General features: G+C 60.9%; 51 protein-coding genes and 1 pseudogene (2 of these 52 cut by a window edge). 34 read left to right on the top strand and 18 right to left on the bottom strand.

The window, feature by feature from the left end:
- The 9 genes from EIY72_RS18890 to EIY72_RS18850 all read left to right on the top strand — a co-directional run.
- A protein-coding gene (locus EIY72_RS18890; protein ID WP_093223340.1) for a carbonic anhydrase crosses the window boundary here: on the top strand, nt 1-418 show its 3' portion. 122 nt of this gene lie to the left of the window's left edge; 418 of the gene's 540 nt are visible here — the last part of the coding sequence; its start codon lies beyond the left edge, outside the window; its stop codon occupies nt 416-418.
- Nucleotides 419-625: 207 nt separating this feature from the next.
- Nucleotides 626-1,582: a bifunctional helix-turn-helix transcriptional regulator/GNAT family N-acetyltransferase gene (locus EIY72_RS18885; protein ID WP_371315415.1), complete on the top strand. Its 957-nt coding sequence runs from the start codon at nt 626-628 to the stop codon at nt 1,580-1,582.
- Between the two features lie 271 nt (nt 1,583-1,853).
- Entirely contained in the window at nt 1,854-2,315 is a 462-nt protein-coding gene (locus EIY72_RS18880) for an HvfA family oxazolone/thioamide-modified RiPP metallophore (RefSeq protein WP_093223337.1), read from the top strand.
- A 284-nt stretch (nt 2,316-2,599) separates the two neighbouring features.
- A complete protein-coding gene (gene pstS, locus EIY72_RS18875; RefSeq protein ID WP_093223334.1) occupies nt 2,600-3,631 on the top strand; it encodes a phosphate ABC transporter substrate-binding protein PstS in 1,032 nt (343 codons plus the stop codon).
- Nucleotides 3,632-3,705: 74 nt separating this feature from the next.
- Entirely contained in the window at nt 3,706-4,671 is a 966-nt protein-coding gene (gene pstC, locus EIY72_RS18870; RefSeq protein ID WP_093223331.1) for a phosphate ABC transporter permease subunit PstC, read from the top strand.
- Complete coding sequence (pstA, locus tag EIY72_RS18865) at nt 4,671-5,564, top strand: phosphate ABC transporter permease PstA (protein WP_093223328.1); 894 nt, start codon at nt 4,671-4,673, stop codon at nt 5,562-5,564. Before pstC ends, pstA begins: the two co-directional genes overlap by 1 nt.
- A gap of 76 nt (nt 5,565-5,640) precedes the next feature.
- Nucleotides 5,641-6,402 (top strand): phosphate ABC transporter ATP-binding protein PstB, encoded by a 762-nt coding sequence (pstB, locus tag EIY72_RS18860; protein ID WP_231985600.1) that lies wholly within the window; start codon nt 5,641-5,643, stop codon nt 6,400-6,402.
- 94 nt (nt 6,403-6,496) lie between these two features.
- Nucleotides 6,497-7,195: a hypothetical protein gene (locus EIY72_RS18855; protein WP_093223322.1), complete on the top strand. Its 699-nt coding sequence runs from the start codon at nt 6,497-6,499 to the stop codon at nt 7,193-7,195.
- Complete coding sequence (locus EIY72_RS18850) at nt 7,195-7,797, top strand: hypothetical protein (RefSeq protein ID WP_231985577.1); 603 nt, start codon at nt 7,195-7,197, stop codon at nt 7,795-7,797. The genes EIY72_RS18855 and EIY72_RS18850 overlap by 1 nt, the downstream gene beginning before the upstream one ends.
- A 41-nt stretch (nt 7,798-7,838) precedes the next feature.
- On the opposite strand, the gene EIY72_RS18845 is transcribed toward EIY72_RS18850, so the two are convergent.
- Nucleotides 7,839-8,534, bottom strand: coding sequence for a 2'-5' RNA ligase family protein (locus tag EIY72_RS18845; protein ID WP_157720942.1), 696 nt, complete (start codon nt 8,532-8,534; stop codon nt 7,839-7,841).
- A 286-nt stretch (nt 8,535-8,820) separates the two neighbouring features.
- Between EIY72_RS18845 and EIY72_RS18840 the strand changes: the two genes are divergently transcribed.
- The 3 genes from EIY72_RS18840 (at nt 8,821) to EIY72_RS18830 (ending at nt 14,300) form a co-directional block, all read left to right on the top strand.
- The gene (locus EIY72_RS18840) at nt 8,821-11,172 is read left to right on the top strand and encodes an arylsulfatase (RefSeq protein ID WP_093223316.1); all 2,352 of its coding nucleotides are present in this window, start codon (nt 8,821-8,823) and stop codon (nt 11,170-11,172) included.
- 14 nt (nt 11,173-11,186) lie between these two features.
- Nucleotides 11,187-12,302: a formylglycine-generating enzyme family protein gene (locus tag EIY72_RS18835; protein ID WP_093223313.1), complete on the top strand. Its 1,116-nt coding sequence runs from the start codon at nt 11,187-11,189 to the stop codon at nt 12,300-12,302.
- 96 nt (nt 12,303-12,398) lie between these two features.
- Nucleotides 12,399-14,300, top strand: coding sequence for a GAF domain-containing hybrid sensor histidine kinase/response regulator (locus EIY72_RS18830; RefSeq protein ID WP_093223310.1), 1,902 nt, complete (start codon nt 12,399-12,401; stop codon nt 14,298-14,300).
- A gap of 131 nt (nt 14,301-14,431) precedes the next feature.
- Here EIY72_RS18830 and EIY72_RS18825 read toward each other — a convergent pair whose 3' ends face one another.
- From EIY72_RS18825 to EIY72_RS18800, 6 genes are all read right to left on the bottom strand, one after another.
- Nucleotides 14,432-16,354 (bottom strand): alkyl/aryl-sulfatase, encoded by a 1,923-nt coding sequence (locus tag EIY72_RS18825; RefSeq protein ID WP_093230620.1) that lies wholly within the window; start codon nt 16,352-16,354, stop codon nt 14,432-14,434.
- 959 nt (nt 16,355-17,313) lie between these two features.
- Entirely contained in the window at nt 17,314-18,081 is a 768-nt protein-coding gene (phnE, locus tag EIY72_RS18820) for a phosphonate ABC transporter, permease protein PhnE (protein WP_093223307.1), read from the bottom strand.
- A complete protein-coding gene (locus tag EIY72_RS18815; RefSeq protein ID WP_093223304.1) occupies nt 18,078-18,905 on the bottom strand; it encodes a PhnE/PtxC family ABC transporter permease in 828 nt (275 codons plus the stop codon). The genes phnE and EIY72_RS18815 overlap by 4 nt, the downstream gene beginning before the upstream one ends.
- Nucleotides 18,899-19,696, bottom strand: a complete 798-nt coding sequence (locus EIY72_RS18810) for a phosphonate ABC transporter ATP-binding protein (RefSeq protein WP_093223301.1) — start codon at nt 19,694-19,696, stop codon at nt 18,899-18,901. The genes EIY72_RS18815 and EIY72_RS18810 overlap by 7 nt, the downstream gene beginning before the upstream one ends.
- Nucleotides 19,693-20,544, bottom strand: a complete 852-nt coding sequence (locus tag EIY72_RS18805) for a putative selenate ABC transporter substrate-binding protein (protein WP_093223298.1) — start codon at nt 20,542-20,544, stop codon at nt 19,693-19,695. The genes EIY72_RS18810 and EIY72_RS18805 overlap by 4 nt, the downstream gene beginning before the upstream one ends.
- A 185-nt stretch (nt 20,545-20,729) precedes the next feature.
- Nucleotides 20,730-22,157, bottom strand: coding sequence for a purine-cytosine permease family protein (locus EIY72_RS18800; protein WP_231985576.1), 1,428 nt, complete (start codon nt 22,155-22,157; stop codon nt 20,730-20,732).
- Between the two features lie 156 nt (nt 22,158-22,313).
- Here EIY72_RS18800 and EIY72_RS18795 point away from each other — a divergent pair, with 156 nt between their 5' ends.
- Nucleotides 22,314-23,210 (top strand): LysR family transcriptional regulator, encoded by an 897-nt coding sequence (locus EIY72_RS18795; RefSeq protein WP_093223291.1) that lies wholly within the window; start codon nt 22,314-22,316, stop codon nt 23,208-23,210.
- 15 nt (nt 23,211-23,225) lie between these two features.
- Here EIY72_RS18795 and EIY72_RS18790 read toward each other — a convergent pair whose 3' ends face one another.
- The 4 genes from EIY72_RS18790 to EIY72_RS18775 form a co-directional block, all read right to left on the bottom strand.
- The gene (locus EIY72_RS18790; RefSeq protein ID WP_093223289.1) at nt 23,226-23,426 is read right to left on the bottom strand and encodes a tautomerase family protein; all 201 of its coding nucleotides are present in this window, start codon (nt 23,424-23,426) and stop codon (nt 23,226-23,228) included.
- A 26-nt stretch (nt 23,427-23,452) separates the two neighbouring features.
- Complete coding sequence (locus EIY72_RS18785; RefSeq protein WP_093223285.1) at nt 23,453-24,712, bottom strand: acyl-CoA dehydrogenase family protein; 1,260 nt, start codon at nt 24,710-24,712, stop codon at nt 23,453-23,455.
- Between the two features lie 230 nt (nt 24,713-24,942).
- Nucleotides 24,943-26,121: a trans-sulfuration enzyme family protein gene (locus EIY72_RS18780; protein WP_093223282.1), complete on the bottom strand. Its 1,179-nt coding sequence runs from the start codon at nt 26,119-26,121 to the stop codon at nt 24,943-24,945.
- Complete coding sequence (locus EIY72_RS18775) at nt 26,118-27,494, bottom strand: pyridoxal-phosphate dependent enzyme (RefSeq protein ID WP_093223279.1); 1,377 nt, start codon at nt 27,492-27,494, stop codon at nt 26,118-26,120. The genes EIY72_RS18780 and EIY72_RS18775 overlap by 4 nt, the downstream gene beginning before the upstream one ends.
- Before the next feature lie 272 nt (nt 27,495-27,766).
- Between EIY72_RS18775 and EIY72_RS18770 the strand changes: the two genes are divergently transcribed.
- The 6 genes from EIY72_RS18770 to EIY72_RS18745 all read left to right on the top strand — a co-directional run bounded on the left by EIY72_RS18770 (nt 27,767) and on the right by EIY72_RS18745 (nt 33,805).
- Nucleotides 27,767-29,128, top strand: coding sequence for a flavin-containing monooxygenase (locus tag EIY72_RS18770; protein WP_197678841.1), 1,362 nt, complete (start codon nt 27,767-27,769; stop codon nt 29,126-29,128).
- The gene (locus EIY72_RS18765) at nt 29,128-29,538 is read left to right on the top strand and encodes a RidA family protein (protein ID WP_093223276.1); all 411 of its coding nucleotides are present in this window, start codon (nt 29,128-29,130) and stop codon (nt 29,536-29,538) included. Before EIY72_RS18770 ends, EIY72_RS18765 begins: the two co-directional genes overlap by 1 nt.
- Nucleotides 29,539-29,548: 10 nt before the next feature.
- Nucleotides 29,549-30,223, top strand: coding sequence for a DUF1028 domain-containing protein (locus tag EIY72_RS18760; RefSeq protein ID WP_093223273.1), 675 nt, complete (start codon nt 29,549-29,551; stop codon nt 30,221-30,223).
- Entirely contained in the window at nt 30,216-31,385 is a 1,170-nt protein-coding gene (gene argE, locus EIY72_RS18755; protein ID WP_093223269.1) for an acetylornithine deacetylase, read from the top strand. Before EIY72_RS18760 ends, argE begins: the two co-directional genes overlap by 8 nt.
- Nucleotides 31,386-31,417: 32 nt before the next feature.
- Nucleotides 31,418-32,458 (top strand): ABC transporter substrate-binding protein, encoded by a 1,041-nt coding sequence (locus EIY72_RS18750; protein ID WP_093223266.1) that lies wholly within the window; start codon nt 31,418-31,420, stop codon nt 32,456-32,458.
- 306 nt (nt 32,459-32,764) lie between these two features.
- Nucleotides 32,765-33,805 carry a GGDEF domain-containing protein gene (locus EIY72_RS18745; protein WP_231985599.1) on the top strand — a complete coding sequence of 347 codons (1,041 nt, stop codon included), beginning with the start codon at nt 32,765-32,767 and terminating at the stop codon, nt 33,803-33,805.
- A 21-nt stretch (nt 33,806-33,826) separates the two neighbouring features.
- Here the strand turns inward: EIY72_RS18745 and EIY72_RS18740 are convergent, their stop codons facing one another.
- The 4 genes from EIY72_RS18740 to EIY72_RS18725 all read right to left on the bottom strand — a co-directional run bounded on the left by EIY72_RS18740 (nt 33,827) and on the right by EIY72_RS18725 (nt 37,981).
- Nucleotides 33,827-34,192: a cupin domain-containing protein gene (locus tag EIY72_RS18740; protein WP_093223260.1), complete on the bottom strand. Its 366-nt coding sequence runs from the start codon at nt 34,190-34,192 to the stop codon at nt 33,827-33,829.
- A 13-nt stretch (nt 34,193-34,205) separates the two neighbouring features.
- Nucleotides 34,206-35,603, bottom strand: coding sequence for an NAD(P)/FAD-dependent oxidoreductase (locus tag EIY72_RS18735; RefSeq protein WP_093223257.1), 1,398 nt, complete (start codon nt 35,601-35,603; stop codon nt 34,206-34,208).
- 70 nt (nt 35,604-35,673) lie between these two features.
- Complete coding sequence (locus EIY72_RS18730; protein ID WP_093223254.1) at nt 35,674-36,948, bottom strand: nucleotide disphospho-sugar-binding domain-containing protein; 1,275 nt, start codon at nt 36,946-36,948, stop codon at nt 35,674-35,676.
- Between the two features lie 100 nt (nt 36,949-37,048).
- The gene (locus EIY72_RS18725; protein WP_093223249.1) at nt 37,049-37,981 is read right to left on the bottom strand and encodes a GntR family transcriptional regulator; all 933 of its coding nucleotides are present in this window, start codon (nt 37,979-37,981) and stop codon (nt 37,049-37,051) included.
- Nucleotides 37,982-38,181: 200 nt separating this feature from the next.
- Here EIY72_RS18725 and EIY72_RS18720 point away from each other — a divergent pair, with 200 nt between their 5' ends.
- The 14 genes and pseudogenes from EIY72_RS18720 (at nt 38,182) to EIY72_RS18665 (ending at nt 53,872) form a co-directional block, all read left to right on the top strand.
- Nucleotides 38,182-39,237 carry a polyamine ABC transporter substrate-binding protein gene (locus tag EIY72_RS18720; RefSeq protein ID WP_093223244.1) on the top strand — a complete coding sequence of 352 codons (1,056 nt, stop codon included), beginning with the start codon at nt 38,182-38,184 and terminating at the stop codon, nt 39,235-39,237.
- An 82-nt stretch (nt 39,238-39,319) separates the two neighbouring features.
- Complete coding sequence (locus EIY72_RS18715) at nt 39,320-40,180, top strand: ABC transporter permease (RefSeq protein ID WP_093223241.1); 861 nt, start codon at nt 39,320-39,322, stop codon at nt 40,178-40,180.
- Nucleotides 40,177-40,983: an ABC transporter permease gene (locus EIY72_RS18710; protein ID WP_093223238.1), complete on the top strand. Its 807-nt coding sequence runs from the start codon at nt 40,177-40,179 to the stop codon at nt 40,981-40,983. The genes EIY72_RS18715 and EIY72_RS18710 overlap by 4 nt, the downstream gene beginning before the upstream one ends.
- Nucleotides 40,976-42,055 (top strand): ABC transporter ATP-binding protein, encoded by a 1,080-nt coding sequence (locus EIY72_RS18705; RefSeq protein ID WP_093223236.1) that lies wholly within the window; start codon nt 40,976-40,978, stop codon nt 42,053-42,055. Before EIY72_RS18710 ends, EIY72_RS18705 begins: the two co-directional genes overlap by 8 nt.
- A 32-nt stretch (nt 42,056-42,087) precedes the next feature.
- On the top strand, nt 42,088-43,371 hold the full coding sequence (locus EIY72_RS18700; RefSeq protein WP_093223234.1) for a nucleotide disphospho-sugar-binding domain-containing protein: 1,284 nt from the start codon (nt 42,088-42,090) through the stop codon (nt 43,369-43,371).
- A complete protein-coding gene (locus tag EIY72_RS18695) occupies nt 43,364-43,732 on the top strand; it encodes a cupin domain-containing protein (RefSeq protein WP_093223231.1) in 369 nt (122 codons plus the stop codon). Before EIY72_RS18700 ends, EIY72_RS18695 begins: the two co-directional genes overlap by 8 nt.
- Nucleotides 43,733-43,918: 186 nt before the next feature.
- A complete protein-coding gene (locus EIY72_RS18690; protein ID WP_093223229.1) occupies nt 43,919-44,263 on the top strand; it encodes a cupin domain-containing protein in 345 nt (114 codons plus the stop codon).
- A gap of 5 nt (nt 44,264-44,268) precedes the next feature.
- On the top strand, nt 44,269-45,342 hold the full coding sequence (locus tag EIY72_RS18685; protein ID WP_093223226.1) for an aminoglycoside phosphotransferase family protein: 1,074 nt from the start codon (nt 44,269-44,271) through the stop codon (nt 45,340-45,342).
- Nucleotides 45,323-46,831: an aldehyde dehydrogenase family protein gene (locus EIY72_RS18680; protein WP_093223223.1), complete on the top strand. Its 1,509-nt coding sequence runs from the start codon at nt 45,323-45,325 to the stop codon at nt 46,829-46,831. The genes EIY72_RS18685 and EIY72_RS18680 overlap by 20 nt, the downstream gene beginning before the upstream one ends.
- Nucleotides 46,832-46,858: 27 nt before the next feature.
- Nucleotides 46,859-47,317 (top strand): annotated as a pseudogene (locus EIY72_RS30150) (NTP transferase domain-containing protein); the annotation flags it as partial.
- 315 nt (nt 47,318-47,632) lie between these two features.
- A complete protein-coding gene (locus tag EIY72_RS18675) occupies nt 47,633-49,111 on the top strand; it encodes an aldehyde dehydrogenase family protein (protein ID WP_231985598.1) in 1,479 nt (492 codons plus the stop codon).
- Between the two features lie 174 nt (nt 49,112-49,285).
- Entirely contained in the window at nt 49,286-49,411 is a 126-nt protein-coding gene (locus tag EIY72_RS30215; protein ID WP_269457310.1) for a hypothetical protein, read from the top strand.
- A 676-nt stretch (nt 49,412-50,087) separates the two neighbouring features.
- The gene (locus EIY72_RS18670; RefSeq protein ID WP_093223219.1) at nt 50,088-51,617 is read left to right on the top strand and encodes an MFS transporter; all 1,530 of its coding nucleotides are present in this window, start codon (nt 50,088-50,090) and stop codon (nt 51,615-51,617) included.
- Nucleotides 51,618-51,889: 272 nt separating this feature from the next.
- A complete protein-coding gene (locus tag EIY72_RS18665) occupies nt 51,890-53,872 on the top strand; it encodes a methyl-accepting chemotaxis protein (RefSeq protein ID WP_093223217.1) in 1,983 nt (660 codons plus the stop codon).
- A gap of 22 nt (nt 53,873-53,894) precedes the next feature.
- Here the strand turns inward: EIY72_RS18665 and EIY72_RS18660 are convergent, their stop codons facing one another.
- Both EIY72_RS18660 and EIY72_RS18655 read right to left on the bottom strand, forming a co-directional pair.
- The gene (locus tag EIY72_RS18660) at nt 53,895-54,854 is read right to left on the bottom strand and encodes an HlyD family secretion protein (RefSeq protein ID WP_093223215.1); all 960 of its coding nucleotides are present in this window, start codon (nt 54,852-54,854) and stop codon (nt 53,895-53,897) included.
- A gap of 3 nt (nt 54,855-54,857) precedes the next feature.
- Nucleotides 54,858-55,226 (bottom strand): DUF3302 domain-containing protein, encoded by a 369-nt coding sequence (locus tag EIY72_RS18655; protein WP_093223213.1) that lies wholly within the window; start codon nt 55,224-55,226, stop codon nt 54,858-54,860.
- Nucleotides 55,227-55,399: 173 nt separating this feature from the next.
- Between EIY72_RS18655 and EIY72_RS18650 the strand changes: the two genes are divergently transcribed.
- A complete protein-coding gene (locus EIY72_RS18650) occupies nt 55,400-56,446 on the top strand; it encodes a sterol desaturase family protein (RefSeq protein ID WP_093223211.1) in 1,047 nt (348 codons plus the stop codon).
- A 138-nt stretch (nt 56,447-56,584) separates the two neighbouring features.
- Here EIY72_RS18650 and mug read toward each other — a convergent pair whose 3' ends face one another.
- Nucleotides 56,585-56,892, bottom strand: the 3' portion of a protein-coding gene (gene mug / locus EIY72_RS18645; RefSeq protein ID WP_093223209.1) for a G/U mismatch-specific DNA glycosylase. 244 nt of this gene lie beyond the right edge of the window; only the last 308 of its 552 coding nucleotides appear in the window; the start codon falls outside the window, past its right edge; it ends in the stop codon at nt 56,585-56,587.

Genomic DNA, 56,892 nt, shown 5'->3' with positions numbered 1-56,892 from the left:
CGATCCGATGGATGTGCTCAAGCTCGAACCTGGCGAGGCGGCGATCATCCGCAACGTCGGTGGCCGGGTGAACCCGGCGCTGTTCGAAACCATGGTCATCCTCGGCACGGTGTCGAAAGTCGGCGGTGCCGCAGTCGGCGAAGGCTGGAACCTGATCGTGCTGCACCACACCCAATGCGGCATCAGCGGTTGCTATCACCACGCGCCGGAACTGCTCGCCAAACATATGGGCGTCGCCACCGAGGCACTGGCCGCACTGGAAATCGACGACCCCTACAAAGCCGTGGCCATCGACGTCGCCGCGCTGAAAGCCAACCCCAACCTGCCGGGTGGTTTCACCGTCACCGGTCTGGTCTACGACGTGACCACCGGGTTGGTTGACACCGTGGTGCCTTCGGCGCGGCTGCGGGAGGAATAAATCTGTCCCGTACAAGCACTGTGGGAGCGAGCTTGCTCGCGATGAGGCCATCCAATCCACCCTCTTCGTTGACTGCTAATCCGCCATCGCGAGCAAGCTCGCTCCCACAAAAAACGTCATGGCGTTTGAAGGGGAGTGGTTTCGATTGAATTGAATAATGGTTGTGCTATACAACTAAATGCTCTCCTTTCAATCAAGACCCGCCTCATGACTCCGTCACATTCCGTCCTCATCAACCAGATCCGCACTTCATCCCGACTCATGGTCCGGGAGCTGGGGTTCATGCAGGCAACGTTGGCGGCTACCGATTACCCGCCGTCATTCGTTCACACCCTGGTAGAACTGGGTAATCGCAAAACGTTGACCGCCGCAGAGCTGGTGGAGCTTCTGGGCCTGGAAAAATCCACCGTCAGCCGCATGCTGCGCAAGCTGACAGAGGCGGGGGAGATTGAGGACATTCCCAACGAAGACGATGCACGCTCCAAGACGCTGCGTCTCACGCCCAAAGGCAGGAAAACCCTGCGCAATATCGATGCATTTGCCACGGAGCAGGTCACCGCCGCCTTGGCGTGCCTGACAGCGGCGCAACAACAAGCCGCCAGTGAAGGCATCCATCACTACGCCGCCGCCCTGCAAAGCCATCGCCTCGGCACACCGTCGTGCGTCACGCCGCTGGAAATCGCGCGGGGATATCGTCCCGGCATCATTGGCCGTATCGCGCAAATGCATGCCGAGTACTACGCCAGGCACTCCAACTTCGGCCAGCCCTTCGAAAGCCTGGTCGCCGCAGACATGGCCGACTTGATGGGGCGCTTGCACAATCCCGACAACCAGGTCTGGGTCGCCCTGGATGGACAACAGATAGTCGGCTCCATCGCCATCGATGGTGAAGGTGAGGGCGGTCAGGCGCATTTGCGCTGTTTCATTCTGGACGACTCGGCGCGTGGCAAGGGTGCCGGACGACGCTTGATAAGCGAAGCAATCCATTTCTGTGACGAACGCGGATTTCGCGAAACACGGCTGTGGACATTCAAGGGCCTGGATGCCGCCCGCAAGCTGTATGAGGACTTCGGTTTTGTCCTGGTGCAGGAGCAGGAAGGGCAGCAGTGGGGCGCGCCGGTCATCGAGCAATGTTTTGTGCGCCCCGGGGAAAGGGCTGATTAACCGCTGTCTGATTGAACGGCGATGGCGGATTGATTCGGCATCAAGGCAAAAAACTCAGGCTTTTATGTATCGCCATGTAACAACTCCCCACATCTGCATACAACCCTACAAAACCGCCGCTTCACGGATACAGCCGGGATACACCCCTGGGGCCAAATAGACCTGCCAAAGCGAGATGCACAAAGCAACTCGCAACTCGCAAACCAGTTTATCAACCCCTTGTGGCACGGCCGAAAGCGGTCACGCCACGACCATGATCCGGAGTATCAACATGTCTCGTTTGCAGTCGAACAAAACCCGTATTGGCCTGCTCGCCGTTGCACTGGTCGGTGGTATCAACTTCGCCTCCTCGGCGTTCTCCGCTGACGCCCTGCCTCAGGGTTACCAACTGGCCTCCGCGGAGAAAACCAGCGAAGGCAAGTGCGGCGAAGGCAAATGCGGTGCCGACCAGGCCAGCGCGCAAAAGACCCAGGCTGAAGGCAAATGCGGTGAAGGCAAGTGCGGTGACGCCTCGTTCGCCGCCACCGACGCTGACCATGACGGCCGGGTTTCGCTGAAGGAATTGCTGGCGGTAGCCCCGGACGGCGCTGAGGAATTCAAGAAGATCGACGCCAATGGCGACGGCTTCCTGTCGGAAGGCGAGGTGTACAAGTACCGCACCAACCAGTTCACCTCCAACGGCAAGAAAGTACCCACCGAGCTCTACACCAAGCTGAGCCAGGCCAAGAACTGATCTGGCGCGAACCGAAAACCCTTCCTATGCTCAGGCCCAGGAAGGGTTTCTCGCGTGAGTATTCCGGTTTGATCGTTGCACGCGTAATAGCACCCTCCCGTTGGCTGTTGACCTGACCGGACCTGCTCGTATAAAAAAAATCGAAAAGGGTCGTACGCGTCGAAGAAACCCTGGAAAAGCGGCCAGACGAGCCAGCGACGTAGCCTCTTGCCATTGCGGTGTCATAAATCTTTCATAAAACTCGTTCAAAGTTCGGTAGGCCGTTATCAAAAGGAATGCCGTCAATGAAAAGTTTTGTGAAGTCCGCCGCGCTCGCCGTAACGTTTTCTCTCTGCGCCACCTCTGTATCTTTTGCTGAAGAAAGCGTCCGCCTGACAGGTTCTGGCGCCAGTTTTCCTGCTCCGATCTACCTCACCTGGTTCAAGGATTTCAGCAAAAAAACCGCTGGCGTCACCGTGGACTACCAGTCCAAGGGCAGTGGTGCGGGCGTACAGGATTTCCTGAACAAAACCGTTGATTTCGCAGCCAGTGACTCGGCAATGAAAGACGAAGACATTGCCAAGGTTGCCGAAGGCGTGCAGCTGCTGCCGATGACCGCAGGGGAAATCGTGCTGGCCTATAACCTGCCAGGCAGCCCTAAAGGGCTCAAGCTGCCACGCGATGTTTACTCCAACATTTTCCTGGGCAAGATCACCCAGTGGAACGATCCGCAGATCGTCGCAGCCAACCCGGAACTGAAACTGCCGGCATTGCCGATCACGGTGGTCGTGCGTGCAGACTCCAGCGGTACCACCGCGGTGTTCACCAAGCACATGTCGACCATCAATACCGAGTTCAAGACAGCGCTGGGCGAAGGCAACACCGTCAACTGGCCTGCCAGCGACAAGTTCATCAAGTCGCCTAAAAACGACGGCGTGACCGCGACCGTACGCCAGACCCCTGGTGCCATTGGCTACATCGAATACGGCTTCGCCAAGCTGGCCAAGGTCGATTTTGCCCAGTTGCAGAACAAGGCCGGCCAGTACGTTGTGCCTAACGCGGAAAGCGGTGCCGAGGCTCTGGCGGCGGTGACCTTCCCGGAAAACCTGGTGGCCTGGTTGCCTGATCCGGACGGCGCCAAGTCCTACCCGATCACTTCCTACACCTGGATGATCTTCCGCAAGCACAACGAGAATCCGGCCAAGGCCAAGGCCATGCGTGAAATGGTCGAGTACAGCCTGACCGAAGGGCAGAAAATCGCCGACTCGATGGGTTACATCCCGCTCCCGCAATCGGTCGTCGATCAGGTTCGCAAAGCTTCTGCCAACATCCAGTAACGCTCGCGAGTCTTCATTCGGCGTGTGCTGCCAGGCACGCCGAATGAGATTTTCACCTGTTCCGGAATTCACCCATGACCCAACCTTTTGTCGTACCGGTTAATCCGGACTCTGCCTGCCAACCGCCTTCCGCGAAGGATTTCCTGGTGGATCGCACTTTCCGTGCGATCGCGCGCGTGGGGGTGGTGCTAATCCTGGTGTTGGTATTTGCCCTCGTATTCGAGGTCGGCCGCAAGGCCGTGCCAGGCATGGAAAAGCATGGCCTGGACGTGCTCCTGGGTTCCGTCTGGGACGTCAATCAGGGCAAGTACGGTATTCTGCCCGCCATCTGGGGCACGCTTTACAGCGCATTCATCGCTTTGCTGATCGCAGGTGTTTTCGGCGTCAGCATGGCGATTTTTCTGACCCAGGATTTTCTGCCCGCCAAGCTCGCGGCCATCTTCCGTACCATCGTCGAATTGCTCGCCGCCATTCCCAGCGTCGTCTACGGTCTGTGGGGGATCTATGTGGTGATCCCGGCCATTCGGCCGCTGACCGCGTGGTTGAATACCGAGCTCGGCTGGATACCTTTTTTCAGCACATCGTTGAGCGGACCAGGCTTGCTGCCTGCAGCACTGGTACTCGCCATCATGATTCTGCCCACCATCGCCGCCGTTTCCCAGGATGCGCTCACGGGCGTCCCCATGAAAACCAAGCAAGCCGCCTATGGCATGGGTACTACCCACTGGGAAGCGATTCTCAAGGTGATGGTGCCATCTGCCGCCACCGGCATCTTCGGCTCGCTGGTGCTGGGGCTGGGTCGGGCACTGGGTGAAACCATGGCCCTGGCGATGCTGGTAGGCAATGCGAACAACATATCCCTTTCTCTGTTTGCCCCGGCCAACACGCTGGCCGCTTTGCTGGCGCTGAACTTTCCCGAGGCCGGGCCCAACGAAGTCGAAGTCTTGATGTATGCCGCACTGGTGCTGATGTTCATCACCCTGATCGTGAATGTCATCGGTTCCATGATCATGCTCTACGCCCAGCGGGAGACTAAATGATGACTGACCTCACTCCCGCTGTATCTGCCTTGCCAAGCCTGCAACGCCGGTTCGAAGGTCGCGCCCTGCGCAGCCTGGTGCTGACCACGTTGGTCTGGCTGCTTGCGGTGCTGGCCAGTGTGCCGCTGTTTTCCGTGCTCTACATGTTGATCACGCGCGGTGGTGCTCGCCTCAGCCTGGAGGTGTTCACTGAATTGCCGCCGACCGGCTTCGAGACGGGCGGTGGTTTCGGCAACGCCATGGCAGGTACCTTCGTCATGGTCGGTATCGCGGCCGCCATCGCGGTGCCGGTTGGCATCATGGCTGCGGTCTTTCTCGCGGAGCTTGGGCCTGACAGCAAACTGGCGAGCGGCGCGCGCTTTGCCGCCAAGATGCTGACCGGGTTGCCTTCGATTCTGGCGGGTGTTTTTGCCTACGCCCTGGTCGTGGTGACCACCGGCACCTACTCGGCACCAGCAGGTGGCGTGGCCTTGGCGGTGCTGATGCTGCCGATCGTCGTGCTGACGGCTGAAGAGTCGATGAAGATGGTGCCCAAGATCATGAAGGATGCCGCCTACGGCATGGGCTGCACGCGCTCGCAAGTGATCTGGAAAATCGTCCTGCCGACCGGCATGCCGGCGATCCTGACCGGGGTCATGTTGGCCGTGGCGCGCGCAGCGGGCGAAACCGCACCGTTACTGTTTACCGCGCTGTTCAGCAACTATTGGATCTACCACGATGGCAGCCTGTCGCTGATGAACCCGACAGCCTCGCTTTCCGTGTTGATCTACAACTTTTCCGGCATGCCCTTCGACAACCAGCTTGAACTCGCATGGGCGGCGTCGCTGGTGCTGGTGATGATCGTGCTGGTCGTGAATGTCGTCAGCCGTATTTTCGGCAAGCCAAGGTATTGAGAGCGGGAGCATCTGAATCGTGAACACAGCATCTGCGCAAAAAGTCGCGCCCGTTGACACCAAGACTGAAGTGGTCATGGACTGCAAGCTGGACAAGATTTTCTATGGCAACTTCATGGCGGTGCGTGACAGCCATGTGCCGATTGAAAAAAACAAGATCACCGGATTCATCGGTCCTTCCGGCTGTGGCAAGAGCACTGTGCTGCGCAGCCTGAACCGGATGAATGACCTGGTGAGAGGGTTCCGCTTCGAAGGCCACGTGCACTTCCTCGGGCAAGACGTCTATGGCAAGGGCGTGGACCCGGTCGTCGTGCGTCGCTATATCGGCATGGTGTTTCAACAGCCAAACCCGTTCTCGATGAGCATCTTCGACAACGTCGCTTTTGGCCTGCGCCTGAATCGCTACAAGGGCGATCTGGGGGACCGTGTAAAGCACGCCCTGCAAGGCGCTGCGCTGTGGGATGAAGTCAAGGACAAGCTCAAGGTCAGCGGCCTGTCCCTTTCCGGTGGCCAACAGCAGCGCCTGTGTATCGCTCGCGCCATCGCCACTGAACCGGAAGTCCTGCTGCTGGATGAACCGTGCTCGGCGCTCGACCCGATTGCCACGCGCCGTGTCGAGGAACTGATGGTCGAGTTGAAGAAGGACTACACCATCGCCCTGGTTACCCACAACATGCAACAGGCCATCCGTGTCGCCGACACGACGGCCTTCTTCTCGGTGGATATTTCCCAGGGAACCCGCACTGGCTATCTGGTCGAGATGGGCCCAACCGCGCAGATTTTCGACAGCCCACGTGAACAGATGACCGAGGATTACATCAGCGGCAAGTTCAGCTAAGTCATCTGTCCAGGACCGTATGCCGTCAACGGCCGTACGGTTCTGGCCTGCGTAGATTTGTCTTCGGTTCACACTTCTTTGTTCAAGGTTGCCAATGTCTGTAACGCGTCGTCTTGATTTGCCCGCGATTGAGCGTGCACTGCGTGAGGTGCAAAGTCGCTTCGCTGAACTCAGCGAGCACTTCACCGAGCCACGTGACCCGTTCACCGACGAAGTGCTGAAGAATGTGCTGGAGGGCTACGCCCTGATCGACGACTACGTCGCACGGGGTGTCGACCTGTTTGATTTGCAGCAACTGAACCTGATGCTGGAGATCAATGCCACCGTTCTGTGCGGGCGCGACCCTGCACGCCGAGAGGAATTTGCGCCACACCTGGCGGCCACTGAAGCGCACTTTTTCAACAACGTGGAAGGTGGAATCAAGGATCTGTTCAATTGGTACACCGCCTATCGCAGTGAGTCAGTCTGGAAGCGCGCGGCTGGTGTCTATGTGCGGATTCTCAGCAAACCGCAGTTGTTCATTGAGGGCAACAATCGCAGTGGTTCGCTCATCGTCAGTTACCTGCTGATGCGCGCGGGGCTGCCTCCCTTCGTGCTGACCCTGGACAACGCCAAGGGTTACTTCAATCCGTCATCGGTCATCCGCAACTCCGCCAAGCATGGCGTAAAGGCGTTATTCGAATTGCCCAAGATCAAGAAAAAATACGCCGCCTTCCTCGAAGAGCAGGCACCGGACCCGAAGAAGTTTTTCCTGAGCGCAAAACATGCCCCCGCCTATCAAGGGGGTGCTTGATGAATACCTATCCAATGCTTGAGAAGTACCGGGTCATCAACAGCCAGCTGTGGCAGGCGGTAAAGACGGCCTTTGCGCCTTACTTGTTCAGGCGTCAGCGCATTCGGATTTCGTTTGATATCGATGACACCCTGGCCTGCCTGCCACACCATAGCGACGTCGAGCAAAGCCCGGTGCCGGAGTTTGTTCATCGCTGGCTGGGCGAACCGCTGCGGATCGGCACCCGTTCCCTGACCCGCGAGTTACGCCGCCAGGGCTGCAGCATCTGGGTCTACACCTCGTCCGGGCGGACACCGTCCTACATCAGGCGTTGGCTGCTGCTGTACGGAATCCACGTCGACGGCGTGGTCAACAGTGTCCGGCATAACCAGGCCCTGACGGAACGAGGCCTGGTCAACGCGCCTTCGAAGCTTCCACCGGCGTTCGACATCGACTTGCACGTCGATGATTCCGAAGGTGTGAAGAGCGAAGGCCATGATCACGGTTTTCGCGTTGTTGTGGTGCGTCCGGATGATGCGAGCTGGGCGCAGAGAGTCCTGGACTCAGTCGCCGAGGTCCAGGCGCTGATCGCTCGGCAGCAGGGCGCTGGCTGCATGGGCTGAGCCGCTAACCAAGCGGCCTCTTTCATCGCAAGTACGACCATTCATTGGCCGCTATCCAGGCGCTTTGACGCCGTGCCGTAATTGCCCAGCTGATAGATCGCGATACGCCTGGCACCGAAGGTGAACGCTTCGAAGGGCTTGGCCTCCAGTGCCTTGAGCCAGTCGAGCGGCGCAACGCCGATTGTCACGTGCGGGTTGTACTGGGTACCGGTCTGTTTAGGGATGAAGGTGTCGACGTACTCGAACAGGGCAGGGGGAAAGGCAGCGCCGGATTTGTCGGGAACGAAGGCCGACGCATCACCGCCCTTGACCGCGTACTGGCCTGCGGCGTCGATCATGGCCTGCTGCAACACCTGCAACTGTTCGGTGGGTTTGATGACGATTCCGGCCAGACCTACCTTGCCATTGGCAATGTGATACAGCCCGGTCGCAGTCATTTCGAGGCTGCCGAGGTCGTACCCGGACTTCGCCTTCTCGACTGCCGCCATGACCTTCGGCAGGTCAGCTTGCGCAACGTACAGCTGGAGCAAGGTGATGTGTGGGGCGTGTTCCGCATCCAGTTCGAAACCGTCCGGAATCTGTTCGCGCATCATGCCATTCCATTTTCCAGCCTCATCGACCATTTTCGCGTCTGGCTGGATGAGCACATCAATGGCAATCAGGTCATCGCGGGCGCTGGCGAATGGCACGACCATCAACAGCGCCGTCAGTGCTAACACCTTCTTCAACATCGTCATCTCTCCTCTCCAGCCGGGCATTGGCAGGGCATGAACGTTCTGATGAATGACAGTCAGCGTAGTCGACGAGCATTCATTCAGGATGCTTTCTCGTCGCCAATGGCGTCTGGCCGATTCCACCGGCCATGTCTCATCGCCCCATAGCCGTCACACAGGCAGGTGCCTGCCCGATGGTTACCTCACTACACAATTGCAGATTTCGCACTATGCTTTTTTGGCAATCAAAAGGTGTCTAGCCCAACGGACTGCGGACGATTCGTGCGCATCGACTCTGGAGCATTGTCAGATGAAGTCTCGTTCATTGCTGATTTTGATCTCGCTTGGCGCCCTGCCGCATTTCGCGACGGCGGCTGATACGTCTGCCAGTTGGCCTGACCGCAGCGTCCTGCCCATTCCGCTGTCGCCTTTCGAGGGCAAGATCGGCAAGGACTACACCCAATCCAAAGAAGCCTGGCAGCAGGTACCGACCGCCCCGGCCGATGCACCCAATGTGCTGATCATCCTGCTCGATGACGTCGGCTTCGGTCAGAGCAGTACCTTTGGTGGGCTGATCCCGACACCCAACCTGGACAAGCTGGCCTCCGAGGGCTTGAAGTTCAATCGCTTCCACACCACCGGCATCTGCGGCCCTTCACGTGCAGCACTGCTCACTGGTCGTAATCACCACGACGCCGGCAACGGCTTCCTGATGGAGTGGGCCACCGGCCTGCCCAACTACAGCACGATGATTCAGCGCGATACCGCGACCATCGGCGAGATCCTCAAGGACAACGGCTACAGCACCTCGTGGTTCGGCAAGAACCACAACACGCCGGACTGGGAGTCCTCGGCGGCCGGTCCTTTCGATCGCTGGCCAACGGGCATGGGCTTCGAATACTTCTACGGTTTCAATGCCGGGGAAACCAACCAGTACTATCCGGTGCTGTTTGAAAACACCACGGCCGTGGAGCCGGCGACCCAGCCTGAGCAGGGCTACCACTTGATGACGGACATGACCGACCGGGCCATTTCCCGACTGCGCTACACCAAGAGCGTGGCGCCCAACAAACCCTACTTCATGTACTTCGCGCCGGGTGCGATGCATGCACCGCATCAGGTCGCCAAGGAGTGGCGAGACCAGTTCAAGGGCAAGTTCGACATGGGCTGGGAGAAGTACCGCGAGATGGTTTACAAGCGCCAGCTGGAGATGGGCATCATCCCCCCCGATACCAAGCTCACACCGAGGCCCGATTGGGTACCGGCCTGGGACACCTTGTCCGCCGACCAGAAAAAACTCTACACCCGCCTGATGGAAAACTTTGCCGGTTACTTTGCGTTCACCGATCACGAGATCGGCCGCCTGCTGGATGCCGTCAAGACCCTGCCCGGTGCCGAAAACACCATCGTCATGTACATGGTCGGCGACAACGGTGCTTCGGCCGAGGGCGGGCCGGATGGCACGATCAACGAGATCAAGTCGCTCAATGGCGAGAAAAGCACGATCGAGGACACGCTCAAGTACTACGACGAAATCGGCGGACCGACCACCGAAGCGCATTACCCAGTCGGCTGGGCCTGGGCAGGCAATACGCCGTTCCAGTGGGTGAAGCAGGTCGCCTCGCACCTGGGCGGCACACGCAATCCGATGGTGGTGTCGTGGCCGGCGAAGATCAAGCCAGATCCCAAACCCCGGGATCAGTTCCTGCACCTGGTGGATGTCGTGCCAACCATTCTCGAGGCGGCGCATCTGCCAATGCCGGTCAGCGTCAACGGCGTCCAGCAAAAGCCGCTGGCCGGGGCTTCCTTTCTTTCTGTGTTCAACGATGCCAAGGCACCGTCACCGCGCTCCGAGCAGTATTTCGAAGTGCTGTCCAACCGCTCCATCTATGACAACGGCTGGAAAGCCGATGCCCAGCACACCCTGCCTTGGCGCCAGGACCTGGCACCGGGCAAATGGGATGAAGACAAGTGGGAGTTGTACAACCTCGACAAGGACTTCAGTGAGTCCAATGACCTGGCTGCGAAAATGCCGGAAAAACTCCAGGAGATGAAGGCAAAATTCGATCAGCAGGCCACTCAATACAACGTCTATCCCCTGGATGACCGCGGTGCAGCACGCTTGCGGGTGCCCAAGCCTGGCGTACCGGGATCGCAGCCCGATGCCAAGCAATATACCTACTACGCAGGTGCCACGCGGCTGGCCGAATCTGCTGCACCGAACATGAAAAACCGTTCCTGGACACTGACCGCTGAAATCGACACCCACAGTGACCAGGACAGCGGTGTGATCATGGCGATCGGCGGTGTATCGGCCGGCATGTCGCTGTACCTCGACAAAGGCAAGCCGGTGTTCCACTACAACTGGTTCGAAGAGCATCGCTACGTGGTGGCAGCCGACCAGACCGTGCCCAAAGGCAAAAGTACAGTGGTGCTGGACTTCGCCTACGACGGCCAGGGTCCAGGCAAAGGCGGCACGGCGAAAATCCTCGTCGATGGCAAGCAAGTCGCCGAAGGTCGCGTCGACAAGACAGTCGCCGGGCGTTTTGGTATCGATACCTTTGGTATCGGCGAGGACAGCGGGCAACCGGTATCCAATACCTACAAGCCGCCGTTCAAGTTCGAAGGTGACATCGCCAAGGTCGTGATTGATCTGAAATGAATCAGGAGACGGGTATGCAGGTAAGGAAGCGACGCTGGGGCATGGTACTGCTGCCATTGCTGGTGGTGGGTGCCGGGCTGTCGTATGCGGGTTACCAGCACTGGCGTGGGCCTGCGCCGTTGACGGTGGGGGACGGCAAGTCCGGTCCGATGAACATGGTCTGGATTCCGTCCGGTGAGTTTCTGATGGGCAGCGACCACAAGAAGGCCCAGCCCAATGAGGGGCCGGTACACAAAGTGCGACTGGAGGGCTATTGGGTCGATCGCTACGACGTCACCAATGCCGACTTTGCCCGGTTCGTGGCCGCCACCCACTATGTCACCACCGCCGAGCGCAAACCCGATTGGGAAGACCTGAAGGTGCAGTTGCCACCCGGCACGCCCAAACCGGACGACAGCCTGCTGGTACCAGGGGCGATGGTGTTTGTCGGCAGCGAGCGACCGGTGCCACTGAATGATTTCAGCCAGTGGTGGGTGTTTGTGCCCGGTGCGAACTGGCGCCATCCCACCGGCCCGCAAAGCAACATCGAGGGCAAGGACGCCCATCCGGTGGTGCAGGTGTCCTATGCCGATGTCCAGGCCTACGCACGCTGGGCCAACAAGCGGCTGCTGACCGAGGCCGAGTGGGAATACGCCGCCAGGGGCGGGCTGGAGCAGGCCACCTATGCCTGGGGCAACGAGTTTTCCCCGGATGGCAAGCAGATGACCAACACCTGGAACGATGCGCAACCCTTTCCGGTGACCAGTGCCAGCACCCTGTTCAAGATCGGCACCAAGCCGGTGGCCACTTATCCGGCCAACGCCTATGGCTTGTACGATATGTCGGGTAACGTCTGGCAGTGGGTCGCAGACTGGTACCGCACCGATGCCTTCAAGCTGGTTACCGAGCGTCAGTCCACGGGTGGCGTATCGGTGAATCCGAAGGGCCCAGACGACAGTTATGATCCGGCACTGGGGGAGGCCGCCAACGCGCCGCAGCGAGTGATTCGCGGCGGGTCGTTCCTGTGCAGCGACAGTTACTGCACCAGCTTTCGTACCAGTGCCAGACAAGGCTCCGATCCCGCCAACCCGATGTCACATCTCGGGTTTCGCCTGGCGATGAGCGAGGAGCAGTGGGAGGGCGCACACTGACCCCTACGGCGCCAGCAAGGTCAGCGCGGACCGTCGCCCTGTGGGGGTTTAACTGATAGTCTGCCTGCTGCTTATTCCAGCTCCACAGGAGCAGCCATGAACCCTCTGCATGTCGCCTATCCGGTGGAGCTTGCTCCTGATTCCTCCAGGGCATCGAATAATGACCCCTCCGATATCGATCTCTTGCACCGCATCAGCGTCGAGTTGATTGGTGAGCAGGATCGCGAAGCGCTCTACGGCAAGATCGTTGATGCGGCAGTCTCCATCACCGGCTCGCAATTCGGCACGATGCAACTGCTTTGCCCTCACGGGCATTCCTCGGGGCACGGTGGTGAACTTCAACTCCTGTGCTCACGCGGGTTGTCAGCCGAAGCTGTCGGATTCTGGCAATGGGTGAACCCTGCGGCCTACAGCAGTTGCACTTTGGCGCTCAAGCTGGGGCGGCGGGCAATCATTGCCGACTTTGAGCAATGGGACGACATTGCCGGGACGCCAGACCTGCTTGCCTTTCGCAGCGCGGGTATCCGTTCCGCGCAGACCACACCGCTGATGTCGCGCAACGGCCATTTGCTCGGCATGATCTCCACTCACTGGCGCGAGCCACATCAACCCTCCGAACGAGACCTGCGACTGCTGGATATCCTGGCGCGCCAGGCCGCCGACTTGCTGGAGCGCACCATGGCCGAGGAGGCGTTGCGTGCCCGCGAACAGGAGCTTGCCCGCACGTGCAGCGCCCTGCGTGAAATCGAAGAGCGGCAGCGCCAGACCGAGGCCAAACTGCTTCGGCTCAACGAAACACTGGAGCAGCGTGTGGCAGAACGAACAACCAGGTTGATGCAGGCCGAAGAGAAGCTGCGCCAGTCACAGAAGATGGAAGCGGTGGGGCAGTTGACGGGTGGCCTGGCCCACGATTTCAATAATTTGCTCGCGAGCATTTCAGGCTCCCTTGAACTGATGAGCCGACGCATCACCCAGGGGCGCTGGAGCGAAATCCACAAGTACATGGCTGCTGCGGAGGGCGCCGCCAAGCGCGCGGCCACGTTGACCCACCGCCTCCTGGCGTTCTCCCGTCGCCAGACGCTCGAACCGCGCCCCACGAATGCCAATACGCTGATTTATGGAATGACCGAGCTGATCCAGCGAACAGTGGGGCCCGGCATCCAGGTCGAAACACTGGGAAGCGCAGACCAGTGGCCAGTGCTCGTCGATGCCAGCCAGCTTGAAAATACCTTGCTCAACCTCTGCATCAACGCCCGCGATGCCATGCCTGACGGTGGCCGCATCACGTTGCAGACCACCAACCAATGTCTGGATCTTGAGCAAGCTCGCGTTTGTGATTTGGCTGAAGGGCAATACCTTTGCCTGTCCGTTACGGATACCGGCATGGGTATGTCGCCAGAGGTGATGGCCCATGTGTTCGAGCCGTTTTTCACGACAAAACCCATTGGCCAGGGCACGGGCCTCGGTCTCTCGATGATCTACGGTTTTGCCCAGCAGTCTGGCGGGCAAGTGCGCATCGATTCAAAGGTGGGCGAAGGCACGACGGTGTCGATCTACTTGCCTCGGCACAATGGCGTCATCCCCCAGGACGAACCAACGCCCGGCAAGGCGGCAGTGGCGGTCGAGCAGCACGGTGAGACGGTGCTGCTGGTGGACGACGAGCCGACCGTACGCATGCTGATGGCGGATGTGCTGGGCGAACTTGGTTACACGGTGATTGAGGCCGGCGACAGCACGGCGGGACTCAAACTGCTTCGTTCGGATATACACATCGACGTGCTGGTCACCGACGTGGGTCTGCCCGGTGGCATGAACGGTCGACAGATGGCCGACGCCGGGATGGAACTGCGCCCTGATCTGAAGACCCTGTTCATCACCGGGTATGCCGAAAGCGCAGCCATTGGAAAGGGGCAGCTCAAGTCGGGCATGCACGTGCTGACCAAACCCTTTGCCGTTGAAACCCTCGGAACTCGGGTGCGTGAATTGCTCGTGAAATAGCATTTCCAGACAGCGAGCGATCAGTGCCACCAAGGCATACCGGGGCTTTTCGTATCTATAGAACAACAAGAGGCAAGCCACTGACGTTTGCCAGTGGCTTGCCTTGATGCAGTCAGGCCTCAGTAGGAGCATCAGGGGGTGACGATGTTGAACCACAGGTCGAAGTTATCCATGTAGCTCATCAACTCATCAAGCTTGCCCTCGTTGCCGTTGATCTTCACATTGCCTGCAGTGACAGCATCCTTCAGCGTGGTCTGCTTGAGCATGATGTTGTTCAAGGTGTCACGGGTCAGGGTGATGGTTGCATCGGCGTCCTTCGCTTGCGCACCTTCGGTGTGGTTGAGTACACCGTTGACCATCTCCAGCGTGTACTTCTGTTTCAGGTCGGTGAAGTCCAGGTTGAGGGTGATGTGCTTGTCTCCCACTTCAGGCCCTTTGAGGCGCATGGCCAGGAAGTCGAAGAACAGGTCCAGGTCCATCGCCTTGACGGTGTCCGGGCTGGCGGTGTCCGGTGTTGGCAGCTTCTGTACGCCATTGCGCAACTCCTGGGCACCGGTCAGGTAGAAGTTGCGCCATGGTCCGCTCTCGGCCTGGTAACCCAGTTGCTCCAGCGTGTCGGCTTGCAGGTTTTTCGCCGCCTGATTGCTCGGGTCGGCGAAGACCACATGGTTGACGACCTCGGCGACCCAGCGGTAATCACCCTTGTCGTAGTACTCCTTGGCCTTGGTCAGCACCGCTTCAGCACCGCCCATCATGTCGACATAACGCTTGGCTTGTTCATCCGGTGGCAGCTCCCACAAGGTGGCCGGGTTGCCGATGAACCAACCCAGATGCAGAACATAGGTGGCCTTGACGTTGTGGTTCAGGGAACCGTAGTAACCCCGGTTGGAGAAACGGTCGGCAATCGACTTGGGCAGTTTCACCTGCTCGGCGATTTCGGTCATGGTGTACCCCTTGTTGGCCAGGCGCAGGGTTTCGTCGTTGATGTAGCGATACATGTCACGCTGGGACGACAGTTGATCCTTCACTTCCTTGTTGCCCCAGACCGGCCAGTGGTGCATGGCGTACATGACCTGTACGTCGTTGCCCCACATCTTCAGCGCCTCATTGAGATACTTGGACCACGGCAGCGGCTCGCGAATTTTCGCGCCACGCAGCGAGTAGGTGTTGTGCATGGTATGGGTGGAGTCCTCGGCCGTGTTCAGGGCCTTCTTCTCCTTGATGTAATACAGCATCTCGGCCGGCGCCTCACTGCCCGGCGCATAGAGGAACTCATAAGTGAGACCGTCAATCACATGCTTCTCGCCGGTCTTCTCAATGATGTCGGTCGGCGGGATGAGGGTCACTGTACCGGCAGAGGTGGTGGTGCCCAGCCCGGCACCTAATTGCCCCGTTTCGTTGGGTGGCAGCAGGTTGCCGTACATGTAGCTGGCGCGACGGCTCATCGCGGTCCCGGCCATGACGTTCTCGGCAACCGCATGTTCCAGGAAGCCTTTGGGCGCGTAGATCTTCACCTTGCCGGCCTTGACGTCCTTCTCATCTACCACGCCGCGTACGCCGCCGTAGTGGTCGACGTGGCTGTGGGTGTAGATCACCGCGACTACCGGCTTTTTCGGACGGTGCTTGAAGTAAAGATCAAGCGCCGCCTTGGCGGTTTCACTGGAGATGAGCGGATCGAAGATGGTGATGCCATGCTTGCCTTCGACGATGGTCATGTTCGACAGGTCGTAATTACGTACCTGGTAGATACCGTCGGTGACTTCGAACAGGCCGGAAATGTTGATCAACTGCGACTGCCGCCACAGGCTGGGGTTGGTACTGGCCGGGGCCGCTTCGCCTTCCTTGATGAAACCGTACTTGTTCGGGTCCCAGATCATATTGCCGCTTGGGCCCTTGATCGGGTCCGAGGGCAGTGGCGCGATAAAGCCCTTGTGCGCCAATTCGAACGAAGTCTTGTCGTTGAACGGCAGTTCCTGAAGCAGGGCATCGTTGGCCGCTTTGGTGGCCTCTGTCGCTGGCTTGGGCGATTCCGCGGCCCAGGCATGGTTGGTCATGGCGATGGCCGCCGCCAGCAGGACCGAGGTGCTGAGTTTCCAGATTTCAGTGGATGTGCTTTTAGCTTTGAGATTCGAGGTTCGAGCAATCGCATTCATGTAAAGCTCCTTCTTACTTGATGCGCCGTACCTTTCAAGGCAACTGCCAGCGTTACGTCTAGTCATCTCTCTTCACAAAGAGGGATTTCGGGGGTTAACCGGACGGTAATGCTTCTGTAATCTGAGTGGAGACCTCTCCCGCGTGTCGCGTTATTTGTGTTTCTGCTACGCAAATAAAACACCTTTTACCTGTGCGGGTTTAAGTTGTTGAGCTGTCCCAATGTTGAATAAAAAAATCCCGGTATTTACGCGGCTAATGGTTTTTAGGAGTCGTCTCGAGCTTGCGAGAGTAGGCCGTATAAGCTTGTGCCCAAGCCAGCCATGACTAGCAAGAGCCTAGTAAGGATACGCAGTCGTGCAACTTATTTAGACCGAGAATAAGTATTTCTAGTTGTTTCATAATACTAAAATAGTGGCACTTGTGGTGCTGGTGAAACAGGCGCTTTCGTCAACAGAGTGAGAGGACCTGTCAATGCACGTTTATTGAATTGGTGTGCTGATGTTCGCCTCTCTAGTTGCACTTGAGCCAGTGACTGAGCCACTAATGAGGCTGGCGTATTGCGCAGAGTTATTGAATTCCGCAGTCCACCAATTCGCGCCAAACTTCAATCAAAGCGTTTACAGCTTAATGAGCGCGGGCTTGGTTTGAACGGACTAGACTGAGCCTTTGCTCGGGGCGCTGGCATCTTGTCGATGACTTTTCAATCGTGAGATTCGCATCAAAATCCGGGAGTCATTAATCGATAAGCAGCTCTCTTGATCGATGCTTGATCGATCCAGATTAATGCTCGACCGATTGCGCATTGACCTGCCTGATCAACTCGAATGCAATCGAATGTGCAGGTCCACGCAATCGCGCCTCACGCCTTGACCCAGCGCTGCCGACTCCAGCTACTCAGGCCATCAACCGCAAACACCAACAGCAACATCGCCAGAATGATGGTGCTGGCCCGTGCCTCCTGGAACAGGCTGAGGCTGACGTAGAGCATCTGCCCCAAGCCACCGGCGCCGACGAAGCCGAGGACGCTGGCCATGCGGATGTTGTTTTCCCAACGGTAGAGGATGTACGCCAGCAACTGCGGGAACAGGTTGGGCAGGGTGCCGTAGCAGAACGCCCAGACCACGTTGCCGCCCTGTAAACGAATGGCCTGGGCCGGTTCTGCCGGGGTGTTTTCCAGGGCTTCGGCGAACAGGCGACCGAGGACGCCGGTGGTGTGCATGGCCAGGGCCAGGGTGCCGGCGTTCGGGCCGAGGCCGGCGGCGAACACCATCAGCGCCGCCCACACCAGTTCCGGAATGGCTCGCAGGCCGTTGAGCAGCAGGCGCGCGGCGGCCTGCAGCCAGCCACCGAATCGCCCGGCCGCCGGCAACGCCAGGAGCAGGCCGAACACCGCAGCGAGCAAGGTGCCGAGTGCCGACATGGCCAGGGTTTCCATCGCGCCTCGGCCGATGGCTTGCAGGTGCGTTGCGCTCAAATCCGGGCTCAAGAAGCGCAGCGCATAGGCACCCATCTGCTTCAGGTTGTCGTGGCTGCCCAGCGCGTCAAGATCAATGCCCAGATAGCTGAACGAGGCGATCACGGCGGCGCCGATGCCCAGGATCAGTACGAGGTTGAGCAGGCGGTTCATGCAAACCTCCAGCGCAGGAGACGGCTGATCTGGTCGGCAAGCAGCACGAGCACGAAGAAGGTCAGCAACATGCTCGCCACCTCACCGCCGGCGAACATGCGCAACGACAGGTCGATCTGCTGGCCCAGGCCGCCGGCGCCGACAAAACCCATGACCACCGAGGCGCGTATCGCGCATTCCCAGCGGTACACGGTGTATGACAGCAGTTCGGCGGCGACATTGGGCAGGATGCCGTAGCAGAACGCAGCCAAGCGTCCACTACCGGCCTGCATCAGGGCGTGGGCGGGGCGTTGGTCGACCGACTCGAAGATTTCCGCGTAGACCTTGCCGAGCATGCCGCTGTAGGTGATGGCAATCGCCAGCACTCCGGCGGTCGGGCCGAGGCCGACGGCGCGCACGAACAGCAAGGCCCAGACGATTTCCGGCACGCTGCGCAGGAAGATCAACAGGCCGCGTACCGGCCAACGTAGCAAGCGGCCCAAGGCGCTTGGGCGACCACTGCGCGAGGCGGCCGACAGCGACAACGCGCGACTGGCCAGCAGGCTCGCGGGCACCGCCAACAACAGGGCCAAGGCCATGCCGGCGGTGGCAATCGCCAGGGTCTGCAAGGTGGCTTGCCACAGCAGTTGCAGGAATTCTTCGCCATGGGCCGGTGGCCAGAAGGTAGCGACAAAGCGACCCATCTCGCTCTGGCTGTCGGCCTTGAGCAGCACGCCAAGGTCCAGTTCGCTCAAGCGGATACCCGGCCAGAGCAAGGCCAGCGCCAACAGCGCGAGCAGCAGGCGCGGGACAGTGGCCGGGTCGCGGCTGTCGTGCTTCAGCATCGCGGAATCTGCACGTGCAAAGGCACCACGGGTGCAGGCGGGGATTGCAGTTGTTCGTTGGCGTAGAGCCTGTCGAGCAGATCGTGGTCGACTTCAGCGGCGGGCAGGTCGAAGAGGATTTGCCCTTCACGCAGGCCGATGATCCGCGAGAAGTGCGCCAGGGCCAGGTCCACCGCGTGCAGGCTGGCGACCAGGGTCACCCGGTGTTCGCTGGCATGCCGGCAGAGCACCGACAGGGTGTGCCCGGCCAGCACCGGGTCCATCGCCGAGACCGGTTCATCGGCCAGCAGCACCTCGGGCGACTGATACAGCACCCGGGCAATGCCCACCCGTTGCAGTTGGCCGCCGGAGAGTTGCTGGCACTGGGCGAACAGCTTGTCACCGAGGTCGAGCTTGAGCAGCGCCGCCCGTGCACCGGGTACATCCAGTGGGTGCAGCAGGTTGAGCAGGCTTTTGGCAAAACTCCATTGCCCGAGCTTGCCCGCGAGCACCGCCGTGATCACGCGCTGACGCGGTGGCAAAGGCGGCGCCTGATGCACCAGGCCAATGCGCGCGCGCAGGCGCTGGCGCTGGCGAGCGGACAGTGCCCAGGCCGGTTCGCCGAGCGCCTCGATCGAACCGCTGTCCGGGCGCAGGGCGGTGGCCAGCACATTGAGCAGGCTCGACTTGCCGGCACCGGACGGTCCGATGATGGCGACCTGTTCAGCCGCACCGATGTGCAGGTCCAACTGCTGCAGCGCACGCACGCCATTGGCGTGCGTGAGGCTGACCTGATTCAACTGCAAGGTCATTTGAGCAGGTCGGCAGCGCGTGCGGCTTCCTCGATGCCCTTGTAGTTTTCAGGCTTGGTCTCGATGAAACGGCTGGCCGCCTGCAGGTCGAGAATCGCCTTGTCTTCGGGCTTGGCCGGATCGAGGGCGAGGAAGGCCGCCTTGATCTTCGCCGCCAGCGCCGGGTCGAGGGTGCCGCGCACGGTCCAGTTATAGTCGTAGTAGGCCGGGGTGGTGGCGAAGACCTTGACCTTGTCGGTGTCGACCTTGCCGGCGGCGACCAGTTTTTCCCAGACGCTGGCGTTCAGCACACCGGCATCGACCTTACCGGCCTGCACCCAGGCGACGGTGGCGTCGTGGGCGCCGGAGTAACCGACGCGGCTGAAATAGTCTTCCGGCTTGATCCCGTCCTGCAGCATGAAGTAGCGCGGCATCAGGCTGCCGGAGGTCGACGACACCGAACCGAAGGCAAACGACTTGCCCTTGAGGTCCTTGAGTGAGTGCACGGCCGGGTCGGCAGTGATGAATTTGCTGGTGAACTGGGCGTCCTGCTCACGCTGCACCAGGGGAATGGCATTGCCGGTTTTCAAGCGTGCCTGGACAAAGGTGAAGCCGCCCAGCCAGGCCATGTCGATGCGGTCGGTGGCCAGCGCTTCAACCACCGCCGGATAGTCGGACACCGGGACGAATTCGACTTTCATGCCCAGCTGTTTTTCCAGGTACTCGCCCAGCGGCTTGAATTTGCGCAGCAGTTCGGTCGGGGCTTCATCGGGAATGGCGCTGACCTTGAGGGTCTCGGCAGCCTGTGCCAGCAGGGTGGAAAGGGACAAGGTCAGGCCGACGGCCAGGGCCAGGGTACGTTTGAGCATGGAAGTTCTCCGGTTCAATAGCGGAAAAATGTCGATGCGCCCCGCACACGCTGATTGCTGCACGACGCTTCGTGAGGGTAGACGAAAACGTCGCGATTATAGGGACTCTGGCGCACATGACCAGCAAAGTCGGGCAACCCGTGTGTTTGCCTGAACACACGGGTTAGAGCGGGGGCGGGCTCGAATCAGGCTTGTTCGAGGATTTTTTCGCTGGCCAGGATCACCTGCGTCTCGTTGGCGGCCTGCAGGTGGCGGGTCAGCAACCAGTAGCCGAAGCCGGAGACCGGCAGGCCGATGATGAAGGCGATGTCGGCGCCACCGAGGGCTTGGGCGATCGGCCCGGTATAGAAGCTCAGGGACATGAAAGGCACCATCGCCAGCAACCCGGCAAACCAGGCGAGCAACCCCGGGCGCGACCACAGGCCATAGATGCCGTCAGGGTTGAAGATTTCGCTGATCGCATAGTGGCCCTTGCGCACGAAATAGAAGTCCACCAGGTTCACCGCCGTCCACGGGATCAGGAAGTACAGGATCAGCAAGATGAAGGTGTTGAAGGTGGCCAGGTACTGCTGCGGAATGGCCAGGGCAATGGCAAACACGATCAGCGCGGTGATGCCGATGCCCGCGATGCGACTACGCAGGGTCGGCGCGACTTTGCGGAATGCATCCAGGGCACTGATGCCGGTCAGCATGGCGCCGTAGAAGTTGACGGCCATGATGCCGATCAGGGTCGGCAGGGAAATCAGCACGGTGAAGGTGCCGAAGCCGTTGATGAACTGATTGCCGACCTGACGCAGGCTGCCGATCGCATTCGGTTCCGGGATGGCCGAGCCGATCAGCGCACCGAGGGACATCAGCCACAGCGCCGAACACGCCGCGCCGAGGTAGGTCCACCAGACGATCTTGCGCATTGGCGTGTCGTGGGGCAGGTAACGCGAGTAGTCGGAGACGTACACCGAATAACTGATCTGGTAACCGGCGGCAGCGCCCAGTTGCACGAGAAAGGCATCGAGGTTGAAGTGCGTCGCGGTCAGCGCGGCATCCGCGTGCAGCGTCAGTAGGGCGGCGACGGTCATCAGGCTGTAGACGGCGATGATCAGGTAACTCAGCCAGCGCTGTACGGTGTGCAGCAGGTCATGGCCGATCACCGCGAGTAACGCCGCCGCGCCAACCCAGAGCAGATACCAGGGCTCACGCACCCCGGGGACCACTGTTTGCACGGCATCGGTGGCGAGGATGACGTTGAACACGTTGAAACCGATGTAGCAGAAGATCACCGCGGCAAACGGCAGGATGGCTCCGCGCATGCCGAACTGGGCACGGGACTGGATCATCTGCGGCAGGCCCATGGTCGGTCCCTGATTGGCATGGAAGGCCATGAAGAAGGTGCCAAAACCGACACCCAGGGCAATGGCCAGGACCGAATACAGGGTACTCAGGCCCATCGATGGGCCGATAAACCCGATGATCATGGTCATGATCACAAAATTGCCGGAAAACCAGAACGGGCCCTGGTGCCAGACTTTGCCGTGGCGTTCATTTCGCGGGATATAGTCAATGGAGCGAACTTCTATTTTTGGACGCCCCGTTTCATTGTTCTGTGGTGTGGCCATGTTGAACCTCATTTTTAGTTGTTGTTCTAGAAGCTTTTTGCGCAGCACGAAGTTGCCCGCCTTATATAAAAAGGCGTGTTGACACTGTTATAAACATGTCGTTGAATGTTGCCGGATTATCCCTGTCCGTTTATTGCTGATTGCTCAGGAGTTGCCATGCTTAGAAATGTGACGGACATGGATTTGCGTTTATTGCGTATCTTCTCCGTGGTGGTTAAGTGTGGTGGTTTTACTTCCGCGCAAGCGGAGTTGAACATGAGCCAGTCGAACATCAGCATGCAGATTTCCAGCCTGGAAAAACGCCTGGGCTATCGCGTCTGCGAGCGCGGCAAGGGCGGTTTTCGCCTGACCGAGAAAGGCCAGAAGATCCTTGAGTCCGCCACGCAACTGTTTGGTGCCCTCGATGTTTTCCGCAGTGACGCCCAGAGCCTGGCCGGGCGCCTGGTCGGTGACGTCTACCTGGGCCTGGCCGACAACATCGCGACCTTGCCCCGGGCGCATATTGACGCCGCGATCAATCGTTTTTACCAGCGCGAGCACGATGTGCACCTGCATGTCTTCGTCAACTCCCCGACCGAACTGGAGCTGGCGGTCATCGACGGCCAGCTCGACCTGGCGGTGTCCTACTTCGGCCGTTCCCTGCCGACCCTCGATTACCAACCGCTGTACAGCGAAGAGGTCGCGGTGTTCTGCGGCCATCTCCACCCACTATTTGCCACTGCCCAGCCGAGCCTGGAACAGCTACGCTCGTGCGACTGGATCAAGTACGGCTTCCTGCCCGCCGACCTGTTGCAGCCCCCGGCGCCTGAGCGGGCTTCGGCCACCGCGCACCATGTGGAAGCGGTGCTGCACGCGATCCTCGCCGGCACCCACCTGGGTTATCTGCCAGTGCACTACGCGCAACCCTGGCTGGACGCCGGCAAGATGTGCATCCTGCAACCCGAAGCGCTTCACTATGAGTTGCAACACAGCCTGATCACTCACATCGGCCAGCCTCAAAGTGAAGCGGTGCGGGCCTTTATCGAAGACCTGCGCGCAGTGCATGGTCTTTGAACAACCCTCTCGAAATCAGGGTGCCTGCTCCAGCAACTGCGTGACAGTCGAACCACCGTGGCCCCAGTTATCAGGGTTCACCTCATCGATGACGATATGGGTCAGCGACGGGTCTTTGCCCAGCACCCGTTGCAAGGTGTCGGTGATCTCGCGAATGACCTCGGCTTTTTGCTCCCGGGTGATTCCCGGCGTGACTCTGACGTTGACGAAAGGCATGGCTGAACTCCTTTAAAAAGACGCTGTTAAGCAAACCCCACGCGACCTTCGCTGGCCGCGAGCGGATCATAGTCGGCGCCCTGCAGCATCTTGTGAAGCTCCCGCCTGCGAATGCCCATGTTGCCGCCGTCGTACAGCGGGAACGCCATGGCGTCCTGCAACAGACGGGTGAAAGGCAGCTCATCGGCATAACTCTCGATGCCGACGATGCGCATGGCGTCATAGACCACCTGCACCGCCTGTTCCGAGCAGTAAACCTTGGCCATCACCGCCAGCTCGGTGCCGGCCCCGCCGGTTTGATCGAAGTAGTGGGCGGCTTTCCAGGTCAGGTAGCGGGCCGCTTCCAGGCGCATCTTGATGTCGGCGAGCATGTAGCCGACGTTCTGGTGCGCAATGATCGGTTTTGAGCCATTGCGACAGTCGGTCCTGGCAAAGTGCAGGGCCGCTTCGAAGGCCTGGCGCATCACACAGACGGCTTCCGCCGCGACACCCACGCCCGACCAGGCGAAGGTCTGCGCCAGGATCGCCACGCCATCGCCGGGTTTGCCGATCATGTGATCCAGCGGCACTCGCACCTCATCGAAGGTCAGGCGCGGTGAAGGCGTGGCGCGGTGGCCCATGGTTTCCAGCGACTTGCCGAACGACAAGCCTTTGCTCGGGCGCGGCACGGCAAACACCGCCAGCGAATCGGCAGACGGGACGCTCAGGTCGGTGCGCGCTGAGACCACGAACAGGTCAGCGCCTTCACCTTCCCAGCCCCAGCCGTTGGTGATGAAGAACTTGTTGCCGCTGATCACCCATTCGTCGCCGTCGCGGTAGGCCACGGTGCGGGTACCCGCTTGCGGGTCCGGGTCATCGAAGTTCGCCGTGCCGCCGGCTTCGCTGAAGGCCAGCGCGGCCAGGGGCGCACCGTCATTGGCGAGGAAAGGCTTGAGGAATTTCGCCCGCTGCTCCGGGGTGCCGTGGGAGATGATCGGCGACAGCCCCAAGCCGCAGGAAAACAACGCACAACTGACGTTGACGTCACCGACCGAGGCTTCCTCGCCGCAGACCACCAGATCCAGCAAGCCCTGATAAGTACCGCCATCGCGCTCCGGAATAATGGATTTGAGGAAGCCGGCCTGAACCATCTTTTGAAAGAACGGCTGGATCGCCTTGACCCGCTCTTCCGGTGTTTTAAATGGCGCGATGGTTTTTTCAACTTTTGACAAATATTGACGGGAGAATTCGCGCATCGCCTCGCGGGTTTTTAGTTGTGTGTCTGTCAGACTAAAGTCAATGGCCATTGTTTTATTATTCCATTGTTTTAATAAATAACCGGCGAGCCGGTAACGCAACTTCGTGTGGAAGTCGCTTTATTGTTTTCATGTTTAATGCTGGAAGGCTCTTTTGCAGGAGCTGAAGCGAGATTAAAGCGGGGATACATCAAGTGGAATCTGTATGTCGTGAGGCCGGTATCAAGATTTCTTGATGTGAGGGCGGGGAGGCCGGCTGATCCTCCCCGCTGGCGTCTGGTTTACATCCGCGCCAACGCCTGCGCCAGATCCGCGCGCAGATCCTCCACGTCTTCGACGCCGACGGACAACCGCACCAGGCCATCACCAATGCCCAGTTCCGCCCGGGTCGCCGGTGGGATGGTGGCGTGGGTCATGATCGCCGGGTGTTCGATCAGGCTTTCCACGCCGCCCAGGCTTTCGGCCAGGGCGAAGATCTGCACGTTTTCGAGGAAACGCTTGGCCCCGGCCAGGTCGCTGTTGAGGTCCAGGGAAATCATCCCGCCGAAGCCGTGCATCTGTCGCTTGGCCAGTTCGTGTTGCGGGTGCGACGGCAGGCCGGGGTAGTAGACCCGCGCCACTTGCGGCTGTTGTTCCAGCCATTGCGCCAGCGCCAGGGCGTTGCTGCTGTGGCGTTCCATGCGCAGCGCCAGGGTTTTCACCCCGCGCAAAGTGAGGAAGGCGTCGAACGGGCCGGCAATGGCGCCGACGGCGTTTTGCAAAAAGCCCAGGCGTTCGGCCAGTGCCGGATTCTGCCCGACCACGGCTATGCCGCCGATCACGTCGGAGTGGCCGTTGAGGTACTTGGTGGTCGAGTGCAGGACGATGTCGAAGCCCAGTTCCAGCGGCCGTTGCGTCCAGGGGCTGGCGAAGGTGTTGTCGGCCACGCAAATGATTCCGCGGGCACGGCAGGTGCGGGCGATGGCGGCCAGGTCCGTCAGGCGCAACAGCGGATTGCTCGGGGTTTCGACCATGACCATGCGCGTGTCGTCCTGCAACGCCGCTTCGAAGGCCGACAGGTCGGTCAGGTCGACGAAGCTGAAACGATGCCCGGCACTGCGCTGGCGAACCTTGTCGAACAGGCGGAAGGTGCCGCCATACAGGTCGTTGCCGGAAACGATGTGCGAGCCGGCATCAAGCAACTCCAACACCGTGGAAATGGTCGCCAGCCCCGAGGCGAAGGCGAACGCCTGGCTGCCACCTTCCAGATCCGCCACGCAGCGTTCCAGGGCAAAGCGCGTCGGGTTGTGCGAGCGCCCGTAATCGAAGCCCTTGTGCACGCCGGGGCTCTGTTGCAGGTAGGTCGAGTTGGCATAGATCGGCGGCATCAGCGCCCCGGTGGTCGGGTCCGGCACCTGCCCGGCATGGATCACCCGGGTGGCAAAACCCTGGGGCGGGGCGGTTTTATCGCGTTGACTCATGGCAGGGATCTCCGCAAATGGTTGAGCATGTCGGTTCGGGTTATCAGGCCATGGAAGCCCGAGGCGTCCTGGATGATCGCCACCAGGCCGCGGCCCAGCTCGGCTTCCAGTTCCGCCAAAGTCGCACTTGGTGGCAGGGTTTGCAGTTTGTCGGTCATGTGGCTGGCCACGGTCTTGCGAAAGAGTGCAGCGTCTTCGTGCACACCCAGCAGGATGTCGGATTCGTCGATCACCCCGACCAGCTGTTGACCCTTGACCAGCACCGGCAATTGCGAGACGTCGGCCAGGCGCATGCGCTGGAAGGCGGTGAGCAGGGTGTCGTCGGGGCCGACGCTGATCACCCGGCCATCCTCGAAACGCCGCGCGATCAGGTCGCGCAAATCGCCGTAGTGTTTGGGCCGCAACAGGCCCTGATCGTTCATCCACTGATCGTTGTAGACCTTCGACAGATAACGCGTACCGGTGTCGCAGACAAAGCTGACCACGCGTTTCGGCGTGGTCTGTTCACGGCAGTAGCGCAGCGCCGCCGCGAGCAGGGTGCCGGTGGACGAGCCGCCGAGAATGCCTTCGGCACGCAGCAGTTGCCGGGCGTGATCGAAGCTCTCTTCATCGCTGATCGAGTAGGCGTGACGCACACTGGACAGGTCGGCAATCGACGGGATGAAGTCTTCGCCTATGCCTTCCACGGCCCATGAACCGGGGGTGGGCAGGGTGCCGCTGCGGCTGTATTCAGCCATTACCGAACCGACCGGGTCGGCAAGGACCATTTCCAGGTCCGGTTGCACCCGCTGGAAGAAACGGGTCAACCCGGTCAGGGTGCCGGCCGAACCGACGCCAACCACGATGGCGTCGACATCATGCTGGGTTTGCGCCCAGATCTCCGGCGCCGTGCTGCATTCGTGGGCCAGGGGGTTGGCCGGGTTGTTGAACTGGTCGGCGAAAAACGCATCGGGAATGCCTTGGGCCAGACGCGCCGCGACGTCCTGGTAATACTCGGGATGGCCCTTGCCGACGTCGGATCGGCTGATGTGCACCTCGGCGCCCATGGCCTTGAGGTGCAGGACTTTTTCCGTGGACATCTTGTCCGGCACCACCAGCACCACCCGGTAGCCCTTGGCGCGGCCGACCAGGGCCAGGCCCAGTCCGGTGTTGCCGGCGGTGGCTTCGACGATGGTGCCGCCGGGTTTGAGGCGGCCGTCGCGCTCGGCGGCGTCGATCATCGCCAGGCCGATGCGGTCCTTGATCGAGCCGCCGGGGTTCTGTGATTCGAGTTTGAGAAACAGCGTGCAGAGGCCGGTATCGAATCGGCTGACGCGTACCAGGGGAGTGTTGCCGATCAGTTCGAGTACGGCAGGGCGGGAATTTTCAGGCATGTCGTCACTTCCTTGCGCAAATTCGCACTGGGTGGACTGCAACCTGTGGCACGCCATCGGGCATCCATCACAGGCCTCGCTAGGACCATAGGCCCGGATCAGGTCTGCCGCAACCTTGTGCGGCCAGCCGGTCGCCTCGACGCTTTTTCCTCGCCAGCGACCACAAAAAACATAATTTCGCTAATCCCCGGCTCCGAACAGAATGCGGCCAACACCCTGACACCGATAGCCGCAACACAAGAACAACAGTGATCAGCCTCGAGGCGGCAGCCATGACCGACCTGAATCAAACCAACTTTCAGAAGTGCACAGCCATGACCGTTGATAAAACCGAAATCGATACGCTTGTTGTAGGCGCCGGCCAGGCCGGCGTGGCCGTGAGTGAACACCTGAGCAAACTGGGCGTGCCGCATCTGGTGCTGGAGCGTAACCGTATCGCCGAAGCCTGGCGCACCGGTCGCTGGGATTCGCTGGTGGCCAACGGTCCGGCATGGCATGACCGCTTCCCTGGGCTTGAATTCGAAGGCCTGGACCCGGACGGCTTTGCCGGCAAGGAGCAGGTGGCACAGTACTTCGAAGCCTATGCCCGGCAGTTCAATGCACCGATCCGTACCGGCGTCGAAGTCAGGAAGGTGGAGCGCAACATCGGTCGTCGCGGCTTTACTGTGGAAACCTCCGAAGGCGTGATTTGCGCCAACAACCTGGTGGTTGCCACCGGTCCGTTCCAGCGGCCATCCATTCCACCGATTGCCCCGGACATTGCCGGCATCACCCAGATTCACTCTGCGCAGTACTTCAACCCGCAACAACTGGCCGAAGGCGCGGTGCTGGTGGTGGGCGCCGGTTCGTCGGGGGTGCAGATCGCCGATGAACTGCAACGTTCCGGCAAACAGGTGTACCTCTCGGTCGGTGCCCATGACCGTCCACCGCGTGCCTACCGCAACCGTGATTTTTGCTGGTGGCTGGGCGTGCTCGGCGAGTGGGATGCCGAGGCCATGCAGCCGGGCAAGGAACACGTGACCATCGCTGTGAGCGGTGCCCGTGGCGGCCACACCGTGGACTTCCGTCGCCTGGCCCATCAGGGCATGACCCTGGTCGGTCTGACCCAGTCGTTCGATGGCGCCGTGGTGAGCTTCGAGAACAACCTGGCCGACAACATCCGCCGTGGCGACGAGAACTACCTGGCGCTGCTCGACAAGGCCGATGCCTATATCGAAAGCAATGGCCTCGACCTGCCGCTGGAACCCGAAGCGCGCGTCATGCTCGCCGATCCGGACTGTGTGACAAATCCGATCCTGGAACTCGACCTGCTCAAGGCCGGTGTCACCACCATCATCTGGGCCACCGGCTACACCACCGATTACAGCTGGCTGAAAGTCGATGCCTTCAAGGACAACGGCAAGCCCCAGCACCAGCGCGGTGTGTCCGCCGAGCCGGGCGTCTATTTCGTCGGCCTGCCGTGGCAGTCCCGCCGTGGCTCCGCATTCATCTGGGGTGTTTGGCACGACGCCAAGCACATCGCCGATCACATCATCAAACAGCGCACTTATCACACTTACCGGGATGCGACCCAGCGTCAGGCTGAGGCCGCCCGTTCCACTCTGCCGAAAGCCAGCCTCATGGGAGTTCGTTGATGCCTACTCATACCCGCATCCGCATGTTCAACACCAAAGACACCTACCCGAACCAGACGCTCGACAACGACCTGTGCCAGGCCGTGCGCGCCGGCAACACCGTGTACGTACGCGGTCAGGTCGGCACGGATTTCGAGGGCCGGCTGGTCGGCCTCGGTGATCCGCGGGCCCAGGCCGAACAGGCCATGCGCAACGTCAAGCAGTTGCTGGAAGAGGCCGGCAGCGACCTGAGCCACATCGTCAAGACCACCACCTACCTGACCGACCCGCGCTATCGCGAGCCGGTCTATCAGGAAGTCGGCAAGTGGCTCAAAGGCGTGTTCCCGATTTCCACCGGCCTGGTGGTCAGCGCCCTCGGCCAGCCGCAGTGGCTGATGGAAATCGATGTGATCGCGGTTATCCCGGAATAAGGAATTCAGCATGACGTTCTCCATCGTGGGTCGCTGCGCCGAGACCGGCCAGTTGGGCATTGCCATCAGTTCGTCGAGTATTGCCGTCGGTGCACGCTGCCCTTGGCTGCGTGCCGGTGTCGGTGCGGTGTCGAGCCAGAACATCACGTTGCCGGCCTTGGGCCCGCTCATCCTCGATGAGTTGGCCGAAGGGCTGACCCCACCCCAGGCGCTGGACCGTGCCTTGACCCGCAATGGCTACAGTCAGTATCGCCAGGTGGCGGTGGTCGATGCCCAGGGGCGTACGGCGGTGTTCAGCGGCAACCATGCGCTGGGCACCCACAACGCCCTGGCCGGTGAGCAATGCGTGGCGGCCGGCAATTTGTTGGCCAACAGTGGCGTGATCGAAGCCATGGTCGCTGCGTTCGAGCACAGCGAAGGCTGCCTCGCCACGCGTTTGATGAGCGCCTTGCAGGCCGGGCAGGACGCCGGCGGTGAAGCCGGTGCGGTGCATTCGGCGGCGCTGTCGGTGGTCGGCGAACTGACCTGGCCGATCGTCGACCTGCGGGTGGACTGGGCCGAGGAAAATCCGATCGGCGAGCTGGGCAAACTGTGGCAAGCCTATGAGCCGCAATTGCAGGACTACCTGACTCGCGCTCTCAATCCAACCCTGGCACCGGCCTATGGAGTGCCCGGCGATGAGTGAGCTGCGCAGTCGTGCCTTGCTCGAGCGCTTGATCGGGTTCGCCACGGTCAGCCGCGATTCGAACCTCGAACTGATCGAGTACGTGCGCGACTACCTGCACGACTTGGGCGTGGACTGCGAGTTGATCTACAACGCCGAGCGGACCAAGGCCAACCTGTTGGCCACGGTCGGCCCGCGTGTGGCCGGCGGCATCGTGCTGTCCGGGCACACCGACGTGGTGCCGGTGGACGGGCAGGCCTGGACGGTCGAGCCGTTTCGCCTGAGCGAGGCCGACGGCAAGCTGTTCGGGCGGGGCACGGCGGACATGAAGGGCTATCTGGCCTCGGTGCTGGCGGCGGTGCCGATGTTCTTGGCTAGCCCGTTGCGCCGTCCGGTGCACCTGGCATTTTCCTATGACGAGGAAGTCGGCTGCCTCGGCGTGCGCGGTTTGCTGGAGGTGTTGCCGCAACGCATTCCTGCGCCGGCCATGTGCCTGATCGGCGAGCCCACCGAACTCAAGCCGGTGCTTGGACACAAGGGCAAACTGGCGATGCGCTGCCATGTGCGCGGCGCCGCCTGTCATTCGGCCTACGCGCCTTACGGGGTCAATGCCATTGAGCAGGCTGCGCGCCTGATCAATCGGCTGGGGGATATCGGCACCACCCTGGCCCGGCCGAATCTGCACGACACGCGCTTCGATCCGGCATTTTCCACGGTGCAGGTCGGGGTGATCCAGGGCGGCACAGCGCTGAACATAGTCCCGGCCGATTGCCGTTTCGATTTCGAGATCCGCGCCTTGCCGGACTTCAGCCCGCAAGTGGTGGTCGACGAGCTGCAGGATTACGCCGAGCAGACTTTGCTGCCATTGATGCAGGCGGTAGATAGCAACACCGCGATCCGCTTTGAAAAAATTTCCGCCTACCCGGGCCTGGCGACACCTGCCGACAGCGCCGCGGCGCAACTGCTCGCTCACCTGTGCGGCAACGACGAGTTCAGCACCGTGGCTTTCGGCACTGAAGGCGGGTTGTTCGATCAGGTCGGCATTCCTTCTGTGGTTTGCGGACCCGGCAGCATGGATCAGGGGCACAAGCCCGACGAATTCGTCAGCGTCGAACAGATGGCGGCCTGTGATCGCCTGATGGATCGCCTGGCCGCTTACCTGAGTGACAACGAACACCCATAACAACAATGGGCCTCAGGCCCGAGGAACAACCCATGTCCAGATCCTTGCGTTGCAGCGTGCCGTTTGCCCTGGCGTTCTTGAGTGCCAGCGTGTGGGCGGCGCCCCAGGACCTCACCGTGATTTCCTTCGGTGGTGCTACCAAGCAGGCCCAGGAAAAGGCGTACTTCCAGCCCTTCAATGCCAGCGGCGCAGGGAACATCATCGCCGGCGAGTACAACGGCGAACTGTCGAAGATCAAGGCGATGGTCTCGGCCGGGCACACCAGTTGGGACGTGGTGGAAGTGGAGAGCCCCGAGCTGCTGCGTGGCTGCGAGGAAGGGCTGTTCGAGAAGCTCGACCCGGGTCGCTTCGGTGACGCGGCGAACTTCGTGCCCGGCGCATTGACCGAATGCGGCGTGGCCACTTACGTCTGGTCAATGGTCATGGCCTACGACCAGAGCAAGCAGGCCAAGGCGCCGCAGTCCTGGGCGGATTTCTGGAATGTCGCCGACTTCCCGGGCAAGCGCGGCCTGCGTAAAAGCGCCAAGTACACCCTGGAAATCGCCTTGCTCGCCGACGGAGTCAAGGCTGATGAGGTGTACAAGGTCTTGAGCACGCCACAAGGCGTGACCCGGGCCTTTGCCAAGCTCGACCAGATCAAGTCGAACATCCAGTGGTGGGAGGCCGGCGCGCAACCGGCGCAGTGGCTGGTGGCCGGGGATGTGGTGATGAGCGCGGCCTACAACGGACGGATCGCTTCGGCGCAGAAGGAAGGCATGAAACTGAGCATCGTCTGGCCACAAAGCCTGTACGACCCGGAATACTGGGCGGTGGTCAAAGGCACCCCGAACAAGGCCCTGGCGGAAAACTTCATCGCCTTCGCCAGCCAGCCGCAGACGCAAAAAGTCTTCTCGGAGAACATTCCCTACGGTCCGGTACACCGCCAGACCCTGCCGCTGCTGCCCAAGGACGTGCAGGAACAACTGCCGACCGCCGAAGCCAACCTCGCCGGGGCGCAGGCGGTGGACGCCGAGTTCTGGGTCGACCACGGCGAAGAACTGGAACAGCGCTTCAATGCCTGGGCGGCACGCTGATGCAGACACCGCCCTCACTGTAGGAGCGAGCATGCTCGCGATGAGGACTTTACATCCAGCATCTTCGCTGGCTGATCCATCGCTATCGCGAGCAGGCTCGCTCCTACAGTAGTCCAGGTCGTACGCAAAATCGGTGGGCAACGTTGAAACCTGTGGGAGCGAGCTTGCTCGCGATGAGGCCGGTAAATCCGCCATTTACGTTGGTCGGGTTGAAATGTTTGTGTCACACGGGATGGCCGTTTGTCGGGTCTATGGTTATGCTCAGCGAGTTTGCCAATGACAATGATAAACAACCACAGTGAAACCATGAGCCAATCCGACACGCGTGCGACTGTTCTAGCGCTGTACCCAGAAGACTCCCGCGAGGCGGCGGCACTGCTCAAGCAAGCCGTGCCGCTGATGGTTCGTCACAACATTCCGCCCAATCCGGTGCATTACGCGCTGTGGTACACCTACAGCAAGGGCCAGGAACCGGAGCTCAACCGGCACCTGGACCGGGTCGTCAACGACTTCGATTACTTCCCGCCGGAGTCGGCGACCAAACTGTTCCGCGAATACATCATCCGCGATGAGCTGGCCGACGCCCGTGCCGGACAGCAGGACGCGATCAACCTGGTTGACGACATGGAGCGCGATGTCTCGCGCAGCGTGAAGGGCAATCAGAAATTCCAGGCCAGCCTCGGTCAATACCTGCAGATGCTCGAAGAGCCGGCCAGCGAGCGCTTGCCGAGCATCCTCACGCAACTGCAAAAGAGCACCCAGCTGATGCAGGGTCAGCAGGAGCACTTTCTCGCGCAACTGCAGAGCGCCCAGCGGGAAATCAAAAGCCTGCGCGACAAGCTTGAGCGTGCGCAACTGGCGGCGACCCTCGACGGCCTGACCGAGCTGCTCAACCGCACCACCTTCAATCGCAAGCTCGAGCAGGCGATGAATGACGCCGCGAACGGCGTCGCCCTGGTGATGCTGGATATCGACCACTTCAAACAGTTCAACGACCAGTACGGCCACCACTTGGGCGACCGCGTGTTGCAGCATGTCGCCCAGGTGCTGCGCGACTCGCTGCCCGAAGAAGCCTTCGCCGCACGCTATGGCGGTGAAGAGTTTTGCGTGGTGCTCAGGAACTGCGTGGACCTGAGCGCCGCCTGCGCCTTTGCCGAGAAACTGCGGCAGAAGGTGCAGTCGCTACGGGTCAAGGCACGGGGCACCGACACCGTGCTCGACACCATCACCGCGTCCTTCGGCGTGGCTCAGGTGCAAGCAGCCGACACCCCGGAAAGCCTGCTGACCCGGGCCGACGATGCGCTGTATCAAGCCAAGCGCAACGGACGCAACCAGGTACGTCGATAACCCGACGTACCGGCTGGCGCGTCATCCGCCAAGAATGAAGTACACCTTGCGCACCGTCGTGAGGTTTTCCCAGGTGCCCTTGAAGCCGCTGGCCACCACGAACGAATCCCCCGCGCCAAAGGTGCGGCTGGTGCCATCGGCATCGGTCAGGCGCACCGTGCCTTCGAGAATGTGGCACAGCTCATCGTAATCACACGCGCAGCGCTCCAGATGTGGGCCGGCCTCCCAGATGCCGGCCACGGCGTTTTTCTCCGGCGCCACAAAGTGCCGCCAGCTGTGGCTGCGATAGGGCGTGTCGACCAGGGCAGGGTCGTTGACATCGGTTGCGCGGGGCGCCAGCTCAGGGTTGGCGAAGTCGATGACGTGACGGGGCAGGGCTGTGGACATGGGGCTCTCCGGATCAGGAATCGAAACCGATGCCGAAGGCATCGAAGGTCTTGAGCAGTGCGTTGCGGTGACCGTCGCGGTCCTCCCGTGCCAGGGAGCGTTGCGCCAGTTTCACGCCGACGTAACGCAAGGGCTCGGGCGGGAAGCGAAACGGTGCCTTGGAAGTCATCTGCAAGCGGGTGCGTTCGGTGCGCTCGCCGTCCAGAAGATCGAGCATGTTCAGTGCGGCGAACCGGCTGGCGGACACCCCTTGCCCGGTGAAGCCCAGGGCATAGGCGACGCGGCCCTGATGTTCGGTCCCGGTGAAGAGCGTGGTGCGCGCCGAGGTGTCGATGATGCCGCCCCAGGCATGGCTGAAACGCACATCGCGCAGCGCCGGAAAAGCCTGCTGGAACTGCTCGGCCAGGCGCCGGAAACTTTCCGGGCGCTGAGTCAGGGCTTCGTCGCGGCGGCCACCGAAGTGGTAGATCGCATCGAAGCCGGCCCAGAGCATGCGGTTGTCGGCGGTCTTGCGCAGGTAGTGGAACTGGTTGCCGGCATCGGCGATGCCGTAGCGTCCGGTCCAGCCGATGGCCGCCAGTTGTTCATCGCTCAGTGGTTCGGTCACTAGCGAATAGTCGTAGACCGGGATCACGCTCGACGCCAGATGCCCGAGCAACGGTGGGGCAATGTTGGTGGCGAGGGCGACCTTGCCGGCGATCACCTCGCCCTCGGCCGTACGCAGGAGCAAGTGGTCGCGGTGGGCCTCGAGTTTTTGCACCGGGCTGTTTTCGAACAGGGCAATACCTTGCTCAAGGCAGACACGGCGCAGCTCGGCAGCCATTTTTGCCGGGTTGAGCAGGGCGTAATTGGGTTCAAATACGCCGGCCACATAGGCCGGCGAATCGAGTTTCTGCGCCAGCGCGCTGCCCTCCAGCCACTCGCACTCGATGCCGAAGCGTGCGTAGTTGCGCTGCATAGCGCGTAGGCCGTCGACCTGCCACGGTTGGGTGGCGACGTTGAGTTTGCCCGCGCGTTCGAACTCGACCTGCATGCCGTAGTGCTGCACGTCGGCCGCCAGCTCGTCGAGGTTCTGCCGACCCAGGCGGATCAGCTGTTGCGCTTCATCCGGCCAGCGCTTGAGTGCATTGGACACGCCATGGGAAATGCTCGGCGCGCAGAAGCCGCCATTGCGCCCACTGGCCTCGCCACCACAGCGCCGCGCTTCGATGATGGCGATGCGTAAACCAGGCTGGCGTTGGCGGGCCTGCAGGGCCGTCCACAGTCCGGTAAACCCACCGCCGACCACCACCAGATCGAACTGCAGTTTGCCACTGAGGGGCGCTGCCGCGGGTGGCGGTGTGACGGTGTCCTGCCAGTAGGGATGGGGCAGGACGTTATCGAGCGAATCAAGGCGCGGTGGGGCATTCATGCTGAAACTCCGGCGGTGTGACGGGCAGCGACGATTGCGTTCGGTTGCCCGACGGTTTTTGTTGTTATGGCTAGAGCGCGAGTATGGCTTGGGCGGCAAGGTCAGTGCCGCGGGTCGCCTGCATGCGCTCGCTGAACGCTTGCAGGCGTTGTTGCATGGCCTGATCCGCCAGCAACTGTTCCAGCGCTGCGGGCAGGGCGGCCAAGGGATCGGCAAAGCGCGGCAGGTAACGACCGACGCCGGTTTCCTCGGCGCGGGCGGCGTTGTCGTGGCCGTCCCAGCAATACGGGATGATCACCGACGGCAGGCCGAAATACAGCGCTTCGCAGAAGCTGTTGTTGCCGCCGTGGTGGATGAACAGGTCGCATTCCTTGAGCACTGCCGGCTGGGCAAACCAGCTGTCGAGGTACACGTTGTCCGGAACCGTGGTGTACATGTCGCGGTAGGCGCCGACATTGACCAGGAAGCGATAGGGCAAGGTCGACAGGGTGTCGATCAGGCGTTTCATCATGCCGGTGTCGGCGGCGCCGAGACTGCCGAAGCTGAGGTAGATCAGCGGCGCGTCATTGTGGCGTGGAAAGTGCGGGACGATGTACGGCGCCTCGCGACGCACGCAACCGTCGAGGTAGACGTAGCGTTGCGGGTCCAGCGCTTGTTCGCGCTCATAACGCACCGGCGTCGGTGACAGCAGCAGGTTGAGGTACGGCGAATCGGTGAGGAACTGTCCCGGCGGGCACGGCGGCGTGCCGTTACTGGCGAGAAACTGTGAAAAGCGTTCATGGGCCGGTTTGACGGCCTTGAGGTACTGCTCGGTGTAGCGCGCGCAGGCCTCGCTATCGCTGGCCAGCACGCCGGACAGATAGGGCGGGACCCGGGCATCCGGCAGTTCGGTTTCGGCGCAGGAGACCATGCGCACCCAGGGGCAGCCGGCATTGACGATGGCCGGGAACAGCACCACGTTGTCGAGCACGATGACGTCGGGCTTGAGTCGAGTGAGCAACTGCTGCAAGGGTTTTTCCGCCTCGATGGCGGTGTCGATGATGGCTTCCCAGGCGGGTGCCACGTAACTGTCGATCTGCGCCAGCGGCGTCTGGTCGAAGTAGGGAATGCTGCGCTCGATGAAGCGCTCCCAGTAGTGCTGGTGTTCCGCCGCCGACAACGGGCTCACCTGCGGAATCGGGTACTCGTCGAAACCGTATTCGGCGAACAACCCCTGAAAATGTTCATGACAGATGAATACCGGTTTGGCACCCAGCGCACGCAGCGACTGAGCGATACCAATGCAGTTCAACGCCGCACCGAAACTGGCTTCGGGAAACAGGGCGATCAGTTTTTGTTTTTGCATGGCAAGGCACTGTCCATGGCGGGGAAGACCCGCCGCTCCTGAAGGTGTTTTTGATGCTGTCTTATTTTCAAAAAAAAATCATCATGTTTTTACGCGGCGCTTAGCGTCGCCCAAACGGATGACTTTGCGGGATGCCGCGGTTGGCGGTTTGCGGGCGTTGCGCGGCACTCAAGCGCAGGTGCAGGCGCAGCAAGTCGGCGGCGATCTCCATCTGTCCGCGTTCGATCTGCGCAATGATTTGCAGGTGTTCGCGCAGGGCTTCCTGCAGGCGATGCACGCTGACCGAGGGCAGCAGGTTCGGCAGGCGGCGCAGGCCTTGATGCTGCAGCAGGGCATCACTGATGAAGCGGTTGCCGCAGCTTTGCGCCAGCAGCTCGTGGAAGCTGATGTCGAGTTCGCGGAACTGCTGGATATCGAAATCTTCCACCGGCGTTGCGAGCAAGTCCTGCATGGCGCTGCGCAACAGGGCGAGGCGTTGCGGGTCGGCATTGAAGCTCGGGCTGAGCAGCGCTTCAGGTTCGAGAATCAGACGGAATTTCAGGCTTTCTTCAAGGGCGGCGAGGCTGTTCAGCGACGGGCGAAACAGCCAGGACTGGCCCGGCCCGCGCTCGATCGCCTGGCTTTCGGTCAGTTGCTGCAAGGCCTTTTGCGCGGCCGGGCGGCCGATGTCGTAGCGACGCATCAGCTCGCTGATGCTGATGCTCTCGCCCAGGCGTCCGGCCATGCGATCGCGCAACACCGAATTGGCCAGTTCCTCTTCTTCGGCCTGGGGCAGGGCGGCGTTGAACACCTGCCCGGCGGGCGATGCCAGCAGGCTGTAACCCTTGCCGGCTTCATGGCTGAGCAGGTTTTCTTCCAAAAGCACTTTCAGCGCGCCGCGAATCAGCGTACGCGAGACCTGGAAGGTCCGCGCCAATGCCTGTTCGGCCAGCGGATCGCCGGCCACCAGGCCGCTTTCCTGGGTGTGTTCGAGGATGCGACGGGCCAGTTCGAGGTGGTTGGTGCGCGGCTTTTTTTCGGCTGTTGTGCTCAAGCGTGTGTTCTCGTCGGTGATCCGCAGTGGGACTCAGGGGCTCATTTTATGCCAAGCGCCGACAAAGCGTGAGGCAGTAAGAAAAGCGTTGACATCTTTCGATACTGGTCCTAATTTCTAAAAAAAAACACCAGTAATCGTTTCTCGTTTTGCCGTACTGCCTTCGAACACAACAATAAACAATCGTCGGGTGAGTATTTATGAGCAAGCTGAATGATCTTCTGTGCGTCGGGTTGGCCGTTTCCCTGGCGATCGCTTCACAAACCGCAAGTGCGAAAGACATGGTGATTTCCATCTGGGACGGCTATATGGCCCCGGATGCGCTGGAGAAGTTCAAGGCCGCCAGCGGCGTCGACGTCGACAAGGCGTTGCACGCGACCAACGAGGAAATCATGGGCAAGCTCATGGCGTCCGGCGGTGAAGGCTACGACGTGGTGTTCGTCTCTTCGCCCTTCGCCGAAGTCCTGCACAAGCAGGGCCTGTTGGCCGACATCGATCCGGTCAAAGTCCCCAACCTGAAAAACCTCTATCCCGAAGCCACCTCCCTGGAATACGACAAGGGCAACCATTTCTCGGTCCCTTACACCTGGGGCACCACCGGCATCTGCTACCGCTCCGATCTGGTCACGCCGGCGCCGCAGAGCTGGAACGAACTGCTCAACCCGAGCGATACCCTCAAGGGCAAGGTGACCATGCTCGCCACCGACCGCTGGATGCTCGGTGCCGGCTTCCTCGCCAAGGGCTGGTCGGTCAACGACAGTGATCCCAAGCAGATTGCCGCCGTTCGCGATCAACTGATCGCCACCAAGAAACGCATCCTCGCCTTCGACGACACGACCTTCTACTCCAAGCTCGCCTCCGGCGAATCGCTGATGGCCCATGCCTGGGACGGCTGGTGCAACTACGGCACCCAGGCCAACGCGGCGATCAAGTTCGTGGTACCGAAAGAGGGCTCCGACCTGTGGGTGGACACCATGGTCGTGCTCAAAAGCAGCAAGCACCAGGAGGAAGCCTTCAAGTTCGTCAACTTCATGTTGGCCAAGGAAAACCACGTCTGGGTCGCTGAAAACATCCTCTACAAAATCCCCAACCAGGCTGCCATGGCCGGGCTCTCCGCGGACCTGCTCAAGCAGTACCCGAACCTGACCATCGCCCCGAGCGAGTTGGTGAAGATGGAGCAACTGCGCGATCTGGGCGGCACCACGCAGAAGGCCTACACCCGCGCCGTCACCGAAATCATGGCGGCGCAGAACTAACGCCGCATCGATTCGAGGCATGCCCGGCATGCCTCGCCACGCTCGCAAGCCGCCTCTGTCCTGAGGCGGGAGGATAGGGTTAATGAGTGCTTTGCATGCTGACAGGCGTCTGTCGGCCTGGCTTCTTGCGCCCGGCTTCGGCTGGCTGCTGATGTTCCTGGTGGTGCCTTGCCTGCTGGTGCTGGTCTACAGCTTCGTCGAACGCGGTGCCTACGGCGGTATCGACTGGCTGTTCACCTGGGAAAACTACCAGCGCGCGTTTGATCCGCTGTACCTGGGCATCCTGCTCAAGTCGGCAAAAATCGCCGGGCTCGCCACGGTCTTTGCCGTATTGATCGGCTACCCCGCAGCCTATGCGATTGCCCGGGCACCACGGCGGCGTCAGGCGGTGTTCCTGTTCCTGGTGATGCTGCCGTTCTGGAGCAACTACCTGATCCGCACCTACGCCTGGATCGTCCTGCTCAACCGTGAAGGTTTGATCAACCGCGTACTGCAGATGTTCGGTTACAGCGGTGAGCCCATCAGCCTGTTGTACACCGAGTCGTCGGTGGTGCTGGGGCTGGTCTACAACTACATCCCCTTTGTGATCCTGGCGATCTTCTCTTCGCTGTCGCGCATCAACAACGAACTCTGGGACGCCTCCAGGGACCTCGGCGCCTCGGGCTGGATGACCTTCCGTCGGATCATCCTGCCGCTCAGCGTGCCCGGCATCGCCGCCGGTGCGGTGTTTGTCTTCGTGCTCAGCATCGGCAACTTCATCACCGCCGACCTGCTCGGCGGCAAGCAGGTGCAGATGGTCGGCAACCTGATCTATTCGCAGTTCCTCACGGCGCGGGACTGGCCGTTTGGCGCGGCGCTGAGCTTCTTCCTGATCGCGATCATGCTGATCCTGCTGTTTATCCAGGCCCTGGTGGCCCGTCGTGCAGAAGGGGCGCGCTCATGAATCAGCCACGTTCGGTCAGCGGCACCGTGCTGAGTTCACACCTGGGGCTGGTGTATGCCTTCCTTTATATACCGATCCTGGTGTTGATCCTGCTCTCGTTCAACAAGTCCGGCCTGCCCACCGCCTGGGGTGGCGTATCGCTGAAGTGGTACGCGGCACTGGCCAACAACACGGCGATTTTGTCGGCGGCGCTCAACACCCTGATCGTGGCGTTGTCGGCGACCTTCATTGCCTGCGTGCTCGGCACCTTGCTCGCGCTGGGCATCGAGTTGCGCCGCAAGGACAACCACAAGGGCCAGGTGGTCGACACCTTGCTGATGGCGCCGATGATCATCCCCGACATCGTCCTGGCGATTGCCCTTTTGAGTTTCTTCAACCTGCTCAAGGTCGGCCTGGGCCTGCACTCGATCATCATCAGTCACGCGGTGTTCAACATTGCCTTTGTCTGCGCCGTGGTGCGCACGCGGCTCAAGCACTTCGACTACTCGATTCTCGAAGCGTCCATCGACCTCGGTGCCGGCTGGTTCACCACGCTGCGCCGGGTGCTGCTGCCGGTGATCTTCCCCGGTGTGCTGGCCGGTGGACTGCTCTCGTTCACCCTGTCGGTGGACGAATTCATCATCGCCTTTTTCAACTCGGGCTCCGGCCAGGCTTCGACCACTTTGCCCATGCAGATCTACGCCATGATCCGCTTCGGCGTGACCCCGGAAATCAACGCTCTGGCGACGCTGGTGATGCTGGTCAGCATCACCGCGCTGCTGGCTTCGCAGCGTCTCAACAAGGCTCCTCGCACCCATGAATAATTCTTCTGCGGTACTGATCCTGGACAAGGTCAGCAAGTCGTATGGCAACGGTCTGGCGGTCAACGAGGTGTCGCTGAGCATCCGCGAGAACGAGTTCTTTGCGCTGCTCGGGCCCTCCGGTTGCGGCAAGACCACGCTGCTGCGCATGCTCGCCGGTTTCGAAACCCCCAGCGCCGGTTGCATCTACCTGGACGGCAACGACATCTCGCCGTTGCCGGCCAACAAGCGTCCGTTGAACCTGATGTTCCAGTCCTACGCGCTGTTCCCCAACATGACCGTGCGCAAGAACATCGCCTACGGTCTGGAAATGGAGCGCCTGCCTGAAGCGGAGATTCGCCGTCGGGTCGATGACGTCCTGAGCACCGCGCAACTGGGCGAACTGGCCGAGCGCAAGCCTGATCAATTGTCCGGTGGTCAACGCCAGCGCGTGGCCTTGGCGCGGGCGCTGGTCAAGCGTCCCCGGGTGTTGTTGCTCGACGAACCCCTGGGCGCTCTCGACAAAAAGCTGCGGGAAAAGATGCAACTGGAACTCAAGCGCCTGCAACACGAAAGCGGCATCACCTTCATCATCGTCACCCACGACCAGGAAGAAGCTCTGGTCATGTCCGACCGCATGGCGGTGCTCGACGGCGGCAAGGTCTGCCAGTGCGGTAGCCCCACCGAGTTGTACGAGAACCCCAATAGCCGCTTTGTCGCCAACTTCATCGGTGTCAGCAACCTGCTCGAAGGCGTGCGCTCGGGGCCGAACAGCGTGCGGGTCAGCGGCCAGGAGTTGCGCGTTGAAACCGACGCGCCGCTGATCACCGCCCAACCGGTAGCCGTGGTCGTGCGTCCTGAACGTTTGCAGGTGCTGACGGAGCAGGGCAGTGACTGCGACAACCAGGTCACCGGCACTATCGTCGAAGTCGCCTACCACGGCCTCGACACCAACCTGCACGTGGAGACCGCGCTCAGCGACAAACCGCTGATCGTGCGCGTGCCGTCGTCCCAGTTTGAATTCGCCCATTTTGCAATCGACACGACCATCCGGCTGGGCTGGCAGGCCCGGCATGCCCGCGTACTGACGCGCTGAACAATAAAAAGACCAGGCAGGAGCAGCACTCGATGAAACAGAAAGTGATCGCATTCTTTCCGGAAGCCGCCTATGGCCCGGCGCTCAATTCAGTCGGCATCGCCCAGGCGTGCGAAGCCCTCGGCCACAAGGCGGTGTTCCTCACCGACCCGGGCATGAGTGGTGTCTACGCCGGTTATGGCTTTGAGGAGCACATGGTGAACATGTCGGCGCCGATGCCGGCCGAAGAAATGGCCCGCTACTGGGTCGACTTCATCAACGGGCACATTCCGAATTTTCGCAAGACGCCGCTGGAGCAGATCGACAACTACGTCAAGGAGTGCTGGGCGGCCATCGTCGAAACCGCGAAGTGGGCGCAAAAGGACCTGCCGGCGGTGCTGGACAAGGTCAAGCCCGACCTGATCTGCGTCGACAACGTGATCCTGTTCCCGGCGATCAAGCAATATGGCAAGCCGTGGGTGCGGATCATTTCCTGCTCGGAAAACGAGATCGAAGACCCGGACATCCCGCCACACCTGTCGGGCATGAGCATCGACGACAAGGCCGGCCACGCGCAATTCCGCCAGCGTTTCGAGGAAGTGGTCGGGCCGATTCACGAAGACTTCAATCAGTTCCTCCAGGCCCACGGTGAGGAACCCTATCCACTGGGCACCTTCTTTGAAGCTTCGCCGTACATGAACCTGCTGCTGTACCCCGATGCAGTGAAGTTCGACCGCCGTCATCCGCTGCCGCCTGAGCGTTTCCATTACCTGCAAGGTTGCGTGCGTCACGACACACCCTACGAGATTCCACAGTTCCGCGCGCACAACGACGAGCCATTGCTGTACGCCAGTTTCGGCAGCCTCGGTTCCGGCGACGTCGAGTTGCTCAAGCGTCTGATCGACGCGGTAGGCAAGCTGCCGTACCGCGCATTGTTCAACGTCGGCGAGCACCTCGACGAGTACCCGGACCTGCCGGACAACGTGCAGATCTCCAATTGGTTCCCGCAGCCTTCGGTGATTGCCCAGGTCGATGCAGTGATCCACCACGGTGGCAACAACAGCTTCACAGAGTGCCTGTTCTTCGGCAAACCGGCGATTGTCATGTCCTACGTCTGGGACGGCCACGACAACGCCATGCGCGCCGAAGAGAGCGGCCACGGCTTCAAGCTCGACCGTTACGAATGGACCGAAGCGCAGCTGGCGGAAAAACTCGCCGCCTGCCTCAACGACGAAGCGATGCGCCTGCGCCTGCAGCGCACCAGCGCGCAGATGCAATCACGCAAGGGGCCGCAAGACGCGGCGACGATTCTCGACAAGGTGCTCAACGATGCCTGATGCAAACACCACGGCGGGTATCACGCCGTACCTCGAAAATGTCAGCAGTCGCACCGACCTGGTGGACTGGGGCGTGCAGAGCGACGCCGTCGAAGGCGTCTCGCATTCCAGCGGGCGCCTGCTGTTCAAGGGACCGAACAACAGCCCGGAAACCGGCTTGTGGGTGTGCACCCCGGGGCGCTGGCGCCTGTCGATCCCTCGAGACGAGCTGTGCCATTTCCTCGCCGGGCATGCGATTTACCGCAACGACAACGGCGAAGTGATTGAAGTGCGGCCCAACACCCTGGTGCTGCTCCCCGCGGGCTGGACCGGTGAATGCGAGGTCCGCGAGACCCTGCGCAACGTGTACATGCTGGCCTGAGCCAGATGGCGAACATTAAAAAACGAGACCTGTGGGAGCGAGCTTGCTCGCGATGGCGCAACAACATTCAGCATCGATGTTGACTGACCCGTCGCAATCGCGAGCAAGCTCGCTCCCACAAGGATCGTGGTGTTTTAACGATTACCTGATTGGCAATGGGCCAACTGATTTTTTGGAGAAATTGTAATGACTACCCCGTTTCTGTACGACCCGCTGAGCATTACCGACGTCAAGGACTGGGGCGTGATCCCTACCATGCTCGAAGGCGAATCCCGCGTCAGCGGCGTGGTGCTGCACAAAGGCCCGGAAGGCCAATCCGAGTGCGGCATCTGGATCTGCACCCCGGGCAAGTGGTTCTGCCACGTCACCAGCGACGAGTTCTGCCACTTCCTCGAAGGCCGCTGCACCTACGTTCACGAGTCGGGCGAGGTGATCGAGATCAAGCCGGACACCGCCGCCTTCTTCGCCAAGGACTGGAAGGGTGTGTGCACCGTCCACGAGACCATCAAAAAGGTCTACATGATCCGGTGAACGCCATGACTGATGCACTGGCCTCATTGCCAACCCGTGAAGCCCAGCGCGCCACCTTTCTGGCCCGCGCGGGGCACGCCGTAACCACGCTGATCGCCTTGCCGGCGGATGCCTCGAGCCGCCGCTATTTCCGCCTGGAGGGCGCCGGGCTGTTGCTGATGGATTCGCCACCCCACAGCGAACCCATCGGTCCGTTCGTGCAGATCGCCCGGCAATTGCAGGCGCTGGGCTTATCCGCGCCGGCCTTGCTGGCGGTGGATGAAGCAGCGGGGCTGGCGCTGATCGAGGACTTCGGTCACGACACCTATACCCGGCTGCTCGCGGCCGGGCATGGCGAGGCGCCGTTGTATCAGCTGGCGGTAGACACCCTGGTGGCGTTGCATGGCGCAGCGCCCGCCACGGATGTGGCGCCTTATGACGCTGAGCGGCTGGCCGACGAATACGCACTATTCATCGACTGGTACGTGCCCTTGCTGATCGGCAAGGACGCGGCGCTGGCCCTGCGTGACGAGTACCTGTCGCTGTTCGCCGATGCCTGTCGCGACGTTGGCAAACGTCGTGAAGCACTGGTGCTGCGCGACTTTCATGTCGACAACCTGATGCTGCTGCCCGGCCGCGAAGGTGTCGCGGCCTGTGGCTTGCTGGATTTTCAGGATGCCCTGATCGGCGCAGCCGCCTACGACCTGATGTCGCTGCTTGAAGACGCCCGTCGTGATGTGCCCGATGCGCTACGCGCCGAGCTGATCACCCGTTACCTGACCCAGCGCCCGACGTTCGACGCCCTGCGCTTTCTTGAAGATTACCGCTGCCTGGCCGCGCAACGTCACGCCAAGGTGCTGGGGATTTTCGTACGCCTGGCAGGGCGTGACGGCAAGCACGGTTACCTCGCGCACCTGCCGCGCACCCTCGGGCTGTTTGTCCGCGCACTGCAAGCCGAGGCCTTTGCGCCGCTACGCGAATGGCTCGACCGGCACGTGCCGGGCTGGCATGACGAGCTGCCTGCCGAGACCCTGGCGATGTTGCGCCAAACCCCTTATCGATTGGTTCAAGGATCTTCCCATGGCCACCTTCAACACTGACACCGCATTGCGCTTCATCAACCCCGAATTCTTGCCGTTGAGCGCAGGTCGCGTGCGCGAAGTGCAGGACCCTGCGACCCTGCAGGCCGTCGGCCAGGTTGGCCTGTGTGCCGAGGCGGACGTGCAGGCGGCCATCGACGCCGCCACCGCCGCGCAACAGCAATGGCGACTGGTCGATGCGAAAAGCCGCGCCGCGCGTCTGCATCAACTGGCCAATGCCATCGAGCAGAACGTCGCGGTCAACCGCGAAGTTGCCCGCCTGATGACCCTGGAAATGGGCAAGCCGTTTCCCGAGGCCATGGGTGAGCTCGCCAACTGCGCGCCGATTTTCCGCTACTACGCGGAAATGGCCCGGGACGATGCCGGCAAGGTCGCCGGCACCACCCAGATCGGTTCGTTCCAGCATGTGCGTTATGAGCCCTACGGCGTCAGCGTGCACATCATGCCGTTCAACTTCCCGATCCTGCTGATGTGCTGGACAGTCGCTGCTTCACTGGCGGCGGGCAACGCCTGCATCATCAAGCCGGCGGAAGCCACGACCCTGTGCACTCTCAAGTTCATGGAGCATTTTGTTGCGCTGCTGCCGGGGTTGGTGTCCTGTGTGCCGGGCGATGCGACGACCGCACAGCAATTGGTGCAATCGGCCCAGACCCACGCGGTTGCCTTCACCGGCAGTGTGGCGGCGGGCAAGGCGGTGGCCGTGGCTTGCGCCGAACGAATGAAACCCTGCGTGATCGAGGCCGGTGGCAGTGATCCGTTGATCATTTCCAGACACGCCCCCCTGGACGTTGCGGCGGCGGGAGCGGTGACGGCGGCGTTCCACCTCAGCGGGCAGATCTGCACCTCGGCCGAGCGCTTCTATGTGGTCGACGAGATCCACGACGAGTTCGTGGCGAAGTTCGCTGAGCGCACCCGTGCCCTGCGTATCGGTCATGGCCTGGAACGCTCGGAAATCGGGCCGATGGTCAGCGAGGCGGCGCGCAACAAGGTCATGCGCCTGGTCGATGACGCCGTGGCCAAGGGCGCGACCGTGGTCTGCGGCGGACGGATTCCACCGGCGCACACTGTGGGTTGGTTCTATGAACCGACCATCCTCACCGGCGTGACCGCTGACATGGCGATTCTGCAGGAAGAGTGTTTTGGTCCGGTGGCCGCGATCTGCCGAGTTGCGGATTTCGACGAAGCGGTACGCCAGGCCAACGACTCACCGTTCGGCCTCGGCGCTTCGTTGTTTTCCACTGACCTGGCCGAAGCCATGGAAGCCGCCGAGCGGCTTGAAGCGGGCATGGTCTGGGTCAACAACCCGCTGATCGACAACGATGCGCTGCCGTTCGGTGGCTGGAAGATGTCGGGCCTGGGGCGTGAACTGGGACGGCAGGGACTTGAAGCATTCCGTCGCTCGAAGATGGTCATCATCGATCACCAGCCAAAGATTCAGGATTGGTGGTACCCCTATGCCGACGACGTGTTCTACCGCGACCCGGCCTGACGCGGGCATGCCAACAGGAGCATCGCGATGAGCGACAACAATGGCTGGCCCACCCTGGCGGTAATTCTCGCGGCGGGGCAGGGCAAACGCATGGGTTCGCCGCTGCCCAAGGTCCTGCACCGGGTGGCTGACAAGCCGCTGCTCGGGCATGTGCTAGCGGCGGTCGAGGCGGCTTGCATCGAAGAACGTGCGGTGGTCCTCGGCGCCGGTGGCGAACAGGTTGCCGGGTACCTGCAACAGGCTGCGCCGAACACGCAGTTGTTCACCCAGCATGAACAACTGGGCACCGCCCATGCGCTGCTCGCGGCCCGGCCTGCATTGGCGGCCCTTGAAAACGGTTATGTGCTGGTGCTGTTCGGCGATTCGCCGCTGATCACTGCACAGACCTTGCACCGTTTGCGGCGGGCGCTGATCGACGGCGCAGCAGTGGCGGTGGCGGGTTTTCACACCCAGCAACCGGGGCCCTATGGACGCTTGCTGGTAGAACACGGACGCTTGCTGGCGATCCGCGAAGCCAAGGACGCCAGCCCGCAGGAACTGGACATCAACTTCTGCAACGGCGGCGTCATGGGGTTGCGCGCTGACACTTGTCTGCAATTGCTGGACCGCATCGGTAACCGGAATGCCCAGGGCGAGTACTACCTCACCGATGTGGTGGCGCTGGCCAACGATGCGGGGTTGCCGGTCACGGCAGTGGAAGTGGATGAAATCGACGTGCTCGGGGTCAATGATCCCGCGCAATTGCAAGCTGCCGAGCGGTTGTATCAACAGCGTCGGCGGCGCCGGATAAAGGAGTGTCCCGTGGGGGATTATCAGCGCTTGTACATCGGTGGGCAGTGGGTTGCACCGACGCATCGCGGGGTGTTCGATACGCTTGATCCGAGCGACGAATCGGTGCTGGCCCGGGTCGCCGCCGCCACCTTCGAGGACGTCGACCGGGCGGTAGAAGCAGCGCGTTCGGCGTTCGATGAAGGGGATTGGCCACGCTGGACCGGCACGCAACGGGCCGTCGTGTTGCGCCGGATTGCCGAGGGCATTCGTGCGCGGCAGGACGAACTGGCCGCCATCGAAGTGCGCGACAACGGCAAGCCGTTGCCGGAAGCACTGTGGGACATCGCCGACACCGCCGGCTGTTTCGACTTCTACGCCGGCCTTGCCGAACAGTCGGACCAGCACAGCGAACAGGACATCGACCTGCCGGATGCGCGCTTTGCCTCATCGGTGGTCAAGGAGCCCGTCGGCGTGGTGGCCGCGATCATTCCGTGGAACTTCCCGATGCTGATGGCTTCGTGGAAAGTCGCCCCGGCACTGGCAGCCGGTTGCACCCTGGTGCTCAAACCGTCGGAATTGACACCCTTGACCGCCCTGGAACTGGCTGACATCGCCGACAAGGCCGGCTTGCCGGCCGGGGTGCTGAACGTGATCACCGGCATGGGCCGCGAGGCAGGCGCGCCTTTGGCCAAGCACCCCTATGTCGACAAGGTGGCCTTCACCGGCAGTGTGCCGACCGGGCGCACGATCATGCAGGCCGCAGCAAACGACATCAAAAACATCAGCCTGGAACTGGGCGGCAAATCGCCGTTCGTGATCTTCGCCGACAGCGACCTCGACGCCGCCGTCGAGTGGATTCTGTTCGGGATTTTCTGGAACCAGGGACAAGTCTGCTCGGCCACCTCGCGGGTGCTGGTGGAGCGGGCGTTGTACCCGGCATTGTTGGAACGGCTGATTGCCGCCACCGAACAGATCCAGATCGGCCAGGGTTTCGAAGAGGGGGTCAAGCTCGGCCCGCTGGTCAGTCAGGGACAACTGGACAAGGTGCTGGCGGCCATCGCTGCGGGTCAGGAGGAGGGTGCACGGCTGGTCAGCGGCGGTGTGCGTCCGCGGGAACTGGAAAAGGGCTATTACCTGACCCCGGCGATTTTTGCCGATGTGCCCGAAGACAGTTCGGTCTGGCGCGAGGAGATCTTCGGCCCGGTGGTGTGCCTGCGGCCCTTCGACACGGAAGCCGAGGCGATCCGCCAGGCCAACGATTCACCGTTCGGCCTGGCAGCGGCCGTCATGTCCCGGGATATTCCGCGTTGCGAACGGGTAGCGCGTAGATTTCGCGCCGGCATCGTCTGGGTCAATTGCTCGCAACCCACCTTCGTCGAAGCGCCGTGGGGCGGCTACAAGCAGAGCGGCATCGGCCGTGAGCTGGGCGAGTGGGGTTACAACAGCTACCTGGAAACCAAGCAGATCACCCGCTACAACGGCGAACCCTGGGGCTGGTACCTGAAGTGAGTTGATGCTGAAAAGGCCTGCCGGCAATCGCGGCAGGTCTTTTTTCAAGTTTTTTCGCTGAAAGGAACTGATACACATTCCTGACGTCGAAGCCTTTACGGGCGGTGCAGGCGTCGTGGGGTGATGCCTCTGCGTTGGAGCGCTCGACGTTGGCTTTCGAGCCGGGAGAACGCGATGGCGAAGCAGACGATGATCAAATTCTTTGCAGCGTACCTGACTGCCTGCGTCCTGCTGCAATGGGGCGTGGCCCAGGCGTCGCCGTGGATTGCTTCCCACGTTTTGCTCAAATGGATTCTATAAGGCTGCGGCGATAGCGTTAGCTCAGCCTCGATAACCTCAGCACCGCAAGGGTGCGAATGATCTGCCTGCTCACTACCTGAATGTTCTCCCCCCGCGACCCACCCTGGACGTAGCAACTGTGGGAGCAAACATGCCCGCGATGGCAGCGTGGAAGGCGCCGAATTTACCGACTGGTGCGCCGTCATCGTGGATAAGGCCGGCACAGGTTTCAACGATATTGAAATCGTGGGAAAAAAGTCGCCCGAACCACTTGGGTCATCAGATGTGCAGCTTCGGTCAGCTTCGTTCCGGTCCGCAGTAGTCGGTTGCTCAGGTGAGGAAGTTTGGTGGAAAGGTCCTTCATAAGCCGAATTGTTCAAAGTGGCCGCCGATGGCGAGCTACCAGAGATCACGGTCGTCAGTGGGTAAGTGAAATCGAGGTGGAGTGTGAGAAAACTCCTTCAGATCATTATTTTTTAAATGTGAGATGCGTCTTTGTTGTTGATTGGTTTGACATCCGACGCTAGGTGAAGAGTTTTGTTAAGTAGAGTTAAGGCTTGAGACATGAGTTTCGGGAGGCGCTCTAAAAACTATTGTGCTGCGAAACAGGGTTGAATTCGGTTGATGTTTTTCTCTTCCGTCGGAAACGCTACCGTAAGCTCTTCAAAACACTGAGCCAATCAAGGAAAAGCGACTGATGCAAGGATCGGCAGCCCCCCTTATTTCCATTATCCAGGATCGTTCGAAGTGTGCAGCCTTGTTGGTGATCATGCTACCGGTCCTGCTGGTGACCATCGATAACACGATTCTCAATTTCGCTATGCCACGAATCGCGGCCGCGCTGAACCCGTCTGCCGCCGAGCAGCTGTGGATGATCGATGCCTATTCTCTGGTGCTCGCCGGGTTGCTGGTGAGTATGGGCAGCTCCGGAGACCGCTTTGGTCATCGACGCATGCTTTGTTTGGGATGTATGGGTTTCGCAGTGGTGTCTGTGGGTGTGGTGTTTTCTCAGCACGCGTGGCATCTGATTGCGGGGCGTGTGCTGTTGGGTTGTTTCGGTGCAATGATTTTGCCCGCTACCCTGGCTCTGATTCGCACTGCATTTGAGGAACGAGAGGAGCGCCGCCTGGCAGTGGCGGTTTGGGCAACTTGCCTGACTATCGGGTCGGCCTTGGGGCCATTGTTGGGCGGTGTGCTGTTGCAGTATTTCAGCTGGCAATCGGTTTTTTTGATTGCTTTGCCGTTCCTGCTGCCCGTGTTGCTCTTTGCGTCGACGATCACCGAATCGCCAAGGCAGCTGGCCAGATCAATCGATTACCTGAGCATCTTGTTGAGCCTTGGTGCCATGACGGGTGTGATGCTGGGTCTCAAGCATCTGGCCACGGTTGGCTTTGACCGTCAGGTTTTGATCTGGGTACTGTCTGGAATATTGCTGGGCATAGTCTTTGTCCGGCGCCAGTTAAAGCTGGAACACCCACTGTTGGACCTCAGGTTGTTCGTCTCGTCTACTTTTAGTGTGTCCGTTGCGACAAATCTCGTGAGCCTGGGCTTGTTGGTCGGTTTCATTTTCTTCGCCACCCAGTTACTGCAGTTGGTTTTTGGATTATCCCCGTTGCTGGCTGCCTTGATATTGGTGCCAGGGCAGGTATTGGCGATTGTCGCCGGCTTTGCCATCGTGCCGTTGGCACAAAAACATGCACCGAACAGGGTCATCTCAGGTTGTCTGCTGCTGGCTGCTGCGGCCTTTGCGATGATGGCGCTGGTTGAGCCTACTGCACTGGTCGTGGGTGTGGCTTTCGTAATGCTCAACGCCAGCATTGCTGCCATCACCACCGTGTCTAACGACCTTGTATTGGCCTCGGTGCCAGCCGAGAGTGTTGGTAGTGCGTCATCCGTCAGTGAGACGGCTTATGAGATTGGCGTTGTGTTGGGTACCACGTTGATCGGAGGGGCAGTGGCGGCGCTGTATCGATTGTCCTTGGTAATTCCTGCGGGCACTCCCGAAAATATAGTGACCGCAGTTGGTACGTTGGGAGGGGCTCACGCAGTCAGTGAGTCCCTGTCGGAGGGAGTGGTGATGCGGATACAGGAGCAAGCGAACATTGCATTCATCGAAGGTGTAATGACTACAAGCATCATTGTGACTGGGCTCATTGTGCTGTTTGCGCTAGTTACATACTGCTATTTGCGAGAGCGAAGTTCTGCGGATCCAGTTGAAAGTCGCTGAAGCACCATCGGGGCACTGTAGCTGGCATGCGAGCGATGGGGCCGACACTCGCAACATCTTCATTGCCTGACACACCACCATCGCCGGAACGCCACCCGGAGCGAGCTCCTGCAAAGGATTTTTTGCGCTGATTCGGCATTGCGTCACATTGCACCCTTGCGGTGCATCTCTAGATAGTGGCATAACAATATCAATTGTATCGAACCAGTCGGCGGAGCTGTATTTACCCTAGTCGGGCGCTCTGGCTGACGCCTGCCCACTAGAGAACGTTCATGTCTAACCGCTCTTTACACTTCAAATTGTTCTGGACCGCGCTGATCGGTACCGTCGTCGTCATGGCGCTGTTGCTCGGCTCCATTGCCTATATCGCCTATGGCAATTCGGTCAAAGATACCTCCACCCTGGTCGAAACGGTCGTCAAGGCCAATGCCCGCGAGGTCGAAACAGAACTGGGCAGTGGTTTTACCGTGGCCGAGTCGCTGGCCAGCGTGGCGACGGCGATGCAGCAACAGCATGTCGAGCGCCCGGCGGCCGATGCCATGACCCGCCAGTTGCTGGAGGCCAACCCGAATCTGCTCGGCGTGGGACAGTACTGGGAGCCCAATGCCTTCGACGGCAAGGACAGCGATTTCGTCAACCAGCCGAACCACGATGCCACTGGCCGCTACCTGACCTACTGGAACCGTTCGAGCGGTTCGGTGAAGGCCGAGGCATTGAGCGGCTACGTGCCGGAAAACGCCGATAACCAGTATTACTATCGACCGCTGCATTCGCGTCAGCCGTGGGCGACCGAGCCTTATGTCTACAGCACCGGCAACGGTCAGAAAGTCATGCTGGTGTCGATCATGGTGCCGCTGTTGCAGGCCGGCAAAGCCATGGGCGTGGCCGGTGTCGATATCCCGCTGGAAAACATCAACCGGCAACTGGCGAAGATCGACGCCTATAAAGGTTACGGCGCGCTGGTCTCCAGCGACGGCCTGTACGCCAGTCATCCCGATGCCAAGCGCCTGGCTCAGCCGGCGGACGATCTGCCCGCCGAAGCCCGCAGCGCGATCAAGGCCGGCCAGCCGTACCACTTCCAGCGCGATGGCTGGGGCTACGTGCTGCAACCGGTGCACATCGGCAAGGCGCCGAACAGTTGGGCGCTGATGGTGGCCTACCCGTTGGCCGAGGCCATGGCCGGGATCAATCAGTTTCTCTATACGGCGGTGATCATTGGCCTGGTGGCTTTGCTGGTACTGGCGATCGTGCTCTGGCAATTACTCGGTTGGCAGATTCGTCCGCTGTCTGGCCTGACCACTGGCATCCAGGCCTGGGAAGGCGAGCTGGGCCTGCGCTTCGAACAACGCAGCGGCGATGAAACCGGCAAGCTGGCCGGGGCGTTCAACCAGTTCATCCAGCGCCTGGGCAATCTGGTGGGCTCGATTCGCCAGAGCAGCTCAACGCTGATGCAGATTTCCACGCACCTGGGCGATACCACCGCGGCAGTGGCCGAGCGTGCCACCTCGCAGCACACCGCCACCGAGGAAATGGCCAGCGGCGTCACCGCCCTGGCGCACTCGGTCACCGAGATGTCGCAGCAGGCCGAGGACGTCGAGCAACTGGCACGCAACACCGAAATGCTGACCACGCACATCTCCGGCGACATGAGTCAGACCCTGGCCGACATCAACCATATCGACCAGACCATGGACGTGGTCGCCGGCGCCGTGGGCGATCTGGAGAAACGTTCGCAGCAGATTGCCGGGATCATCGCCGTCATCCGCAGCATCGCCGACCAGACCAACCTGCTAGCCCTCAACGCAGCCATTGAGGCCGCACGGGCAGGGCAGCAGGGTCGCGGTTTTGCGGTGGTGGCCGACGAAGTGCGGCAACTGGCCGAGCGCACCAGCCGTTCGACCGGAGAAATCGGCGAGATGATCGGCGCCATCGGTTCGGATGTGCGCAACACCGTCGCCAACGTGCAGCAGGTTGGCGAAGCCGTGCGGCAGGGTGTGGTGCAATTGACCACCTCGGCCCAGGGTGTCGACCAGATCCGCCAGCATGCCCAGGACATCCTCACACGCATCAGCGAAGTGGCGCGCCAGACCCAAAGCCAGGCGGCAACGGGGGAGCAATTGTCGGTGGCGATCCAGGGCGTCAGCCGCATCTCGGAGCAGAACGACCAGGCGATTCGCAGCCTGCTCGATCAATCGGTACAGCTGCGGGATCAGGCCGGGTCGTTGAACCGGCAACTGACTCAATTCAGGGATTGAGGCAGTTGCCGGCGTCAGCGCATCAGTGGAACGGGAAGATGTAGTTCATCCATGCGGCCATGCGCAGGAGGATCTTGCGCATCATCGCAATGTGGTGGAAGTGCTGGCTGTACAGCGCGGCCTGGCCATAGGCGCCGCCGGGCATCTGGCTGGCGTACTGGGCGTAGTCGGGGTCGGTGATTTCAATGATCACCGGCACCCGGCCCGGTGGCGGCGAGCCGGTGAAGCCGATGAGGGTGCCCGAGGGCTGGACCTGTCCTTCGGCAATCACCCCGATCACGTTCTTGACCTTGCCTTCGAAGACCTTGCCGGGAATGCCGTCGAAGGCGACTTCGGCCTCGTCGCCCTCGGTCAGGCGCAGCAGGCTGTTCTGGCGCATCCACGCGGCAAAGTAATGGCCTTCGTCGGGGATGAACACCATCGACGGACGCAACGGCAAGCGGGTCGCCATCATCCCCGGACGCAATGACACGTGGGTGACGAAGCCGGAACTCGGTGCGCGCACCGTGGTGTTGTCGAGTTCGTATTGGGCGTTGGCCAATTGCGCCGTCAGGTCATCGCTGCGCGCGACGGCGACATCCAGTTCCCGTTGGGTGCCGAAATTGCGCTTCATCAACTCGGTGATCCGCGCACGATCACCCTGGGCAGCAATCAGTTGCGCCTTGAGGGATTTCACCTTGTATTCGAAGGGCGTCGGATCGATGCGAAACAGCACATCACCTTTTTTCAGCGGTTCGTTGCCCTGCACCGGCACGTCGATGACTTGGCCGCTGACCACCGGAATGACCGGCACTGACACGAAGTAGGTGCGTGCCACTTCGGAGTAGGGGTGGTTGTAGTTCATCGTGAAGATCAGCGCACCGATGATCAGGATGCCCCCCAGCACGGCGGTCGGCACCGTCCATTTGTTCAACGGAATGCGAAAGATCTTGAAGATGGCAACGCAGAGCGAGGCATAGGTCAGGATGAGTAAGAGATCCATGGCTTACAGGCCCCCGCCGTGAGTGTCCGTGGGTAAGGTGGGTGTCCTGCCGCTCGCGGCCTCCAGGCGATCGACGCGACCTTGCAGTTCGGCCATCTGTTGTTCCAGATGGATGATGTGGCTTTTCGGTGAATGACCATCGCCAAAGCCCCAGCCGCGATCCTCTCGATAGGCCATCGCCCAGATCCACAGAAATGGCCACAGCGCATGCAGGGTGAACAGGCTGACCCAGCCGGTGGCGTGGATCGCATCCTGATGGGGGTGGTTACGGTGGACGGCGATTTCGTAGGGAATGTCGTGAAGCAGGATGATCCCGTAGAACAGGACGAGCCCGACAAAGACCAGCAGGCCCAACGCGAAGTAATCAAGCATGATTGCCCCTCTTGAATCCGATGATGTGCTCGCGTGAGTGTAGTCACTGATTGACGAGAGGTTTGCCCTGCCAAGCGGCTGGCGAAGTTTTGAAGATGAAACCTGCATTTGGCCGATGCACAAGGAATTCATTCTCATTTACAATGCGCAATCTTTCTCGCCGTACAGCCGCCATGGATGTTCTCGACGCTGTTCACCACTACTTGTCGGCTTGGGTGATCGATCCGGTTACCCGGCAATTCCTCGGTCTCTTCGATTTGAACGGCCGCCTTTGCGTGGCTTTCCTGTTCATCTCCTACAGCGTCGCTTACGCTCTGTTTCGCTTCAGAAAAGCCCGGGGGTTGACCGAGGCGCAGTCGTTCGGCCAGTTCATCGGTGGCGCCCGGGTTTACTTTCATCGTTCGGCGCTGCTCGATTACCGCTATTACTTTGTGCTCGCCATTCTCAAGGCGACGCTGGTGGTACCCGTTGTCGCACTGGTCGATCCCTACGTGATGCGTTCAGGGGATTACCTGGCCTTCTTCGAAAACCTGTGGGGCGCGCGCACCCAGGTGCAGGAGCATCTCGTGCTGTCGCTGCTGTTCGGGCTTGGGGTGTTTCTGGTCAAGGACTTCGCCCATTACTGGCTGCACCGCGCCTTTCATTCGCGTTATTTGTGGATGTTCCACAAGGTCCATCACTCGGCGCCCGTGCTGGTGCCGGCCACCGCCAGTCGCGTGCATTTTCTTGAGGAAATTGCCGAGAAGCTGACTGATCTGCTGTGTGTCGGCGCCTTTGCCGGGGTGTTCTGGTACCTCTGCGGCGGGGAAGTCAGCCGCTACACGCTGTTCGGCGTGACTTACGTGGTGTTCATCTTCAATGGCCTGGCCTCGAACCTGCGGCACAGCCATGTCTGGCTGTCGTTCGGGCCGCTGCTCGAGCGCGTGCTGAGCAGTCCAGCGCAGCATCAGATTCACCACAGCGACGCGCCCCGGCATTTCGACCGCAACTTCGGCATCAACCTGTCGTTGTGGGACTGGCTGTTCGGCACGCTCTACCTCACGCCTGCAAGGCCCGAGGCGATTCGGTTCGGCACGGGGGAGGCGGATCACGAGCGTTATCTGACGTTGCACGGGCTGATCTTCACGCCCTTTGTCGATCTGGGGCGCAAGCTTTTTGTCAGTGGGCGCCCGGCTCGATCACATCTGATCCGTATTTTTCAACGCAATCTGCGTCTGTAATGGTTGCAGTCATAGGCCGACAATAGGTCATCGGTGCAGCGATCCTGGTAACGCCCGGCGAATCTGTACCGCACCTTTCTCATGTGGGAGGCCCTATGGCCAAGATGTCGATTTTCCTCGGTGGTTTTCTGGTGCTGACTATCCTGATCGGGATTCTCGCGACCATTCCTCCGGCGTAAGCCAGGGCTTGGCGGCCAGATGCAGCGCAGCGTAGGCCGCCACCAGTTGATCAAGGCTGAATGCCCGGTTTCTGCCGCTGGGGTTGGGCAGGACCCACGCCGTTGTGCCGGCAAAAGTGCTCGTTTGCAGGCCCCAGGCGATGTCCCGCCGGCCGCTCAATGCGGCATAGGCGGCCTTGCCGAGAAAAGCCACGAAGCGCGGGGCATGGCGGCTGATTTTCTCCTCGAAGCTGTTCGCGGCGGCCGCGAATTCCTGTTTTGACAGCT

It is taken from the genome of Pseudomonas vancouverensis (assembly GCF_004348895.1).
GTDB classification, from domain to species: domain Bacteria; phylum Pseudomonadota; class Gammaproteobacteria; order Pseudomonadales; family Pseudomonadaceae; genus Aquipseudomonas; species Aquipseudomonas vancouverensis.
Note: the sequence above shows the minus strand (reverse complement) of the source record. Positions and strands in the feature narration are given on the sequence as shown.

Coding starts and splice junctions, on each gene's coding strand:
- EIY72_RS18810 (WP_093223301.1), bottom strand. CDS start 19,696: ATGACCTTGCAGTTGAATCAGGTCAGCCTCACGCACGCCAATGGCGTG.
- EIY72_RS18795 (WP_093223291.1), top strand. CDS start 22,314: ATGCTTAGAAATGTGACGGACATGGATTTGCGTTTATTGCGTATCTTC.
- EIY72_RS18815 (WP_093223304.1), bottom strand. CDS start 18,905: ATGCTGAAGCACGACAGCCGCGACCCGGCCACTGTCCCGCGCCTGCTG.
- EIY72_RS18835 (WP_093223313.1), top strand. CDS start 11,187: ATGCAGGTAAGGAAGCGACGCTGGGGCATGGTACTGCTGCCATTGCTG.
- EIY72_RS18785 (WP_093223285.1), bottom strand. CDS start 24,712: ATGGCCATTGACTTTAGTCTGACAGACACACAACTAAAAACCCGCGAG.
- EIY72_RS18840 (WP_093223316.1), top strand. CDS start 8,821: ATGAAGTCTCGTTCATTGCTGATTTTGATCTCGCTTGGCGCCCTGCCG.
- EIY72_RS18825 (WP_093230620.1), bottom strand. CDS start 16,354: ATGACCAACCATGCCTGGGCCGCGGAATCGCCCAAGCCAGCGACAGAG.
- EIY72_RS18715 (WP_093223241.1), top strand. CDS start 39,320: ATGAGTGCTTTGCATGCTGACAGGCGTCTGTCGGCCTGGCTTCTTGCG.
- EIY72_RS18735 (WP_093223257.1), bottom strand. CDS start 35,603: ATGAATGCCCCACCGCGCCTTGATTCGCTCGATAACGTCCTGCCCCAT.
- EIY72_RS18770 (WP_197678841.1), top strand. CDS start 27,767: ATGACCGACCTGAATCAAACCAACTTTCAGAAGTGCACAGCCATGACC.
- EIY72_RS18845 (WP_157720942.1), bottom strand. CDS start 8,534: ATGACGATGTTGAAGAAGGTGTTAGCACTGACGGCGCTGTTGATGGTC.
- EIY72_RS18745 (WP_231985599.1), top strand. CDS start 32,765: ATGAGCCAATCCGACACGCGTGCGACTGTTCTAGCGCTGTACCCAGAA.
- EIY72_RS18680 (WP_093223223.1), top strand. CDS start 45,323: ATGGCCACCTTCAACACTGACACCGCATTGCGCTTCATCAACCCCGAA.
- EIY72_RS18775 (WP_093223279.1), bottom strand. CDS start 27,494: ATGCCTGAAAATTCCCGCCCTGCCGTACTCGAACTGATCGGCAACACT.
- EIY72_RS18830 (WP_093223310.1), top strand. CDS start 12,399: ATGAACCCTCTGCATGTCGCCTATCCGGTGGAGCTTGCTCCTGATTCC.
- EIY72_RS18670 (WP_093223219.1), top strand. CDS start 50,088: ATGCAAGGATCGGCAGCCCCCCTTATTTCCATTATCCAGGATCGTTCG.
- phnE (WP_093223307.1), bottom strand. CDS start 18,081: ATGAACCGCCTGCTCAACCTCGTACTGATCCTGGGCATCGGCGCCGCC.
- EIY72_RS18855 (WP_093223322.1), top strand. CDS start 6,497: ATGTCTGTAACGCGTCGTCTTGATTTGCCCGCGATTGAGCGTGCACTG.
- EIY72_RS18705 (WP_093223236.1), top strand. CDS start 40,976: ATGAATAATTCTTCTGCGGTACTGATCCTGGACAAGGTCAGCAAGTCG.
- EIY72_RS18720 (WP_093223244.1), top strand. CDS start 38,182: ATGAGCAAGCTGAATGATCTTCTGTGCGTCGGGTTGGCCGTTTCCCTG.
- EIY72_RS18880 (WP_093223337.1), top strand. CDS start 1,854: ATGTCTCGTTTGCAGTCGAACAAAACCCGTATTGGCCTGCTCGCCGTT.
- EIY72_RS18700 (WP_093223234.1), top strand. CDS start 42,088: ATGAAACAGAAAGTGATCGCATTCTTTCCGGAAGCCGCCTATGGCCCG.
- EIY72_RS18660 (WP_093223215.1), bottom strand. CDS start 54,854: ATGGATCTCTTACTCATCCTGACCTATGCCTCGCTCTGCGTTGCCATC.
- EIY72_RS18760 (WP_093223273.1), top strand. CDS start 29,549: ATGACGTTCTCCATCGTGGGTCGCTGCGCCGAGACCGGCCAGTTGGGC.
- EIY72_RS18740 (WP_093223260.1), bottom strand. CDS start 34,192: ATGTCCACAGCCCTGCCCCGTCACGTCATCGACTTCGCCAACCCTGAG.
- EIY72_RS18695 (WP_093223231.1), top strand. CDS start 43,364: ATGCCTGATGCAAACACCACGGCGGGTATCACGCCGTACCTCGAAAAT.
- EIY72_RS30215 (WP_269457310.1), top strand. CDS start 49,286: ATGGCGAAGCAGACGATGATCAAATTCTTTGCAGCGTACCTGACTGCC.
- EIY72_RS18650 (WP_093223211.1), top strand. CDS start 55,400: ATGGATGTTCTCGACGCTGTTCACCACTACTTGTCGGCTTGGGTGATC.
- EIY72_RS18885 (WP_371315415.1), top strand. CDS start 626: ATGACTCCGTCACATTCCGTCCTCATCAACCAGATCCGCACTTCATCC.
- argE (WP_093223269.1), top strand. CDS start 30,216: ATGAGTGAGCTGCGCAGTCGTGCCTTGCTCGAGCGCTTGATCGGGTTC.
- EIY72_RS18690 (WP_093223229.1), top strand. CDS start 43,919: ATGACTACCCCGTTTCTGTACGACCCGCTGAGCATTACCGACGTCAAG.
- EIY72_RS18655 (WP_093223213.1), bottom strand. CDS start 55,226: ATGCTTGATTACTTCGCGTTGGGCCTGCTGGTCTTTGTCGGGCTCGTC.
- EIY72_RS18800 (WP_231985576.1), bottom strand. CDS start 22,157: ATGGCCACACCACAGAACAATGAAACGGGGCGTCCAAAAATAGAAGTT.
- EIY72_RS18710 (WP_093223238.1), top strand. CDS start 40,177: ATGAATCAGCCACGTTCGGTCAGCGGCACCGTGCTGAGTTCACACCTG.
- pstA (WP_093223328.1), top strand. CDS start 4,671: ATGACTGACCTCACTCCCGCTGTATCTGCCTTGCCAAGCCTGCAACGC.
- EIY72_RS18805 (WP_093223298.1), bottom strand. CDS start 20,544: ATGCTCAAACGTACCCTGGCCCTGGCCGTCGGCCTGACCTTGTCCCTT.
- EIY72_RS18780 (WP_093223282.1), bottom strand. CDS start 26,121: ATGAGTCAACGCGATAAAACCGCCCCGCCCCAGGGTTTTGCCACCCGG.
- EIY72_RS18750 (WP_093223266.1), top strand. CDS start 31,418: ATGTCCAGATCCTTGCGTTGCAGCGTGCCGTTTGCCCTGGCGTTCTTG.
- EIY72_RS18790 (WP_093223289.1), bottom strand. CDS start 23,426: ATGCCTTTCGTCAACGTCAGAGTCACGCCGGGAATCACCCGGGAGCAA.
- EIY72_RS18685 (WP_093223226.1), top strand. CDS start 44,269: ATGACTGATGCACTGGCCTCATTGCCAACCCGTGAAGCCCAGCGCGCC.
- EIY72_RS18730 (WP_093223254.1), bottom strand. CDS start 36,948: ATGCAAAAACAAAAACTGATCGCCCTGTTTCCCGAAGCCAGTTTCGGT.
- EIY72_RS18765 (WP_093223276.1), top strand. CDS start 29,128: ATGCCTACTCATACCCGCATCCGCATGTTCAACACCAAAGACACCTAC.
- EIY72_RS18665 (WP_093223217.1), top strand. CDS start 51,890: ATGTCTAACCGCTCTTTACACTTCAAATTGTTCTGGACCGCGCTGATC.
- pstB (WP_231985600.1), top strand. CDS start 5,641: ATGGACTGCAAGCTGGACAAGATTTTCTATGGCAACTTCATGGCGGTG.
- pstC (WP_093223331.1), top strand. CDS start 3,706: ATGACCCAACCTTTTGTCGTACCGGTTAATCCGGACTCTGCCTGCCAA.
- EIY72_RS18850 (WP_231985577.1), top strand. CDS start 7,195: ATGAATACCTATCCAATGCTTGAGAAGTACCGGGTCATCAACAGCCAG.
- pstS (WP_093223334.1), top strand. CDS start 2,600: ATGAAAAGTTTTGTGAAGTCCGCCGCGCTCGCCGTAACGTTTTCTCTC.